The 57,671-nt window shown below is 46.6% G+C and carries 50 protein-coding genes (1 of these 50 cut by a window edge); 16 read left to right on the forward strand and 34 right to left on the reverse strand.

Translation table 11 applies throughout. The annotated features are described in order from the left end of the window. On the forward strand, positions 1 to 729 hold a 729-nt coding region (locus ABW391_RS02500), incomplete at its 5' end, for an amidohydrolase family protein (protein WP_353480240.1). A 62-nt stretch (positions 730 to 791) separates the two neighbouring features. On the opposite strand, the gene ABW391_RS02505 is transcribed toward ABW391_RS02500, so the two are convergent. From ABW391_RS02505 to epsC, 3 genes are read right to left on the reverse strand one after another with little or no spacing between them, the layout of a single operon-like run. Further along, positions 792 to 1,334, reverse strand: a complete 543-nt coding sequence (locus ABW391_RS02505; protein ID WP_353480241.1) for a hypothetical protein — start codon at positions 1,332 to 1,334, stop codon at positions 792 to 794. A gap of 25 nt (positions 1,335 to 1,359) precedes the next feature. After that, on the reverse strand, positions 1,360 to 2,253 hold the full coding sequence (gene cysM, locus ABW391_RS02510) for a cysteine synthase CysM (protein ID WP_353480242.1): 894 nt from the start codon (positions 2,251 to 2,253) through the stop codon (positions 1,360 to 1,362). A gap of 21 nt (positions 2,254 to 2,274) precedes the next feature. Then, the gene (epsC, locus tag ABW391_RS02515; RefSeq protein WP_353480243.1) at positions 2,275 to 3,087 is read right to left on the reverse strand and encodes a serine O-acetyltransferase EpsC; all 813 of its coding nucleotides are present in this window, start codon (positions 3,085 to 3,087) and stop codon (positions 2,275 to 2,277) included. Positions 3,088 to 3,243: 156 nt separating this feature from the next. Between epsC and meaB the strand changes: the two genes are divergently transcribed. The 5 genes from meaB to ABW391_RS02540 all read left to right on the forward strand — a co-directional run bounded on the left by meaB (position 3,244) and on the right by ABW391_RS02540 (position 7,811). Continuing rightward, a complete protein-coding gene (meaB, locus tag ABW391_RS02520) occupies positions 3,244 to 4,329 on the forward strand; it encodes a methylmalonyl Co-A mutase-associated GTPase MeaB (RefSeq protein WP_353480244.1) in 1,086 nt (361 codons plus the stop codon). Between the two features lie 266 nt (positions 4,330 to 4,595). Further along, positions 4,596 to 5,186, forward strand: a complete 591-nt coding sequence (locus ABW391_RS02525) for a LemA family protein (protein ID WP_353480245.1) — start codon at positions 4,596 to 4,598, stop codon at positions 5,184 to 5,186. Between the two features lie 67 nt (positions 5,187 to 5,253). Then, positions 5,254 to 5,688, forward strand: a complete 435-nt coding sequence (locus ABW391_RS02530) for a TPM domain-containing protein (protein WP_353480246.1) — start codon at positions 5,254 to 5,256, stop codon at positions 5,686 to 5,688. A gap of 29 nt (positions 5,689 to 5,717) precedes the next feature. Further along, the gene (locus tag ABW391_RS02535; protein ID WP_353480247.1) at positions 5,718 to 6,515 is read left to right on the forward strand and encodes a TPM domain-containing protein; all 798 of its coding nucleotides are present in this window, start codon (positions 5,718 to 5,720) and stop codon (positions 6,513 to 6,515) included. 36 nt (positions 6,516 to 6,551) lie between these two features. Beyond that, a complete protein-coding gene (locus ABW391_RS02540) occupies positions 6,552 to 7,811 on the forward strand; it encodes a M43 family zinc metalloprotease (RefSeq protein ID WP_353480248.1) in 1,260 nt (419 codons plus the stop codon). Between the two features lie 148 nt (positions 7,812 to 7,959). Here the strand turns inward: ABW391_RS02540 and ABW391_RS02545 are convergent, their stop codons facing one another. From ABW391_RS02545 to ABW391_RS02585, 9 genes are all read right to left on the reverse strand, one after another. After that, positions 7,960 to 8,871 carry a DUF5777 family beta-barrel protein gene (locus tag ABW391_RS02545; RefSeq protein ID WP_353480249.1) on the reverse strand — a complete coding sequence of 304 codons (912 nt, stop codon included), beginning with the start codon at positions 8,869 to 8,871 and terminating at the stop codon, positions 7,960 to 7,962. Between the two features lies 1 nt (position 8,872). Beyond that, positions 8,873 to 9,451: a YceI family protein gene (locus tag ABW391_RS02550; protein WP_353480250.1), complete on the reverse strand. Its 579-nt coding sequence runs from the start codon at positions 9,449 to 9,451 to the stop codon at positions 8,873 to 8,875. Between the two features lie 67 nt (positions 9,452 to 9,518). Further along, positions 9,519 to 10,187, reverse strand: coding sequence for a c-type cytochrome domain-containing protein (locus ABW391_RS02555; protein ID WP_353480251.1), 669 nt, complete (start codon positions 10,185 to 10,187; stop codon positions 9,519 to 9,521). A gap of 276 nt (positions 10,188 to 10,463) precedes the next feature. After that, the gene (locus ABW391_RS02560) at positions 10,464 to 10,967 is read right to left on the reverse strand and encodes a heme-binding domain-containing protein (protein WP_353480252.1); all 504 of its coding nucleotides are present in this window, start codon (positions 10,965 to 10,967) and stop codon (positions 10,464 to 10,466) included. A 64-nt stretch (positions 10,968 to 11,031) separates the two neighbouring features. Beyond that, positions 11,032 to 12,210 (reverse strand): efflux RND transporter periplasmic adaptor subunit, encoded by a 1,179-nt coding sequence (locus ABW391_RS02565; RefSeq protein ID WP_353480253.1) that lies wholly within the window; start codon positions 12,208 to 12,210, stop codon positions 11,032 to 11,034. A gap of 66 nt (positions 12,211 to 12,276) precedes the next feature. Further along, positions 12,277 to 16,626, reverse strand: coding sequence for a CusA/CzcA family heavy metal efflux RND transporter (locus ABW391_RS02570; RefSeq protein WP_353480254.1), 4,350 nt, complete (start codon positions 16,624 to 16,626; stop codon positions 12,277 to 12,279). A gap of 258 nt (positions 16,627 to 16,884) precedes the next feature. Continuing rightward, positions 16,885 to 17,274: a hypothetical protein gene (locus ABW391_RS02575; RefSeq protein ID WP_353480255.1), complete on the reverse strand. Its 390-nt coding sequence runs from the start codon at positions 17,272 to 17,274 to the stop codon at positions 16,885 to 16,887. Positions 17,275 to 17,407: 133 nt separating this feature from the next. Beyond that, positions 17,408 to 18,052, reverse strand: a complete 645-nt coding sequence (locus ABW391_RS02580; RefSeq protein WP_353480256.1) for a DUF2202 domain-containing protein — start codon at positions 18,050 to 18,052, stop codon at positions 17,408 to 17,410. 346 nt (positions 18,053 to 18,398) lie between these two features. After that, positions 18,399 to 18,998: a glutathione peroxidase gene (locus ABW391_RS02585; protein ID WP_353480257.1), complete on the reverse strand. Its 600-nt coding sequence runs from the start codon at positions 18,996 to 18,998 to the stop codon at positions 18,399 to 18,401. A 279-nt stretch (positions 18,999 to 19,277) separates the two neighbouring features. Between ABW391_RS02585 and ABW391_RS02590 the strand changes: the two genes are divergently transcribed. Continuing rightward, positions 19,278 to 20,126, forward strand: coding sequence for an aminotransferase class IV (locus tag ABW391_RS02590; protein ID WP_353480258.1), 849 nt, complete (start codon positions 19,278 to 19,280; stop codon positions 20,124 to 20,126). A gap of 21 nt (positions 20,127 to 20,147) precedes the next feature. Here ABW391_RS02590 and ABW391_RS02595 read toward each other — a convergent pair whose 3' ends face one another. From ABW391_RS02595 to ABW391_RS02610, 4 genes are all read right to left on the reverse strand, one after another. Continuing rightward, on the reverse strand, positions 20,148 to 20,588 hold the full coding sequence (locus tag ABW391_RS02595; RefSeq protein ID WP_353480259.1) for a hypothetical protein: 441 nt from the start codon (positions 20,586 to 20,588) through the stop codon (positions 20,148 to 20,150). Next, the gene (locus ABW391_RS02600; protein ID WP_353480260.1) at positions 20,585 to 20,989 is read right to left on the reverse strand and encodes a helix-turn-helix domain-containing protein; all 405 of its coding nucleotides are present in this window, start codon (positions 20,987 to 20,989) and stop codon (positions 20,585 to 20,587) included. The genes ABW391_RS02595 and ABW391_RS02600 overlap by 4 nt, the downstream gene beginning before the upstream one ends. Positions 20,990 to 20,991: 2 nt before the next feature. Then, positions 20,992 to 21,507 carry a hypothetical protein gene (locus ABW391_RS02605; protein ID WP_353480261.1) on the reverse strand — a complete coding sequence of 172 codons (516 nt, stop codon included), beginning with the start codon at positions 21,505 to 21,507 and terminating at the stop codon, positions 20,992 to 20,994. Between the two features lie 122 nt (positions 21,508 to 21,629). Further along, a complete protein-coding gene (locus tag ABW391_RS02610; protein WP_353480262.1) occupies positions 21,630 to 24,224 on the reverse strand; it encodes an adenosylcobalamin-dependent ribonucleoside-diphosphate reductase in 2,595 nt (864 codons plus the stop codon). 402 nt (positions 24,225 to 24,626) lie between these two features. On the opposite strand from ABW391_RS02610, the gene ABW391_RS02615 reads away from it, so the two are divergent. From ABW391_RS02615 to ABW391_RS02640, 6 genes are all read left to right on the forward strand, one after another. Further along, positions 24,627 to 25,898 (forward strand): MFS transporter, encoded by a 1,272-nt coding sequence (locus ABW391_RS02615; protein ID WP_353480263.1) that lies wholly within the window; start codon positions 24,627 to 24,629, stop codon positions 25,896 to 25,898. 86 nt (positions 25,899 to 25,984) lie between these two features. Then, entirely contained in the window at positions 25,985 to 27,406 is a 1,422-nt protein-coding gene (locus ABW391_RS02620) for a high affinity choline transporter 1 (RefSeq protein WP_353480264.1), read from the forward strand. 88 nt (positions 27,407 to 27,494) lie between these two features. Then, on the forward strand, positions 27,495 to 28,664 hold the full coding sequence (nagA, locus tag ABW391_RS02625; protein ID WP_353480265.1) for an N-acetylglucosamine-6-phosphate deacetylase: 1,170 nt from the start codon (positions 27,495 to 27,497) through the stop codon (positions 28,662 to 28,664). Between the two features lie 191 nt (positions 28,665 to 28,855). Continuing rightward, the gene (locus tag ABW391_RS02630) at positions 28,856 to 30,409 is read left to right on the forward strand and encodes a YifB family Mg chelatase-like AAA ATPase (RefSeq protein WP_353480266.1); all 1,554 of its coding nucleotides are present in this window, start codon (positions 28,856 to 28,858) and stop codon (positions 30,407 to 30,409) included. 59 nt (positions 30,410 to 30,468) lie between these two features. Next, a complete protein-coding gene (locus tag ABW391_RS02635) occupies positions 30,469 to 31,206 on the forward strand; it encodes a PepSY domain-containing protein (protein WP_353480267.1) in 738 nt (245 codons plus the stop codon). 112 nt (positions 31,207 to 31,318) lie between these two features. Next, on the forward strand, positions 31,319 to 33,175 hold the full coding sequence (locus tag ABW391_RS02640; protein ID WP_353480268.1) for a gamma-glutamyltransferase family protein: 1,857 nt from the start codon (positions 31,319 to 31,321) through the stop codon (positions 33,173 to 33,175). A 115-nt stretch (positions 33,176 to 33,290) separates the two neighbouring features. Here the strand turns inward: ABW391_RS02640 and ABW391_RS02645 are convergent, their stop codons facing one another. From ABW391_RS02645 to ABW391_RS02690, 10 genes are all read right to left on the reverse strand, one after another. Beyond that, positions 33,291 to 33,680, reverse strand: a complete 390-nt coding sequence (locus tag ABW391_RS02645) for a hypothetical protein (protein WP_353480269.1) — start codon at positions 33,678 to 33,680, stop codon at positions 33,291 to 33,293. 90 nt (positions 33,681 to 33,770) lie between these two features. Then, positions 33,771 to 34,079 (reverse strand): hypothetical protein, encoded by a 309-nt coding sequence (locus tag ABW391_RS02650; RefSeq protein WP_353480270.1) that lies wholly within the window; start codon positions 34,077 to 34,079, stop codon positions 33,771 to 33,773. A 135-nt stretch (positions 34,080 to 34,214) separates the two neighbouring features. Further along, entirely contained in the window at positions 34,215 to 34,781 is a 567-nt protein-coding gene (locus tag ABW391_RS02655; protein ID WP_353480271.1) for a DUF4240 domain-containing protein, read from the reverse strand. A 93-nt stretch (positions 34,782 to 34,874) separates the two neighbouring features. Continuing rightward, positions 34,875 to 35,090 carry a hypothetical protein gene (locus ABW391_RS02660; protein ID WP_353480272.1) on the reverse strand — a complete coding sequence of 72 codons (216 nt, stop codon included), beginning with the start codon at positions 35,088 to 35,090 and terminating at the stop codon, positions 34,875 to 34,877. 128 nt (positions 35,091 to 35,218) lie between these two features. Further along, entirely contained in the window at positions 35,219 to 37,081 is a 1,863-nt protein-coding gene (locus tag ABW391_RS02665; protein WP_353480273.1) for a phosphoenolpyruvate carboxykinase (GTP), read from the reverse strand. Between the two features lie 101 nt (positions 37,082 to 37,182). Then, positions 37,183 to 37,767 (reverse strand): OmpH/Skp family outer membrane protein, encoded by a 585-nt coding sequence (locus ABW391_RS02670; RefSeq protein WP_353480274.1) that lies wholly within the window; start codon positions 37,765 to 37,767, stop codon positions 37,183 to 37,185. A 181-nt stretch (positions 37,768 to 37,948) separates the two neighbouring features. Then, complete coding sequence (locus ABW391_RS02675; RefSeq protein WP_353480275.1) at positions 37,949 to 41,023, reverse strand: efflux RND transporter permease subunit; 3,075 nt, start codon at positions 41,021 to 41,023, stop codon at positions 37,949 to 37,951. 27 nt (positions 41,024 to 41,050) lie between these two features. Further along, complete coding sequence (locus ABW391_RS02680) at positions 41,051 to 42,073, reverse strand: YncE family protein (protein ID WP_353480276.1); 1,023 nt, start codon at positions 42,071 to 42,073, stop codon at positions 41,051 to 41,053. Positions 42,074 to 42,092: 19 nt separating this feature from the next. After that, a complete protein-coding gene (locus tag ABW391_RS02685) occupies positions 42,093 to 43,031 on the reverse strand; it encodes an efflux RND transporter periplasmic adaptor subunit (protein WP_353480277.1) in 939 nt (312 codons plus the stop codon). A 20-nt stretch (positions 43,032 to 43,051) separates the two neighbouring features. Next, complete coding sequence (locus tag ABW391_RS02690) at positions 43,052 to 44,293, reverse strand: TolC family protein (RefSeq protein WP_353480278.1); 1,242 nt, start codon at positions 44,291 to 44,293, stop codon at positions 43,052 to 43,054. A gap of 159 nt (positions 44,294 to 44,452) precedes the next feature. Here ABW391_RS02690 and ABW391_RS02695 point away from each other — a divergent pair, with 159 nt between their 5' ends. Next, entirely contained in the window at positions 44,453 to 44,863 is a 411-nt protein-coding gene (locus tag ABW391_RS02695; RefSeq protein WP_353480279.1) for a PepSY-like domain-containing protein, read from the forward strand. Between the two features lie 47 nt (positions 44,864 to 44,910). Here the strand turns inward: ABW391_RS02695 and ABW391_RS02700 are convergent, their stop codons facing one another. The 8 genes from ABW391_RS02700 to ABW391_RS02735 all read right to left on the reverse strand — a co-directional run bounded on the left by ABW391_RS02700 (position 44,911) and on the right by ABW391_RS02735 (position 55,652). After that, a complete protein-coding gene (locus ABW391_RS02700) occupies positions 44,911 to 46,260 on the reverse strand; it encodes a hypothetical protein (RefSeq protein ID WP_353480280.1) in 1,350 nt (449 codons plus the stop codon). 152 nt (positions 46,261 to 46,412) lie between these two features. Then, positions 46,413 to 48,035, reverse strand: coding sequence for a SulP family inorganic anion transporter (locus tag ABW391_RS02705; RefSeq protein WP_353480281.1), 1,623 nt, complete (start codon positions 48,033 to 48,035; stop codon positions 46,413 to 46,415). A 150-nt stretch (positions 48,036 to 48,185) separates the two neighbouring features. Then, positions 48,186 to 48,947, reverse strand: a complete 762-nt coding sequence (locus ABW391_RS02710) for an NADH-quinone oxidoreductase subunit B family protein (protein ID WP_353480282.1) — start codon at positions 48,945 to 48,947, stop codon at positions 48,186 to 48,188. 21 nt (positions 48,948 to 48,968) lie between these two features. Further along, entirely contained in the window at positions 48,969 to 50,507 is a 1,539-nt protein-coding gene (locus ABW391_RS02715) for a hydrogenase large subunit (protein WP_353480283.1), read from the reverse strand. 12 nt (positions 50,508 to 50,519) lie between these two features. Beyond that, a complete protein-coding gene (locus ABW391_RS02720) occupies positions 50,520 to 51,950 on the reverse strand; it encodes a complex I subunit 5 family protein (protein ID WP_353480284.1) in 1,431 nt (476 codons plus the stop codon). 152 nt (positions 51,951 to 52,102) lie between these two features. Beyond that, positions 52,103 to 52,732 carry a hypothetical protein gene (locus ABW391_RS02725; protein WP_353480285.1) on the reverse strand — a complete coding sequence of 210 codons (630 nt, stop codon included), beginning with the start codon at positions 52,730 to 52,732 and terminating at the stop codon, positions 52,103 to 52,105. Positions 52,733 to 52,753: 21 nt separating this feature from the next. Then, positions 52,754 to 53,665, reverse strand: coding sequence for a respiratory chain complex I subunit 1 family protein (locus ABW391_RS02730; RefSeq protein WP_353480286.1), 912 nt, complete (start codon positions 53,663 to 53,665; stop codon positions 52,754 to 52,756). 10 nt (positions 53,666 to 53,675) lie between these two features. After that, complete coding sequence (locus tag ABW391_RS02735; RefSeq protein ID WP_353480287.1) at positions 53,676 to 55,652, reverse strand: proton-conducting transporter transmembrane domain-containing protein; 1,977 nt, start codon at positions 55,650 to 55,652, stop codon at positions 53,676 to 53,678. A gap of 198 nt (positions 55,653 to 55,850) precedes the next feature. Here ABW391_RS02735 and ABW391_RS02740 point away from each other — a divergent pair, with 198 nt between their 5' ends. Beyond that, positions 55,851 to 56,873: a sensor histidine kinase gene (locus ABW391_RS02740; RefSeq protein ID WP_353480288.1), complete on the forward strand. Its 1,023-nt coding sequence runs from the start codon at positions 55,851 to 55,853 to the stop codon at positions 56,871 to 56,873. 429 nt (positions 56,874 to 57,302) lie between these two features. Next, on the forward strand, positions 57,303 to 57,671 hold the beginning of the coding sequence (locus tag ABW391_RS02745) for a SusC/RagA family TonB-linked outer membrane protein (RefSeq protein ID WP_353480289.1). Its footprint extends 2,796 nt past the window's final position; the window shows 369 of its 3,165 coding nt (coding positions 1-369); its start codon is at positions 57,303 to 57,305; its stop codon lies beyond the right edge, outside the window.

A 57,671-nucleotide genomic window follows, 5' to 3' on the forward strand; every position in this document is an offset into this window, starting at 1 on the left:
GAAAATTGGTTCAACAACTTCAAGCCTGCTTACGACCAACAAAGCGACAGCAATGGCAACCGCAAGAGTGCCGTTCCGCACGCGCCTTATACCGTTTCGCGCAATTTGTTCCAAAAAATCAATGCGTTGAATACCCCAGGAAGTACCGTTAGCATCCACAACCAGGAAACGCCAGGGGAGAATGCCCTTTTCCTCAACAAGACGGGCAGCTTTTTGGATTTTTATGAGGGATTTGGATTCCCGTTGGATCAGTTCACACCAAGTGGCAAGCCTTCTATCTACTACGCGCTTGAAAACATGGATCCCAACTGCCGCACGCTTTTTGTGCACAATACCGAAAGTACCCCTGAAGACATCCGTGCCGCTCAAGCCTGGAGTGACAATATTTATTGGGCCACTTGCCCCAACGCCAATTTGTACATCGAAAATCGCTTGCCCAACTACCAATATTTTCTGGATACTGGGGCCAAAGTGACCATCGGTACAGATAGTTTGACCTCCAACTGGCAGTTGTCCATTTTGGAAGAAATGAAAACCATTGCCCGTTTCCAGTCTTATGTGCCATTCCAAACCCTACTGCGCTGGGCTACGATCAACGGAGCCGAGGCGCTCGGATTTGATGACCAATTGGGCAGCATCGAAGTGGGCAAAAAACCAGGATTGTTGTTGCTGAATTTGGGAGAAGAGGAGCAGTTGGTGCACGATACCAAAGTGCAGCGGATTGTGTGAGTTCGACTGCGTAGACCGAACAAAAGTTGAACTATTGTTCGGTCTACTTTACGTAACTCATGTTACTTCACTTTTTTCAATGCTTCAATCATGCTATCGCTGAAATCCTTCAGCAAGTAAGTTTTGATGGGTAACTTTTTGCTGACCTTGGGATCAGGAATGAGTTGCTTTTTCTTGTCATTCCAATGGTTCCTGTTGGCTTCAAAAGCGCCAGTGAGCAGGTTGTAACTGGACATCCCTGAGCCGTCATTCATCGCATTTCCAAATTGCTCGTTGTCGTAACCAATGACTTTAATTTGCTTCAATTTGGGATCGTAACGGAATTTGTAGGTATAAGACGCCCGCATATAATTGATCGCCAAAACCACCACATTTTTGCTCATCGAAACCGTACGTTGATCACCTGCAATAGTGATGTTTTGAGTACTGATCACTTTACTGCCTTGGCTGGACAATGCGTAGGTGATCTTCATCCCGTCATCGGTATTTACCAACTCCAGTTTATCGACCTTTCCATCGGCATCCAAGTCGTAAGAAATTTTGTTTTGTCCAAAGGTCGTCACTGTTAAGAAAAGCAAGAACGGTAGTAATGTTGATTTCATCATGTTGTTTTTAATTTTCAATCATTGATCAGCCCAAGTTTTTTCCAAAAATGCCAGAAGACAGGTACCGATCCCCTCGATCACAAATGATGCATACGATCACGGCTTTATCCAGTTCGGCAGCCAGTTTGGCGACGGCGGCTACTGCTCCTCCGCTGCTGACGCCACCAAAAATAGCGTCTTCTTGGGCCAATCGACGCATCATTTCAGTTGCTTCTGCCTGAGATACATCGATGATCCGATCTACCCGCTCTGCATCGTAAATTTCTGGCAAAAACTCTTTAGACCAGCGGCGAATACCCGGAATATTTGAGCCATCGGTAGGTTGCACGCCCACGATCTGGACGTTCTGGCTTTGTTCTTTCAAATACCTGGAAGTGCCCATGATGGTGCCCGTAGTGCCCATAGAAGAAACAAAATGAGTGACTTTGCCGTCAGTGTCTCTCCAGATTTCCGGTCCGGTGCTGCGGTAATGGGCTCCCCAGTTGTCGGGATTGGCAAACTGATTGAGCATCAGGTAACCGCCTTGAGCAACCATTTCTTCTGCTAATTCACGGGAGTATTCGATGGTTTTTTCAGCTGGAGTGAGCAGGACTTCGGCGCCGTATGCTTCCATGGTCTGTACCCGTTCGGCGGTAGAGTTATCTGGCATAATTAAGGTAATGTCTACATCAAACAAGCGGGCGATCATGGCCAGGGCAATGCCCGTGTTTCCACTGGTGGCTTCCACCAATTTCACCCCGGGAAGGAGCTCTCCCCGATCAATGGCGCCCTTGATCATGCCATAAGCAGCGCGGTCTTTGACACTACCTCCTGGATTTTGTCCTTCTAATTTGCCGTATATTTTCACACCAGGTTTCTGAATCACATGTCGTATTTCAACCAAGGGAGTATTTCCGATTAAGTCTGCTACCGAAGCCATAAGTTGTTTTTTGGGAGTAATTTAATCTGCTTTGTTTCTTTGTTGGAGACTGTCGTTGGAGCTGTAATATACCCTACTGAAGGGCGGTACACTCTTGGTTACCCATACATTGCCACCAATGATGCTGCCATTGCCAATCACAGTTTCGCCCCCCAGAATGGTTGCTCCTGAATAAATTACCACATTGTCTTCAATGGTAGGATGGCGTTTCGTTTCAGCCAATTCTTTCTTTACACTGAGTGCCCCCAAGGTAACGCCCTGGTATATTTTTACATTGTCGCCAATGTGGGAAGTACCTCCAATTACTACTCCGGTACCGTGGTCGATGCAAAAGTTTTTCCCAATTTCTGCCGAAGGGTGGATGTCTACTCCGGTGCGGCTGTGCGCGTATTCTGTCAAGATCCGGGGGATAAGTGGAATGCGCATTTCATACAATTCATGAGAAATGCGGTACACGGCAATAGCATAAAAACCCGGGTAGGTACGAATCACTTCGGGCAGATCAATGGCAGCAGGGTCACCCTTCAAAATGGCCTCAGCATCCATGAGCAGGAATTCGCGTACCCTGGGCAGACTGGCCATAAACTCCCCTTCCAATTCAGGGGCTTTGGTATGCAAAGCATGATCTGCGGTATCCAATATTTTATTCAACTCCAGTTTGAGGCCATGAAAGTATTGCTCAAATTCGCGCAAGTTGGTAAACCGATGATCTGAAAATTCAGGAAACAACAAACCCAAAATGCCATTCAACCAGGAGGAGATGCTGGAAGGGGAAGGCATTTCTTGGGAATCGCGGTGCTTCTCGTAAAGTTTTTGAATGAATTGTTTTTCCATAGGGAAATATTTATAGTACATTCCGAAGGTAAAGATAGAACAAGATAGAGGAAGATAAAGTGAAACACGGTTTCTAACTTTTTTGAAAAAAATAATTTCCAGGGTAGTACATTTGATCAAGAACAAGTAGCGTGTTCGTCCTACCAAGCATTGCTTATGACCGATCCAAAGGAAGATGCAACCAAACCAAGCGTAAGAGCAGGAATCAACCCGCCTGCCTCAGTAAATCCTACGTGGAGTCCCAAAAAACGACGCAACCACTTGAATGCCAAGTCGTATATCGAAGGCATTTTGGAAGGTGATCGTACCCTGCTCAGTCAGGCCATCACTTTGGTTGAAAGCAAACAAGCACAACACCAGGCTTTGGCGCATGAAATCATTGAAGGTTGCTTGCCGCACAGCGGAAAATCCATCCGGATCGGGATTACTGGCGTGCCTGGAGTGGGAAAAAGCACTTTCATTGAAGCTTTAGGGGGGAGTTTTAGCAATGCTGGCCAAAAGTTGGCCGTATTGGCCATTGATCCCAGCAGTCAAATCAGCAAAGGCAGTATCCTGGGCGATAAAACGCGCATGGCCAAACTGGCAACCGATCCAAAAGTGTACATTCGCCCTTCAGCAGCTGGCGATTCACTGGGTGGTGTAGCCCGCAAAACCCGTGAAACCATCATTTTGTGCGAAGCGGCGGGGTTTGATGCACTCTTTGTCGAAACAGTTGGAGTAGGCCAATCTGAAGTAGCGGTTCATTCTATGGTCGATTTTTTTCTTTTATTGCTGCTTCCCGGTGCTGGAGATGAACTTCAGGGCATCAAAAGAGGTATAGTAGAAATGGCAGATCTGGTTGCCGTCAACAAGGCCGATGGCGACAACCTGCAAAGTGCCAAAAGGGCGGCAGCGGATTACCGCAATGCCTTGCACCTCTTTCCACCCAAGGCCAGCAATTGGGAGGTTTTGGTCAAAACCTGTTCGGCGATCAGCGGTGAAGGGATTTCTGAAATCAAGCAGGGGATTGAAGCATTTCAGGTTTTCACCAAAAGCAATGGCTATTTTCAATCCCAACGACAGGAACAAGCCCGATACTGGTTGCACGAAACCATTCAGCAACTGATTCGCGATCAATTTTATGAACATTCCCGGGTAGCAATGTTGTTGAAGGAAAGGGAAACGGAAGTTTTGGCGCAACTCAAATCTCCGTTCCATGCCGCAGAGGAGTTGGTGAAAGCATTTTTGGAAGCTGCAAAATAAAAGTTTCCTTATCTTGGCAAAGCAAAAAAGGTACTGTTCGCCGACAATTTGTAGCAGTTGGGAGGAAAATTTTCGGAAGAAAAACCTAAGCCCCCTAATATTGCTTAGTCTGATGCAAAAAATTACTTCCCGATTTTTTGAGAGGCTTTTGAATAGGAAGCTCACTTTAAATGAACCGTTCGGCTTCCTATTCAAAATCCAAAATCGGGAAGTTAATTTTTCTGCGTTATTTACATTTTTGAACTTTTCAAAACAAAACCAATACAATGAATAAATTAATCAGTTCAGTAGTCCTTATTTTGGTAGGACTGATGTTGCTTTTTGGTGGATGCAGCACTTACAACGGAATGGTCAATTCCGATGAAGACGTTGACAACACCTGGTCAAAAGTTCAATCTGCTTATCAGCGTCGTGCCGACCTAATCCCAAATTTGGTGAACACGGTAAAGGGCGTAGCAAATTTTGAAAAAAGCACCCTTACCGCAGTGGTCGAAGCACGTGCCAAGGCTAGCAGCATCACCATTGATCCTTCCACGGCTACTCCAGAGCAATTGGCGGCATTCCAACAAGCACAAAGTGGAATCTCTCAAACACTGGGGCGTTTGATGGTGATTTCTGAGCAATATCCAGAACTTAAGGCCAACCAATCGTTCTTGGAGTTGCAATCCCAGTTGGAAGGCACCGAAAACCGCATCAAAGTAGCTCGGGACAATTACAACGATGCGGCGACCAATTTCAACAAAAAAATTCGCCGCTTCCCTGCGAGCTTGATCGCAGGCATGTCTGGTTTTCACCAAAGATCACAATTTCAGGCTGAGCAAAATGCCCAGAACGCACCTGACGTGAAATTTGATTAAAAAATTGCAGGGTTTAGCAGTGGATATTTTTCACTGCTAAACTCCTACAATTCTCGAACCCTTCATTATGGTCAAGTTTCTATCTTCAGAAGAAGAAAAACGAGTAATCGACTGCATCAAAGAGGCAGAAGCTGCTACTTCTGGTGAAATCAGAATCCATCTGCAAGGCAAGGTCAACAAAACTGCCTGGGAGGATGCTCTTGTGGTTTTTGATCGGCTCAAAATGGCTGAAACACAAGAACGCAATGGAGTATTGGTTTTCATCGTACCCAAAGACCATCAACTGGTCATCATTGGCGATAAGGGTATCCACGAAAAGGTGATGAATCATTTTTGGGTAGAAGTACGCGACGAAATGCTCAAGCATTTTCGAGACAAAGATTTTGCAGGAGGCTTGTGCACTGGCGTAAAATTAATTGGTGCAAAACTCCAAAAACACTTTCCTCCTGGAGATACAGAACAAACAAACGAACTTCCCGACGATATTTCCTACGACATGTAGGCGCTGTTTTGTTTTAAAAATCCAAGTCCATGAATACGATGAAATCCCTGTTGTTGTTGCTGTTAGGATCTATGTGGGTGCTGAATGGGGTTTTTGCAAAAGACATACCTGCCCGCCCACAAACCATGGTCAGCGACTTTGCTGGCCTTTTGAGTCCCGCTGAACGAAACAGCCTGGAACTCAAACTTCGGGCTTATGAAGACTCTACTTCGACCCAAATTGCCATTGTCATTGATAAATCCCTGGAAGATGAAGATGCTTTTGAGTATTCCTACCGTTTAGCGCAAGCTTGGGGAATTGGTCAAAAAGACAAAGACAATGGCATACTCATTTACATCGCCCAAGCCGAACGCAAAATTCGGATTGTAACCAATTCCGGGGTACAAAGTTTCTTAACCGATGCCCTGTCTAAACGCATCATCGAAAATACCATCAAACCTGCTTTCAAAGCGGGCCAATACTACGCTGGCCTCAACGGCGCGGTCGACAACATCATCCAAATTGGTGCAGGAGAATTTAAAGCAGATGACAAAGAAAAAGAAGGGAACGGTGTCCTTTCTTTCCTGATTTTATTGCTGATTATCGGTCTCGTTTTCTTTATTTTTTCTTACTTGTCTCGGCGCTCCAACAATAATGGTGGCGGATATGGTGGAGATGGACGATACAGAGATCGGGGTTATGGCCCCGGAGGCTGGTTCATTTTTCCTGGCGGCGGTGGATTCAATAATGATTCTTCAGATCGCAACAGCGGTTTTGGTGGCGACGACTGGGGTGGTTTTGGTGGCAGCGATGGCTTTGACGGCGGTGGCGCCGGCGGCGATTGGTAAAAACCAGAACCAGTTTAAAGTAATAATGAAAAGGCAATGAAAAAAACCTGGGTTTGCTTGTGGGGACTTTTGCTTGCCTTTTCATTCCCTGGCTATGCTCAAAAATGGCTTTCCGCCAAAAAAATTATTCGGGTTGATGCCCGTTCGATCCTCAACCGAGATTTAAATTTGGGGAATGGCTCCAATAACCGCAACTCTTTCGATTACCTACCCGACACCGCCCACCTGGCCCATTTTCCGATCCGGTACCTGAAGGTCAATGTCCATTTCATGAATGCCCGAAACCGGGCTTACAATTATGATGGAGAAGCAGCGATCCGTTTTGCCAAAGAATTGATCGATTACGCCAATCGGGATCTACAAACCAACAACCAACTCTGGCTGCCCTATCGGCAAAAATTGCCCGTGCTTCCTCCGCGCTACCAGTACGTACTCACGCCTCGTCAGGCCAATGATGCGGGCATTTATTTCCATTACGACGATCAACTTTATTACTACATCCACAAAGGACCTACCGCGAATTTGTACGATACAGAAGTTTTGGATAAATACCAGATCCAGAAAGATACGGTGTTGAACATTTTCATCATGCCGCACCATCCCGACAGCATGCGATCGGCTTGGTACAACAAATCAGCGGGCGGCGTAGGGGTTATGCTGGGCAACGCCATCAAAATGGCGGGCATGTACGAAGGTCATCAACCAGCCTGGGCCTACCGAGGCGTACTCAATCATGAAGTGGGGCATTTTCTGGGTTTGTTGCATGCCTTTTATGGGGACGGGTGCGAGGACACCCCTGAACACGGCAATCCCTGCTGGAACCGCACTACGAATGCGCCTTGTGACACGGCAGCCTCCAACAACATGATGGATTACAATGCCTTGCAAAATGCTTTATCGCCTTGCCAAATCGGCACGATGCACGCCCGCATGGCCGATACCAATAGTTATGAGCGGCACTTTCTCGTCAAAAATTGGTGCATCCGGCAACCCGATCAAGATATCGTGGTGCGCGACAGTGTGGTATGGCTGGGAGACAAGGATTTGTGTGGCAATTTGACCATAGCCGAAGGTGGCGTATTGAGCATCCAAGCAAGGGTTTCGTTGCCCGAAAATGCGCGCATTACCTTGTTGCCAGGTGCCGTATTGCGGCTTGGGTCAAAGGCGCTTTTGCACAATGCTTGTGGTTTGGAGTGGGAAGGAATTGATGCACCCAAGCGGTTTTTGGCGGCTCGCGGGAAGGTATTCGCAGCACCAGGCGCAAGGATTCGTGGGGCTAAATTTTTGGATTATTGACCTACATCTGTTTTCTTTCCTTTTAGCAGCTTCGCTGCATGGTTTTTTCCACCACCTTAGGCACCTAAGAATCACCTGAGTCCATGTCATTTTTTCTTAGGTGATTCTTAGGTGTCTGAGGTGGTGAAAAAAAAGCCTCCGGTTATTTCTAAGACTTCTTCTTGTTCTTTTCATTCAACTGAAACACCCGGGAAAGGTTGAATCCAAATTGAATATCGCCCTTCAACCAACTGCCATTGGCATCGGTCAGGAAAGCACGCTCATTCATGCCCACTGCATTGGAAAAATGCAATTGGAATACGTGCCCGCCCGTTTCGATGTCAAAACCGATCGATGTGGGATTGAAAGTTGGGTCATTGGGAAAGCGATTGAACGCGTAGTAGTAATCAATGACCAGCGCTACCCGCTTGATGAATTTGTACCTTGCTCCAAAGCCCAAAGCAAACATATCATTGGGTGCCAATTGGTTTTCCACGATGTTGCGGTGCAGCCAGGTAGGCACCAATTGTGCAGAGAATTTTTCACTGAACTTTCTACCAACTATGGCTTGGGTGTAGTAAGCCAAGCGGCGGGTAAAATTGGGATCAACTTCAAGGTCGGCGTAAGGATCTTTCAACCCATTGAAAGTTGTTCCCGCTACCAATACTACGGATACAGGAATACTTTTGGCTCCTGTACTCTGCCACAAGACGCGGTACTTGAGAAAGCCATCCAATTCCTTTTTAGACGTAGTCCGACCTACACCTATCGTAAAATTGGAGGTCACTCCATAGTCAAATCCCAAACGCATGTTTGCGTTGTCCAGGCCAAATAGGTTGTAAAAGCCATCGTTGATTTTGCCAAAACGATGCAGGATTCGAAAATCCAATGCTCCCGCATCCAGCATTTCCATGCTATGACCGTTGATGACCCGGGGTGATTTGAATGCGTTGACGACCTTGTCACTTGAGTTGTCATCACCGAGCAAACCCAGTAAGCTGTCATCCTGAGCGAGCAGTGGGCTAAAAAAAGCCCCCAGTAAAAGCGCGAGTAGCGCCGTCCTTTGCCAGTATTTTTTCATCTTATTTACCTTTTAGAATTTCCAAAGCTGCACTGATGCTGATTTTTGCACTTTCAGCAATTTTGACAAAAACAACCGTAGGAATGTCAATTTTGTAATCCTTTAGCATCAGCTCGATACTGGAGCTTACCAGTATTTTGCCTTTTTCAACGGTGATGACCCCTTTTGTAGTAACTTCCTTGGTCACCCCGTGCAAAAACATGTTACCTGTCACTGTTACAGGATAAGTTCCGTCTTTGCTAAAGTTTACTTTGCTCAACTCATTGATTTTTCCCTTAAAAGTTGACTTGGGGTATTTTTCGCTTTCTACGTAGTTTTCGTTGAAGTGTTTTTGCATCAACGAACTGGCGAAATCAAATTTATTCATGGATACGGCCCATTCCATCTGGCCAGATGCAGCATCCAATACACAGGTTGCCACGGTGTTTTTGGCTTTTATCTCTTCGACATCGTCCAGTTTGCCTTCAGCATCAAAAATTACCGTTCCGGTACGGGTAAAGTATTTTGATTGCGCGGTAGTTGTAGTAACATTGATGCCAACTAGCAGCATCAGCAGGAAGAAAAAGCGGATTGTGTTCATTAGATTAACGTTTTTTGGATTTGATTGGAAGTCTCGCGAATGCCCCACGAATAAATTAGTGGGTTGTTTAGTTGTTGAGGGCGCCTAGACGGATCCATTCCTTGATGGAGCTGATTTCGCAGGCAGGTAGTTTACCGTTCTCAGGCATGGGTACAAAACCTGCATCGTGATTGATACTGCCGTACAAACTGCCGTCCAAAGCGTATTTTTTCACCCCGGTGTACGTTCCGAGGTTTACCCCAGCAGAAGGAGAATTGCCGCTGTGACAACTGTTGCAAGAACGATCCAGAATGGTTTTCACTGTTTTAGAGTAGGTAACCGCACTTAAGTCACAAGTCGTTGTAGAGCAGGTAGTGTTTTTGGCGCCTTGCTCTATCCAGAGGGCAATTGTTGTGATTTGATCAACACTCAGTTTATTGTATGGCGCCTGGGGCATAAGCTGCTCTCCTACCGAGATCAACACTTTGTAGAGCTCGCTGGCTTTGTAATCACCAGGCACTACGCCATGTTCAATAACGTGTTGATAAGAGGTCAATTCCACACCTGCTGCCCGATCCTTGCTGTTGTGGCAACCACTTTGGGTACAATTGGATACTAGGAGGGGCAGGATGTCCCTTTCAAAACATACGGGATTTACGTCTACCACTTTTTCTTGGGTACAAGCACTAAAAAGTGCCAATGTAGCAATGGCTAACAGGGTTAGAAAACCGAGAAAGCGTTTTTGTGTTACTATCATATCATTTAAATTATAAGGAAAGGCAATACCATCTGTTCTCAATTGTTATTGCCCTTCCTTTCAATACTATAAAATGACCTCAAGAGTTGCCTCTCTTATCAAGATTGGTTACTCCGAGGAGATGGAATCGTGTTTTAGTAACGCAGAAAAATTACCTTCCCGATTTTGGCTTTTGAATAGGAAGTCGAACGGTTCATTTCAAGTGAGCTTCCTATTCAAAAGCCTCTAAAAAAATCGGGAAGTAATTTTTTGCGTCAGACTTAGGTACAAAGATAATCAGTCTTCATCGTGTTCTTCGTCGTGAGCCTGACCAGTTTTGTTGCCGTTGCTCACTTTTTCACTCCCATTAAACCAATTGATGAGGGTGCGCTTTTGCGCCGCATTTAAGCGTGCTTCCGGGTGCATCCACAGGTAGTCTTGTAACGGCATTTCTCCTTCTGCAATTGTCTCTGGTAGTTCTTCGGTCGCTTCCGCAAGGTCGTGTGGAGAAGTAGAACCCCATTCTGAAAAGTTCAGCTTGGAGCGCGCTTCGTTGATGTGGTTTTTTACAATAAAAGAAACCGGCGCCACGTAAGCATACCAGGGATACTTTGATTCGTTGGAATGGCAATCGTAGCAAGCGGCACGCAGTAACGTCGCAACTTCTGTGGGCGCACCACTTAATTTGAGGTAGTCTTGATTCAGATCAACAGCAGGATTTTTGCGGTTGACCGGGATAAATTGGATGAGGATCACTGCAATCAGTAGCAACCAGCCCACCATCTTGAGGATGCGTTTCATGACTTTGTTTTAAAAAAATTCCATAACATTTACAATTTCAATCAGGATCATTGCAGTAGGGTCATCACTCTTCAGCCGATACTCCTGCGCCTTGTGCAGACACATAGTAAGCGCCTTTCAGGACAATAGCTGCATTGGGGGGCAATGACGCTAATGTCTGTACTGCGATGTAGCCGTTGCCGGCTGCACCAAGTTTTACGGGGATTTTATGGAAAATTGCGCCTTTGGAATCACTGCGCTCTTGATAAAAAATAAAATTTCCATCTCGTTCCTGGATCACGGCTTCTTCGGGTAAAGCTTCCAGCATTCCAGTTTGAGTGAGGTTAATCTTGGCATTCAGAAAACCGCCTTTGGCCAGGTGCTGGTTATTGGCCAATCCAGGATTGTCAAAACGGGCATGTACCTTGACCGTTTTGCGATCAGCGTCAACCGTCCGCTCCAGGTAATCGATGTGCGCCGCAAAAGCTTGATCACTGCCTCCCGGGAAGCTTAAGGCTACGGATTGGCCTGCTTTTACTTTAGCCAGGTCTTTTTCGAAAACATACAATACCGGATGCAAAAAAGCCAGATTGCTGATTTCACAAACTGGGTCGCCCATGTGGAGCGCGGCTCCCATGCTGGCATCCATGCGCGTAACCAAACCTGCAATTGGAGCAGTAATCAAAAGCTCTGTACGGAGGTTTTCGGTAGTCAACTTAGCAGGGTCGATCTGGTATTGCTTCAGTTTGGCCGCCAACAATTTGGAAGAAGTCTGAGCCGACCGCCAGTCTGATTCTGCTTTTTGAAAATTTTTGGTCGCGGTGGCATCGTTTTCATTCAAGGCTTTGTAGCGCTGGTATTCGGTTTCCAAAAACACCAATCTGTCTTTGTTTTCGAGGAATTGCTGCTGCAAATCGAGCAAGTCAGGCTTTCTTATCACCGCAATGACACCTCCTTTGGCCACCGTAACATTGCTGTGTACCCGCAATCCACTGACAATGCCATCTGTAAATGCACTTACCTGGGCAATGTGTTCTTTGCCCAACACCAATTCGGAATTGGTTTCGAGGTACTCACTCAAAGGCCGCAAGGTGAATGTTCCCATTTGGATATTCGCTTGCACGAGTTGTGCCGGACTCAACACAACTGTATTTGCACTTTCTGGTTTTGCCGTTTCCGATTTGGTTTCGGTTTCCGCTTTTTTGCCGCAAGCCACTACAATGAGGGCAAGGGCGAGGATGCTTATATTTTTGATGAAATTCATTTTGATTGAATTAAGTAACGCAGAAAAATTAACTTCCCGATTTTTTGCGTCATAGAGATGAAAAAATTACAAATCCGCAATGAATTTTAATTCAACAACGGTTAGGCTGAGGCCGTACAAATTCTCCAGATACGCCAGTTCAATACCGATGGATTGCTCTACCTGCTGTGAAAGGGTAGTGTAATCGATTTCGCCAGAACGGTAATTGAGGGCGGCATTGCGCAGCAGTTCCTTCGCCAATACTTGACCCTGGCTTTGGTAATAATCAATCAGGGTATTGTACTTCTCTTGCTCATGGAGTAAATGCGCCATTTGGGAGCGTTGCTGTAGCAGAATAGTCCTATAATTTGCCTCAGCAATTTGGACGTTCACTCCTGCCGACTCAACTGCTTTATTGCGTGCCTTGTTGATTAGCGGGATATTCATGCCCACTTGCCAACCTGGGAAAAACCGTCCATTGGCCACAAGTTGTCCGTACACCCCGCTCGAAAAACTGGGCGCAAAACTGGCTTTTGCGATGTCTTGCTGACTTTTGGCCACACTCACCTGGGTCAGTCCCGTCAGGGCGCTGGGTGCTTTAACAATCAAAGCGGTATCGGCCAGACTAAAAGTTTGCTTGCGTAGAGGCTCAGCAATGGCGCTAACTGCCTGCGGCAAACCGAGGAGTTGTCCCAGCACCACTTGATCAAAATTGAGTTCGTGCGAGATGGTTTCCAACACGAGTCGTACCTGCGCAGCTCTGTCTTGTGCTGCCAATTTCTCAGCCAATGCCGCATCTCCCAACTGGTAACGCTGCTGGGCAATGATGGCAAAATTGGTGTACACCGAATCCAAAGCAGTGTACAATCGAGCTTTGAGATCGAGATAGCCAAGGTGCTGATAAATCTCGCGTACCTGTCGGATCAAGTCCTTTTCGGTATGCGCCAATACAGCTTGTGCGTGAGATTCCTTTTGTTGATAAAAATTACGATTGGCTTGGGTGGTTTTACGGGTGGGAAAGTTTTGGTTAATCCCCACCGTAGTTGTACCAAACACGCCCAAAACGGGGTCAGCAACGACATTATGAAAAATATTGGCAGGGTCATACATCTTGGCCGTGCCTCGTAAAACAGTTTGCTGTTGTACACTGAGCGACGCCGATCGAACCCCTGGGTGATTGCGTAGCGCCAGAACAATTGCATCGTCTTCCCGCAAGGCATTCTGACCAAATGCCTGATTTCCAAAAAATAGCAACGGAAGCAGCAACATCATGGCTGCTGGCGGTACTTTACTGTTGCGTTTGCGGCCAAAAAACAAGGCATACAACACCGGAAGCACCACCAACGTAAGCAAGGTGGAAGTGATCAGGCCACCGATGACTACGGTTGCCAAAGGACGCTGCACCTCTGCACCCGATCCATGCGAGATGGCCATCGGCAAAAAACCCAGCGAGGCTACTGCCGCCGTCATCAATACTGGGCGCAAGCGGGCAATGGCTCCTGCTCGAATGCGCTCATACACGCTTTCGATGCCTTCTTTTTCCAATTGATTGAAATAGGTGATCAATACAATGCCATTCAACACCGCGACACCAAAAAGAGCGATAAATCCTACTCCGGCGGAGATAGAGAATGGCATGCCCCGCATTTGCAGTGCAAATATCCCTCCAATGGCCGACATGGGGATGGCGGAAAAAATCAGCAAACTTTCTTTGAAGGAATTGAAGGTAAAATAAAGTAGTAGGAAAATCAAGGCTAAAGCCAACGGCACCGCAATCGAAAGACGGGCTTTGGCCGCATTTAAATTTTCAAATTGACCGCCATAGGTAACGAAATACCCCGGTGGCAATTTGAGGGAAGTTTCCAACTTTTCTTGAACCGCCTTAAAAGCACTCTCTACATCTCGCCCCCGCACGTTGGCGCCCACTACGATCCGGCGCTGGGCATTGTCGCGGCTAATTTGCGCCGCACCCAAGCGATAGCCAACTTCTGCTACTTCGCTTAGGGGAATCAACTCGCCATTGGGGGTTGCAATGGGCAGTTGCTGTACATCTTCCAGATCGTTGCGATCCTGGTCATCCAGGCGAACGACCAAATCAAAACGTCGGGCATCCTCATACACCACTCCGGCTGAAGTTCCAGCAAAAGCAGCCCGCAGGGTGGCATTGATGTCCCGAATATGCAAGCCATAACGGGCTATTTTGTCGTAGTGGAAATTGATCACGATTTGGGGCAACCCTTCTACTTGCTCTACCTTGAGGTCGGCCAGGCCAGGAATGGTGTGGATCAATTTTTCTACTTTGCTGCCTGCATGAGCCAGCGTATCCATGTTGTCACCAAAGATTTTCACCGCAATATCCGAACGTACCCCGGTCATCATTTCGTCGAAACGCATTTTGATGGGTTGGGTAAATTCAAAGGCCATCCCTGGAATTTCGTGGACTTTCTCTTCAATTTTGCTGACCAGTTCTTCTTTGGTTTCTGCTTTGGTCCATTCTTCAATTGGCTTAAGCAAAATAATGTTGTCCGCAGTTTCGATGGCCATGGGGTCGGTGGGTATCTCGGCACTGCCAATTTTAGAAATCACTTGTTCTACCTCATTCGGAAAATTATCCAGGATGATTTGCTGAGCCATGCGGTGGCTTTCCAGGGTTTGGGGCAAAGAGGTGCCGGGGCGTAAAAAACCATGCATCATGATGTCCCCTTCATCGAGAGTAGGAATAAATTCACCCCCCATCCGGGAAAAAAGCAAGAGTGACACCACCAACAAGCCAAGACTGAGTCCAATCACCGTTTTGCGCCAGTGCAATGCCCAAGTGAGTACGGGCAAATACACCAGTTGAATGGTGTGGATGATGTGATCGGCAAAATTTCGGTGGTGGTGCATTTTCCTGTTCAAGGTCAAGGCTGAAACAGCCGGAACATAGGTCAAGGACAACAACAACGCACCAACCAGGGCAAAAGACACCGTTTGAGCCATGGGCTTAAACATCTTCCCTTCTACACCCACCAAAGACAAAATTGGGAGGTAAACAATCAGAATGATGATGACCCCAAAAACCGAAGAACGCATGATCCGAGAGGCGGCTTCCAATACACTTTCGTCCATGTCTTCTTTGGAGAGGATTACAGTAGCATTGGGTTGAATGGCTATCTCTGGCTGGTTCAGGTAGCGGGTATGCAAATAATGGAGGGTAGCCTCCACAATGATAACTGCCCCATCTACAATCAAACCAAAATCAAGCGCGCCCAGAGACATCAAATTGGCACTCACGCCAAAAAGTTGCATCATGGAAAGGGCAAAAAGCATGGCCAACGGAATCACCGAAGCGATGATCAAACCCGCACGAAAGTTTCCGACCAGCAAAACCAGCACAAAAATGACGATGAGTGCGCCTTCGATCAGGTTTTTCTTGACAGTAGCAATAGTCCGGTTGACCAGGTTTTCGCGGTCCAAAAAGGTGGTGATAGTGATGCCCTCGGGCAAACCTTTTTTGATTTCTTCCAGGCGAATTTTGACCCGCTCGATCACTTTTGCGGCATTCTCCCCCTTCAACATCATCACGATGCCCAGCACGATTTCACCTTTCCCATTGTGGCTTACCGCGCCATAGCGCAGGGCTTTGCCAAAACGCACCTGAGCTACATCGCCAATGCGCAAAGGTTGACCGTTGACGTTTTTGATCACAATTTGCTCAATATCGGTTAGGCTTTTGACCAAGCCCTGGGCACGAATGAAAAACACACTGCTGTGCTTTTCGACGTAGGCACCACCGGTATTTTCATTGGCACCTTCTAGAGCTTGTAAGATTTCAGGCAATCCGATTTGAAAACTGCGCAGGCGTTCGGGTCGAACGGCGACTTCGTATTGCTTCAAGTCCCCGCCAAAACTATTGATTTCCACTACCCCAGGTACTCCAATCAGTTGCTTTTTGACAATCCAATCCTGGATTTCCCGCAAATCGGAAGCGGAGTACTTTTTTTCATAGCCTGGTTGGGGCTCGATGCGATAGTGCAGAATTTCACCGAGTCCCGTCGAAATGGGCGCCAATTCTGGTATGCCAAACCCTGGTGGAATGTTCTGTTCCGCCATTTTGAGTTTTTCATTCATCATTTGGCGCGCGCGGTACACATCGATGTCTTCTTTGAACACCACAGTGACCACACTTAACCCAAATCGCGAGATGGAGCGCAGCTCGAGCACTCCGGGAATTGATTTTACAGCGACTTCAATGGGGGCAGTTACAAATTGCTCTACTTCCTGGGTAGCCAGGGTAGGACAAACCGTAAGAACCTGTACTTGATTGTTGGTGATATCAGGAATGGCATCGATCGGAAGCAGGGTAAAAGAATAGATCCCCGCAATGACCATAACCAGCGTTCCCAATCCCACCACAAGTTTATTGTGGATGGAAAAATGGATAATCCGAGTCAACATAAACAGTTGAATTATATGAAAATGATAAGAAAGCAGATGCTCAATAAGCAACGCGCTTAAGGAACACAAACATCGACCGAGAAGAGGTCAGACAGGATAATTAAGGGACGGAAACGAAATAAAGTAAGTAAGCTGACTGAGCAGTTTTTTGATTTGGCAAGGCACGAGGAAGGCGCATAGTAAACTACGCAACTGATGAGTAACGCAGCCAAATCAAAAAAGAGCCAGTCAGACGTTTACTTTATATTGTTTCCGTCCCTAAGCTCTGGGCGGCTGCCAGATGCAAGAGAGAAATGCAGAACTGAAGGTTTGATCCTGCGCAAATTCTGCTGAGTTTTTAGGCTCAATCCATTTGGCATTAACCGCAACCTCCAATTGACAATGGACAGGTTCTGCGATGAACGTCAAATGTACACATGCATCGTTGTGCTTGGCTTTGCCCGGTAATTTGGAATGGTCGTGTTGATTGCGGTGACGCTCGTATGCCTTGCCGTAGTGTTGGCTAATGAATTGACTTAAAGTAGTACGGGGATTTTCAATGCGGTGTGCCTGGTAATGTGATAGCAGCGCCGGAAATTTGGCAAATTCTTCTAACCACTGAGGCGCAAGCGTCGACAGCAGGTAAAAAACCAGAAGAATTTGACTCAAGAAAATCCTCATTTTATCTGGATAAAAGACACTCCGCGTTGAATAGTTATCCAGCGCGGAGAAAATCTTACGCAAAAGTCAATAAATTTTTATAAAAAGGCAATGAAAATTTTCATCGATTGATACATTCTTTTTAGAACAAGCCAATTTTACGGTTTTTTTCATTGTGATTGATCGCTTGCCAATTGGTATTGGAAAAAATATTTCTGGTTAGGAATTCAAATTCGCTTTTGCTCATCAGAATTGGCAGATAGCCACTGTTCATTTGAACCAAAGCGCGAACGAAGAATTTCAGGTTGTCTTCAGCTCCAATCAGCAGGGTTTTATAGGTCGCAATTTCCAGATCGAAGTTGGGTTCTTTTAATGCAGTTCTCAGGTTCATTATTTTGCGCTCTTCCAAATTGGCGCAAGCCCGATAAGCGTCTTCTAGAGAAAAATTGGCATCTGCAAGCAGATCAAGGTACAAATCGCGCAAATCTGCATTGACAAATTGACCTGGTTTGTATTCATTGAAATGATTAGGAACGTCGATCATAAATTCAGCGGCTACCGTGCTGAGTTTATCCATGTGTTGCAATTCGTCATCTGCCATGCGGTTGAATACATCGGTGACCCAGATGGTGTCCAATACACCGTATAGATCGCGGGCCAATTTTTCTTGTTCGATCAGGTACAATACGACATTTTCTTTGCTGGTTAACTCGGTGCCAATTCTGGATTGTGCACGTATGACTAAAGTTGCAATTACCAAGATGGATAGTGCCAGAATCTTTTTCATGACAGCTGGATTATGGTTGATTAATCGGTTGTTTACGTCCACAAAATAGCAGTCATTTCAGTCGAAAATCCTTGTTAAAAGTCTTGATTTTGGGGTGACTTTGGTCAATCTGGAGAGAATATTGGAGTATCGTTGGTTTTTGGATTTATCCAAATCAATAGTGCTCTTATTTCAGAATTCTAATTTAAATTACGCAAGTACTTTATATCACAAGGGCAGCTTCGCTGCTTTTTCCATCACCTCAGGTACCTCAGAATCACCAAAGATAAAAACAACGTATCGACTTAGGTGATTCTAAGGTACCTGAGGTGGTGAAAAAAAACAATTGGAAATAGATAACCCGTTCCTAATCTATCGCTTTCTTAAACTCTGCGCTTGCTGGCGTCACGCCTGAAGCAAAGAAATGGGTCAATTTGCCATTTTCGTCGATCAGGTATTTGCAAAAATTCCAGGAAGGTACATCGCTGTTCCAGCCGTTTTGGCTCGGATCGGTCAGCCACTTGTAAATTGGGCTTTGTTCGCTGCCTTTTACGTCTACTTTTTCAAACATCTGGAAGGTCACGCCGTAGTTCTTTTGGCAAAAAGCCTGGATATCAGTAGCAGTGCCAGGTTCTTGCCCCATAAACTGATTGCAAGGGAAACCCAACACCACGATGTTGTCTTTATTTTTTTCGTAAAAAGCTTCCCAATCGGCGTATTGAGGGGTATATCCACAGCGAGATGCGGTGTTCAACACGATGATTTTTTTGCCTTTGTATTGATCCATCGAGATGGTTTGTCCATCCAAAGTTTTGGCTTTCAGGGAGTAAAAGCTAGTGGCGGCGGAGGTAAGTCGAGGTGAAGCTTCGTTTGCACTGGTTGGCGAACTCACTTTGTTTGGATTGAAGCAACTCAATACCCAGGCTGGAATGCTGAGCAGAATGGCAATGATGATCTTTGGACGCATGGTTTCACTTGTTTTAATGGTTATTTGGCTTAAAAACAGGTTAGGAGAGAAAAGGTTTTGGAGGTAGGCAAGACGAGGCTGGTTTTGGCGTTTTTGAATCTTTCCAGAATACGTGTTCAAGGGTTGCGCATGTTTTTACTCTCCAAGCTCATATGGTTATCTTTTAGGTTAACAAAAATGAAAAACCAAAAATTTTAAAGCTGTTAGATTCGACTAGATTACTGCATCATTTGCAAGATTTTGCAAAGAAAAATCAGGGAAAATGATGATTTTTGTACCATGATTAAGTACTACAACATCAACGGCCAGCAGGTAGCCGTAGAAAATGCAACCTTGCATGTATCCGACCTCAGCATTTTGAGGGGCTATGGCATCTTTGATTATTTCCTAGCGCGCGAAGGGCATCCATTGTTTCTGGACGATTATCTCAATCGATTTTACCGCTCGGCAGCCGAGTTGTATCTGGAGATTCCTTTTGATAAAGCAACAATGAAACAGCACATTTACGACTTGCTGCAAGCCAATGAGGTAAGGGAAGCTGGTATTCGATTGTTGCTCACGGGAGGTTACTCACTTGACGGCTACACGCCTGCGGAAACCCCCAACTTGCTGATCATGATGTACGATTTGCCAGGCAGCGCCTGGGAATTTTCAACTCAGGGCATCAAAATCATTACCCATCCCTTCCAAAGGGAATTGCCAGAGGTAAAAACCATCAATTATTCCACTGGGATCCGCATGCTCAAAACCGTGAAAGAGCGGGGCGCTACAGACTTAATTTATGTAGACAAAGGCGAGTGGATCCGCGAATCGGCGCGTTCCAATTTTTTTCTGGTGCTGCCCAACCAGACCATCGTCACAGCCGATGAAAAAATCCTCTGGGGCATCACCCGTCGTCAGGTGATTGATGCTGCACGAGCTGCTGGCTACACTGTAGAAGAGCGCGATATGCACATCAGCGAATTGGAATTGGCAGAAGAAGCTTTTTTCACCAGCACCATCAAAGGGGTAATGGCCATCGGCCAAATCGACGATAAGGTTTACGGCGAAGGTTCGATCGGAAAGGTGACAAAGGCGTTGCAGGCGTTGTTTGTGGGAAAGGTGAAGGAGTATTTGGCGGGGAAGTGATAGAGAGATTACGGAAAAAACCTAGCTCTTGACCAAATTATTAGAACTCACAACAGGTAAAATAAAATCCTGAAAAACAGTATTCTGTAACCGATCCAAAAGCATTCCTCTTGCAGTAGAGTAGGAAATAGACGCTAGAGTGCCATGCAGGGATTTACTCAGGGTTAAAGCATCATTTTCCAGGCGAGTAAGCTCATCTAAATTATCGACATGAAAGGTGAAGTGGATGTTGTAACTACAAACTGCCGGAAATGAAGTCTCTGAATCAGCTTCTATCTTTAACTCCAATTCCGTTTTGACAAGCTTATCTCCCAAGTTAAGTGCAGTATTTAGCACAATATCAGTTCTAAAACCCTTTATGTCAACCGTTACAGAGCTGTTGGAATCGTCAATTGTTGCCCTGACGATTTTGACCTTGCGCAGTGCTATTTTAGCAGGATCAACAGTACCAAATGTACTCATGCTATTTCAAGTTCAAAGGGGTTAGTATCCATTTTTTCCTCATCAAATTCAGAATTAGTTGGGGTCTCTTTATTTTCAGTATAAACGCAGAATTTAGAGTTTGGGACTTTTTTCCAATCTTTTTCCTCACTCTGTGGCGTAGGGATTACCAAAATAATGTCTTCTTTTAATGCCACTTGCAACTTAGCAATTGTCTTTAACGTCAAGTTGTGTTCACCTTTAAGCCATTTGCTTATTTCTGATTCGTTTTTCTCTAAAAGCCTTGCTAAACCTTTTTGATTAAGCCCTTTTTGTTCTAGCAAGTAATTTACTCGAATCAATATATCTGCGTAAAGCCTGACGAAAGCTTTAGTTTCAGCAGGAACTTGTTCGAGTGCTTTCCGGTAAAATTTACTGGCCATAGTTAAAATATTATTATCTCCTCATTACCATCGAAACTGCGAAGAGAATGATTCGATTCATTAATTTCAATCATTCCATCTTTAATTTCTTTGAAAATTTTCCTCGCAAAATATTTGGCATCTCTGAATTTTGAACTCAAATTTTCACTGTCTTGAGCTGTACGTGCACTTTTGAGTCCGCCATTGAACAATATAACGATGCTTTTACAAATGCGGACACAGTATAGTCTCAGAACATTTCCTTGAAAATCTAAATCAAACTCATGTACATATGATGGAGGAATTGCAGTTGCTTCGTCTTCATGGCGTGTAAAGAAAACTGGAAGGGCTCCTTTATATTCTCCAATTAACTCTAACAAAGCCACAAGCTGTTCAAAGCTTTCTTTATAGTAATCTTGTTCAGAGAACTGTTCAAAAAATTTATCAGTTTCCGATAGCTCCTGATTTTCCCAACGGACGGTATAATAAGTTACCATTCGGGAATCAGCATCAAATATTTCGATTGTAAAACTATTCACTTTTAAGTTAAGTTCAAATTTTTTGATAAATTTTTATCCTCATTATTTCTCATTTCTTCCTGGCCTAAAAAAAAAGCCGGATCACTCCCCTGAGCAATCCGGCTTTCCCTATAATTTTTTTCTCAATTGCACTTCGAATACCCGCAACTCACGCAGCTCAGGCATCCTTCTTTGTACACCAATCCGTGTGGATCATTGCAAGAAGGGCATTCCGCTTTTACTGCTTTCGTTCCATCGGGTACCAGTGTTTTCAGGGCACGTACCACGCCATTTTTCCAAGTGTTGATGTAGTCATCGTCGGCATTGAGGCCTTCTACGAGATCAACTACCTGCTGGAGGGGCATACCCAGGCGGAGTACGCCGGAGATCAGTTTGGCGTAGTTCCAGTATTCCTTGTTGAAACTGCGGCTGAGGCCCTCGATGGTGACGCGGTAACCATCCTTGTCCATGAATTGGAAGTCATAACGGTTGCGGCCATCTTCACCTTTGGATTTGTTGACCCAACCTGATTCCACATAAGGAGGCAGTTTAAACGTATCGATGGCAGCACCTGTAAAGATCTCGTAAGGGCGACCTTCCAGCAAGCCGATTACAGCGATCCAGGGCTTGTCGTTGTTTTGGAAACGGACGATGCGTGCTTCCAGGCGATCGGGGCGCTCTGGGTGGTGGTTTTCACCAAAGACTGCGTGGCCATTGCCATTCGACTGGCCGTTGGTTCCTTTCTTGCTCTTTTTCTCTTTTTTCTCGTTGGAAATCAGTACTCCAGAGCGAGAACCATCGCGGTAAATGGTACAGCCTTTGCAACCCTCTTCCCAAGCTGTTTGGTAAATGCGCTTCACCATATCCACGGAGGTATGTTCAGGTACGTTGACCGTTACACTGATGGAGTGGTCTACCCATTTTTGGATAGCGCCTTGCATTTTTACCTTTTGCAACCAGTCAACGTCATTGGCCGTGGCTTTGTGGTACGGCGATTGTTCGATGATGGGTTGCAGCTCTTCCGCATTCATTTTGGTTACTGCATCTACATTGTAGCCATTTTGCGCCAGCCAGTCCAGGAATTTGTGGTGAAACACGTTGTACTCTTCCCAGTGGTCGCCTACTTCATCGATGAAAGCCACTTTCACGTCCTTATCGTTGGGATTGACTTTGCGGCGGCGCTTGTAGCTCACCATAAACACGGGTTCGATGCCAGAGGTAGTCTGGGTCATCAAGCTGGTGGTACCCGTAGGTGCAATGGTCAGCAAGGCAATGTTGCGGCGGCCATAGCGCTGCATGTCTTCATACAACTGCGGATCGGCAGCAGCCAGGCGCTGGATGAAAGGGTTTTGCGCTTCGCGCTGGCCGTCAAAAATCGGGAATGCGCCCCGATCGCGGGCCATATCCACCGAGGCCCGATAAGCGTTGATCGCCAGGCTTTGGTGAATTCTCACGGCCATTTCGATGCCTTCGTCGCTGCCGTAGCGGAAGCCCAGCGCAGCCAGAGTATCGCCTTCGGCAGTGATGCCTACCCCAGTACGGCGGCCACCGATGCAGGCGGTGCGTACTTTGTTCCACAATTCGTATTCCACATCCTTGAGGTCGCGTGCTTCAGGATCTTTTTCGATCTTTTCGATGATGCGGTCAATTTTTTCCAACTCCATGTCGATGATGTCGTCCATGAAACGCTGGGCCAATTGGGCATGCTTGGCAAATTTCTCAAAATTGAAGTACGCTTGCGGCGTAAATGGCTGCTCCACATAGCTGTAGAGGTTGAGCGCCAGCAGGCGACAACTGTCGTAGGGAGAAAGTGGAATTTCGCCACAAGGGTTGGTCGAGATGGTGCGGTAGCCCAGGTCGGCGTAGCAATCTGGCACCGATTCGCGCAATACCGTATCCCAAAACAATACTCCTGGTTCGGCAGATTTCCAGGCGTTGTAAATGATTTTGTCCCAAAGTGCCGAAGCATCAATCTCCTTGGTCATTCTTGGGTTTGGAGAATCTGTGGGAAACTGTTGCTGGTAGGAAGTACCGCCCATCGCTGCACGCATGAACTCATCATCGATGCGTACCGATACGTTGGCGCCGGTTACCTTGCCTTGCTCCAGTTTGGCATCAATGAAATCTTCGGCATCGGGGTGCCTGCTGGATACGGTGAGCATCAACGCACCGCGACGGCCATCCTGTGCTACCTCGCGGGTAGAGTTGGAATAGCGCTCCATAAAGGGTACAATCCCGGTTGAGCTCAGGGCAGAGTTCATTACAGGGCTACCTTTGGGGCGGATGTGTGACAGGTCGTGCCCTACGCCACCACGGCGCTTCATCAATTGCACTTGCTCTTCGTCGGTGCGGATGATGCCACCGTACGAATCGGCAAAATTGCCGATTACAAAACAATTGGACAAAGAAGAAACCTGCATGTTATTGCCGATGCCCGCCATGGGGCTACCTTGGGGGACGATGTACTTGAAGTTGCGCACCAACTCATAAGCCTCTTCTTCACTCAGCGGATTGGGGTACCGGGATTCAATTCGCGCGATCTCACTGGCAATGCGACGGTGCATATCGTCTGGGGTTTTCTCATAGATGTTGCCAAAGGAATCCTTTAAGGCATACTTGTTTACCCAAACGTTGGCGGCCAGGTTGTCGCCTTTAAAATACTCGGTGGTTGCCGCAATTGCCTCTTCAAAAGAATAGGTCTGAAGTTGTGTGATGTTTTCTTGGTCTTTGGCTATCATAAAACTTTTGGTTTGATCAGGAGTCCAATTTCTGCCTTTTTTTAGATTAAACCAAAACAAAACTGTGGAAAAGACTAACATTTTCTCCACAGGAGAATAAAAAAAATTTGACTCTTAAAGAAAAATTTATAAGTAACGCAGAAAAATTAACTTCCCGATTTTGGGTTTTGAATGGGAAGTCGAACGGTTCATTGCAAGTGAGCTTCCTATTCAAAAGCCTCTTAAAAAATCGGGAAGTAATTTTTTGCGTCAGCCGTAAATACAGCAGTTCGATTGTTAAATTAATGTAAACCGCAGGTAATCCCTAAAAAGACTTCAGCGGCGATGAAACCCTTGCTCAATTTCTCGTGTTCCTATGTTTGATTTGATATAAATTGATACACCTGCACTCATACAACTGCCATGAATTGGAAAGAAAGGATCCTCCTTATTCTGCTCGCTGCCCTCAACTTTACCCACATTCTCGATTTCATGATCATGATGCCTTTGGGCAACTACCTCATGCCCTATTTTGATTTATCGCCCAAGCAATTCACCATTTTGGTCTCGGCCTACACCATTAGTGCTGCGGTGTCTGGTTTCGGTGCGGCTTTTTTTGTAGATCGTTTTGACCGCAAGAAAGTGTTGTTGTATGCCTACGTTGGTTTCTTGATCGGCACCATTAGCTGTGGCCTTGCCCCTACCTACATTACGCTCCTTTTGGCGCGTCTATTTGCGGGTTTGTTTGGAGGTTTGATTGGTGCACAGGTATTGTCCATTGTGGCGGATAGCTTTCCTTACGAACGAAGAGGCACCGCCATGGGGATGATTATGTCGGCTTTTGCCTTGGCTTCCACGCTTGGAGTGCCTTTTGCACTCTACTTGGCCAACCTGGTTTCCTGGCATGCGCCATTTTTGTTGGTAGGCATCCTGGGAATTGCGCTGGTACCGCTATTGATGCGCTACCTTCCGCCAATGACGGGACATTTGCATGTGGACCACAGTACCCGACCCAGCAAATGGAGCGTCATCACCAATGTTATTGCCGATCCTTATCAGTACTGGGCCTTGATATTTAGTGGCTTGATCATGTTTGGGCACTTTTTGATCATTCCTTTTATCAATCCTTACATGGAGTTCAACGTGGGTTTTTCCAAAAACATCACCCCTTTGATTTATTTGGTAGGCGGCGTATCTGCATTTTTTGCTTCCAATATTTTGGGGCGGCTTTCCGATAGCTATGGCAAAGTACCCATTTTCATGATCTGTACTTTTTCGGCTTTACCGATGGTTTTGGTAATCACCAATTTGCCTCATTTGCAAGATTATATCCCTGGGCTAAGTTTTTGGGGGTTTCCCGTACAATCATACATTCCGGTACTGATGTTGTTTGGGCTTTGGTTTTCGGTAGCTACTGGTCGGGGCGTAACGTCCAGCGCGATGATCACCAGCGTAGTAAACCCGGAGCAACGGGGTGGTTTTCAGAGTTTCAACAGCAGCTTGCAGCAATTGGGCAGTGGATTGGCGGCATTGACGTCCGGTTTTATGGTAAGCAAAGATCCCGTTTCGGGCAAACTCCTGCATTACGATTGGGTGGGATACCTCAGCATTGTTACGCTGCTGCTCTGCATTTACCTGGGTTACAAGAATTTCAACCACCTGGAAAAGCCGAAGGTGGTTGCGGTAAGTAAGTGAAAAGTGGTTGTTTAGTTGATCCAGGCTGTTTTGGAATTATTCGCTAATTTAGCCTCCAACTTTATTAACACCTAAAACTTTACGACATGCTCTTAACCTTTATCCTTCTCTACCTTTTGATCACTTTGCTCATCGGTTGGTGGGCTTCGCAAAAGGTACATTCCACGGCAGACTTTGTGATTGCCGGCAAAAACTTGCCAACGCCAATTTTGGCAGCGGGTTTGTTTGCCACCTGGTTTGGTTCGGAGACGGTAATGGGCGCTCCATCCTCGTTTATTGAAGGGGGACTGTTGGGGGTAATGGAAGATCCTTTTGGGGCTGCTATGTGTCTGATTTTAGTTGGTCTTTTTTATGCCCGTCCGTTGTACCGCTTGAACATCCTCACGTTCAACGATTTTTACCGCATGCGCTTCAACCGCACAGCAGAGATCGTTTCAGCCATTTTTATGGTGCCTTCTTACTTTGGCTGGATTGCCGCACAATTGGTGGCCTTGGCCATTGTGATGAAATCGCTGGTAGGTTTGCCTATTTTCTACGGCATTCTGCTTTGCACCATCATCACGGTCATTTACACTTACATTGGTGGGATGTGGGCGGTATCCATTACCGATTTTGTGCAAACGATTATGATTGTAATTGGCCTTGCCGTACTCACTTTCGTGATGTACCAGCGCGTAGGCGGCTGGAACGGCATCCAAAGCAATGTACCCGATGGATTTTTCCGGTTTTTGCCCCATCCGGGCTGGAAACATTGGGTGGAGTACCTGGCCGCCTGGATGACAATTGGTTTGGGTTCCATTCCCCAACAAGATATTTTTCAACGGGTCATGTCAGCCCGCAGTGCCAATATTGCCGTACGCGCAGCAATTATTGGCGGCTTGATGTATTTCACCATCGGGTTTATGCCGTTGATCATTGGCTTGTGTGGCCGCATCCTGTATCCCGAAATGCTGCAAGGCGATCCACAGATGATCTTGCCTCAAATGGTTTTGGCGCACGGAAACCTCGCTTTGCAAATTTTGTTCTTTGGCGCTTTGCTTTCAGCCATTTTGAGTACGACCTCTGGCGCCATGCTGGCACCTGCTACGGTACTCGGCGAAAACCTGATCAAACCTTTCCTGAAAAATCCTTCTGACAAATTGATGCTGTCCATTATGCGCTTGTCTGTGGTGGCGGTAGCTATCTGTTCGGCAATCATGGCCAATCTGAATGCCAATATTTATGACCTAGTGGGCGATTCTTCGGCACTTAGTCTGGTTTCGCTCTTTGTACCGCTCACAGCAGGCTTGTTTTGGAAACGGGCATCCTCGGTTGGTGCAGTAGCCTCGATTTTGGTGGGCATGCTGGTCTGGGTTTTTTATGAATACATACAGCCGAGTGAACTCCCGAGCCTGGTGCCTGGCCTGATCGCTTCGATTCTGGCGATGTTGATCGGGAGTTGGTTCTGGAAGGACGAGAGTTATGCCACATTTGTAAAGACCGCACTACATCGAGAAAATCTTTCCTAATTAACGTTGAAAGTTTAGGGTTAAAAAAGTTGAAAAGATAGGGGTAGATTAGTATTCTTACATTTCAACTTTCAACCCTAAACTACCCATGTCTATCATCCTTCGCAACGGCACCATTTATCAGCCCCATCAAATCATTCCACAAGGAGACATCTGGTTGGAAAATGGCCGCATCAAAGCCATTTCCAGTGAACCCATCCCAAATGACGGCAACGCCAGCGTCATCGATGTGCAAGGCCAGATCATCTCGCCAGGTTTCATCGATTTGCACATCTATGGTGGCGGTGGTGCTTCTGTGATGGACGCAACACCGGAGGCCATCCAAACCATATTGCGCACCCATGCCCAATACGGCACCACGGGCATGCTCGTTTCTACGGTCACTGCCGAGATTCCATTGTTGATCAGCGCCTTGCTGGCCATTGATCAAACTGCACAGATCCCTACAGAAGAAACCCAAGGTGCCAAAGTCCTGGGTGTTCACCTCGAAAGTTGTTTTCTGGCGCCGCCAAAACGCGGCGCACACAAGTTGGAATGGCTGCAAACCCCTAGTATTCCCTTGTTTCAACAACTGCAAGCTGCCAGTGGAGGCCGCATCAAATTGATGACCATTGCCCCTGAATTGGCGGGTGCAGCGGAATTGATCGAATACGTTTGGACGCAAGGCGTAGTAGCCAGTTTTGGGCATACAGATGCCGATTACGATACTGCTGTAGCATGGATTCGTAAAGGCGTGCACATTTGTACGCACTTGTTCAACGCCATGAATGGACTCGGGCATCGCGCACCAGGTGGTGCCGGAGCTTTTTTGACCGAATCGGCTGCGATGGTTCAGATCATCCCCGATGGCGTGCATGTGCATCCTGCGGCCTTGGAAGTGGCTTACCGGGCCAAGGGTGCGGACAAAATTTGTCTGGTAACCGATTCCCTGATGGTGGCAGGTACCGATATTACGGAGTTTTATTTCTTTGACCGCCTGGCCAAAGCCACCGATCGCGCTTGCTTCCTGCCTGACGGCACTTTGGCAGGCAGTAGATTGACTATGAATCGGGCGGTAAAATTATTTCACGAAACCACCAGCGCCACCTTGCACGAAGCCTTGCACATGGCCTCCCTCAATCCGGCCAAAGCCATTGGTCTGGACCAACACAAGGGTTCTTTGGAAGTAGGCAAAGACGCAGATGTACTGGTAATGGATCACGACTTGAACGTTCACATGACCTTTGTGGAAGGAATGCTGATCGCTAAAAGCAATTAATTGAACTGATCTTTGGTCGAATTCAAAAAAAAGGTATTTTTACAGTCAACTTTGACCTTACCTATTGCTGATTATTACTGAGAATGGATTCCAGACTCAGCGTATGCAGCCAATTTCCACACCTTTCTTTTGAAAAATGATTTCGACCTGCGGTTCATTCCTCAGTGTCATTACCTATTATTCTATAATTCATGTTGGTAAAAGCTTATGCCAGTGCGGTACATGGGGTGGATGCCCGCACCATTACAGTTGAAGTAAATTCAGGTGGACAACCCGTGGTGGGTACCAATTATTACCACCTGGTGGGATTGCCCGACAGCGCCATTCGGGAAGGATTTCAGCGCATCGAAGCTGCGATTTTTAGTCGTGGCTACCGCATGCCTCGGGCCAAAACGGTGGTCAACCTCGCTCCTGCCGACATCCGCAAGGAAGGCTCGGCTTACGACCTGCCCATTGCCCTGGGCGTACTGGCTGCCAGTGGACAAATCAATGGCGATCGACTTGCAGAATTCATCATCATGGGAGAACTCTCTCTCGATGGCTTGTTGCGCCCCATCAAAGGGGCATTGCCCATCGCCATTCAGGCCCGCAAGGAGAAGTACAAAGGCATTATTTTGCCCAAACAAAATGCCCGGGAAGCCGCCATTGTCAACGACATTGAGGTGTACGGCGTCGAAAACCTGGAAGAAGCCACCGATATTCTCAACGGGCATTCGAGTCTGGAACCGGTGGTAGTAGAAACCCGCGATGAGTTTTTCCACAACCGCAGCAATTACGATGTGGATTTTTCGGACGTCAAAGGGCAGCAAAACATCAAAAGATCACTGGAAATTGCCGCAGCAGGTGGCCACAACGTCATCCTGATTGGGCCTCCCGGCGCAGGCAAAACCATGCTGGCACGGCGATTGCCCACTATTTTGCCCCCACTTACTTTGCAAGAAGCACTGGAAACTACCAAAATCCACTCGGTTTCGGGCATCCTGGCCACCAATGCCGCTTTGGTAACCACCCGCCCTTTTCGAGCGCCCCACCATACCATTAGCGATGTGGCGCTGGTTGGCGGCGGTTCAGACCCCATGCCGGGCGAGATTTCGCTGGCGCACAATGGGGTGCTTTTCCTGGATGAATTGCCCGAATTCAAAAGGAGTGTATTGGAGGTCATGCGCCAACCCATGGAAGAGCGTCGGGTGACCATTTCCCGAGCCAAAAATACAGTGGACTATCCGGCGAGTTTCATGCTGGTATCCTCTATGAATCCTTGCCCTTGTGGGTATTACAATCATCCCGACAAAGAATGTGTGTGCGGCCCTGGAGTGGTCAAGCGGTATTTGACCAAAATTTCGGGTCCGCTCCTGGATCGTATCGATCTGCACGTGGAAGTGACTCCGGTTTCGTACGATGAACTTGCCAGTCAGGAACGCCCCACCGAAACCAGTCAAGACATTGCTGCCAGGGTGGTCATTGCCCGGGAGATTCAGGCCAAGCGTTTTGAAGGCATGAACATCTACAACAACGCCCAGATGCCCAGCAGAATGGTGCACGAAGTATGTCAGGTTGACACCGCAGGGCAACTGCTGGTCAAAAAGGCCATGGAGAAACTGCAACTTTCGGCGCGCGCCTACGACCGCATCCTGAAAGTGGCCAGAACTGCCGCAGATTTAGCAGGTTCTGAAAAGATCCTGATTGAGCATTTGGCGGAGGCGATTCATTTTCGGAGTTTGGATCGGGAAGGTTGGGCAGGTTGAGGCAGTTTTTTTCATTTACTCACATGACGTGTTTTTACCCAACTAAAGCTGACTACACCATGAATACCAACCATCGTTTGCACTACCTCGTTCGCCGAACACACCGTTATCTCGGCGTTTTTATTGGCATTCAATTTCTGTTTTGGACACTTGGCGGACTGTATTTCAGTTGGTCAGACATGGACTATATACACGGGGATTACCAGCGCAAAGCCGCACCTATGCTCAAGGTGAACGATAGTTTGGCTGCGCCAAATAGGGTTTTGGAAAACCTGGCTGTGCAACATCCAATAGATCAAATAAGCAGTATCCAGCTCATCGACATCTTGGGCCGTCCCTACTATCGGGTAGAAATCGTGCATGGCATGCACCACAAACAATTCTTTCTGGCGGATGCCATCAGTGGCAAATTGCGCCCGGCACTGAGCAAAGTCGAAGCTTTAAAAATGGCTACGGAGCAATTTGTCGGCCAGCCCAGAGTCACCAAAGTTGATTACCTCAGCGCCACCAATGGCCATCACGAATACCGGGAAAGCCCATTGCCAGCTTATGCCATCCACTTTGACCACCCCAGTAAAACGACAGTTTATGTGGCCACAGAAATGGGGGCAGTCACCAAATTCCGCAACGAAAAATGGCGCATCTTCGATTTTTTGTGGATGCTGCACACCATGGATTATCAATCGCGCGACAACCTCGGGAATGTGCTATTGCGGGTATTTTCTATTTTGGGGCTGTGTACCATCGCTTCTGGCTTTTTTCTGTTTTGGTTGAGTAGAAAAGCCCCTAGAGTCTAATTTTTATCCCAAAAGAATACCCCAACGAAGAAGGATGAAAAATAAAAGCATCCGTCAATCCGAATATTTTCCATTTTGTAGTATACTTGATAGTCTAAAAAAATCGCCTACCATGCACACCAAATTGTACTGCCTTTTGTTTTGTCTTTCTATCGCAATATCCAGCCAGGCCCAAGCTACCCAAAAGCCCGTGCTGCACGGTCGCCACTGGATGGCCATCACGGGCAAACCGCTTGCTGCCACCGCCGGATCTATGGTTTTTCAAAAAGGGGGCAACGCCATTGACGCCACTTGCGCCATGCTGGCTGCCACTTGCACCATGTGGGATGTGCTCAGTTGGGGCGGCGAAACCCAGGCGTTGATCTATAACCCCAAAACCAAAAAAGTAATCGCCATCAATGCTTTAGGCGTAGCGCCGACCGGGGCTACTGCTGAATTCTTCAAAAACAAAGGCCTCAAATATCCTCCGGGCGATGGCCCACTTGCGGCAGTAACTCCCGGTACGCCAGGCGGCTTGATGACCATGCTGGCCGAATACGGCACAATGAGCCTCAAGGAAGTGCTGGCGCCCGCCATGCAACTCGCCGAAGGTTACCCCATCGAGAAGCAGACTGCCGATATGATGGAGCGCAACAAAAAGAAACTGAAAGATTGGCCTTATTCCAAGCAGGTGTTTTTGCCCCACCTGGGTCAGGATCGCGAAGCTCCGAACCCTGGAGAGATCTTCAAACAAAACGACCTGCGGGCTACTTTGCAAAAACTGGTAGACACCGAACAAGCTGCACTCAAAGCAGGCAAGTCACGCAAAGAAGCCATTTATGCTGCCAACGAGCGTTTTTACAAAGGCGACATTGCCCAGGAGTTTGTACGCGGCTGCCAGGAGCAAGGTGGACTCATCACCACTCAGGACTTGGCCAAGTGGAAAGTACTGGTGGAAGAACCAATGGTAACAGAATACAAAGGCATTCAGGTGTACAAACTCAGCCAGTGGACCCAAGGTCCGGCCATGCAACAAGCCTTGAACATCCTGGAAAATTTTGACCTCAAAAGCATGGGCTTCAACACCGCCAAGTACATCCATACCGTATACCAGGCGATGAACATGGCCTTTGCCGACCGCGATTTTTATTATGGCGATCCTTATTTTTCGCCGGAAGAACCCATCAAAGGCCTGCTTTCCAAGGAATACGCCCGGCAACGCGCCAAGTTGATGAATTTGGAGAAAAACGATCCTAAAGTCAAACCGGGAGACCCCTATCCTTTTGAAGGAAAAACCAATCCATTTGTACCCGTACTGGAAAAATGGGGCGCCAGTCCGGCTACGTCTGCGCTGGAACCTCAAAATGGCAGCATCTACAACGATCCGAATTACCTCGCAGGATTTTATGCGGGCACAACTTCCATTCAGGCTACCGATGAAGAAGGTTGGGTGGTATCCGTAACGCCCAGTGGTGGCTGGTTGCCAGCGGTAATTGCGGGCAAAACCGGCGTAGGCATGAGTCAGCGCATGCAGGCTTTTGTACTGGATCCTACCGAAAACCCTTTCAATGTGGTGGAGCCCGGCAAACGCCCACGGGTAACCCTTACTCCTACCCTGGCACTCAAAGAGGGCAAACCTTTTCTATCCTTTGCGGTGCAAGGAGGCGATTCTCAGGATCAAAACCTGTTGCAGTTTTTCTTGAATGTAGTGGAATTTGGCATGAACGTGCAAGAGGCTTGTGAAGCACCCAACATCAACAGCTTCCAGATGCGCAGTTCTTTTGACAACCACGATACCAAACCAGGCGATATTCTCTTGAATGAAAATACGCCACCCTGGACGCGCAAAGCCTTACAGGAAATGGGCTACAAACCGAGCTACGAAGCCCGCACCTCTGGCCCCATCAATGCCATCTACTTTGATTGGAAACACGGCAGTTTTTGGGGTGGTTCGAGCAATCATGGCGAGGATTATGGGATTGGGTGGTAGGACAGAAACGTTCGGCAGAGTTCGACTACCTTGGGTGATCTTTGAAATTTCTCACAGTCTAAAAAATATCTAGTTGGAAATTTCAAAGGTCACCCTTATGTCATTAGATCGTCTTCTATTTTACAATAAGTCGCCAATTCAGTTTACCTACTTTTTGAATTGCTGACAAAATCGCATTTTTACCCGTCAACTGAATAGTATCTTGCCCGTATCTTATTTCTAAATAATCCAAGTCAATGTGGTGGGCAGATGGTGTATACATAGCCACAACAGTACCGATAACTATTGTTTCCCCAGCGCTCAAAGTTACTTTATTCATTTCCAGCCCTCTAACTTCAATTGTATCCAATGTCTTGTTGCCAAGATATCTATTGTCAAGTGCGGAATAATAAATAACCTCAATCTTGCTCTTTGTTTGGTTTTCTAAAATCAGCTTGTGAACAGGATCACAGCTTGTCAGTGCAGATAGAATTATTAAACACAGTATACATGTCGGAGTCTTCATGCTGCTTGGTTTGAAAATGTCGCTTAAACGTGAGTACTACTGCTGTGCTGAAGGTTAGAAGGCATGAGAGATAGTGAGTTATTCTCTACTTTAATCCGTTGGGTTACCCCTAGGACGTTCTCCGTTTCTATCTATGTACTCTTGTATATGTTGCTTTTCAAGTCGTCTTGCTTCTCTTTTTCCAGATATATCCCGAATTAGAATTCGAGCAAAAAAACGTAGCCATTTGTCAATTCGATTCAGTGCGTTTACTTGTAATCGCATGCGGCTTGATGTACCATCATCATCAATAGGTTTGTAGCATATACCATATTTGAACACGTCATCATCTTTATCACGATCAATTATTTCGTAAAGATGATGAGGTTCTTCATTTTCATAAGAATTTCTGTGCGCCATACATCTGTCTTAGTAGTGGGGCAAAAATAAGTGTTTCATTTTCTTTGAGCCAAAGGATTAGATAAGAAACTTAAAATGAACCGTTTACTCATCTAATCCTTTGGCAAAATGAAACACTTGTTTTTTTACTGCCCCTTATTTCCACTTATCTAAATTACTTTTGGTTTCGTAGTTATAGAGTGGCGAATACTCAAATTCTCGGCCTGTCTTTTTGTTGTATGCCTCAGCAGCAATGGACAGAATATGTTCAAAATCTAGGTTCGCATCTAAAACTGACGGATCTTTCTCAATTTCTTCATAATACGCTCGCCCCTCTGCGACCACAGCACACCGTACGTATAAAAAATCGTCTACTGAAAAATAAGCATCTTCCTGTTGCTTCATGTATGCTTCTGCATGCTGTCTGGTATCTAAGTTGAATAATTTTTCAGATAAAAAATCCTCAAACAGGTAAATTGCAGATACAGGCATTTCGGATAAGGCATTTATTGCAGAACTTACAATGTCTGCACGCTTTTTCTGCTTCCAGTCGAATTGATCAATTAAGCTCCAAAACTGTTCTTCCGAAAACAATCCTTCTCCATGCTTGCTGCCTTCTAGTTTTATTTCAACTTGCCCAGACTCTCCCACTTTTTCCTCCAGTTCTTTGAAAAATTGTAGGTTTATATCCTTGATGTTAACTCTAAATACGGTTGTAGTCATGGTTTCATAAGTTTACTCCATTCTAACTTTCAAAGTTAAGCTTTCTAAAATTAAGGCAAAATGATCAACAATCCTAATTTTTTAAATCGCCAATTACAAATCCTGCCATGCTCCATCTTCTATTGAAGTACTCCAATCTTTCGCAAGCACCGTTTCACTTGCAAAATGGGTCACCACTAGGTTATCGTCTTCATGTTTGCGTAAGACGTGGAGCAATAATTGATGCTGCTCTTGCTTAGAAAGTTGATCAACAGCATCTAATAACTGCGAAAAAGCAACTTGGATTGGAATGGACAAACCAGATGTCATCAGTATCATTTTATACAAAAATAAACAAAAGCCTTGTGTGTTACAATTTTATTTTACCACAAAAAAAATGCCAACCGAACATCCTCGTCCGGCTGGCATCCCTTTCCTATTCTAACACCATATCTCGTTTAGCGTTCCTCCGCTAGCCCCCATTTCTCAGGAGACCGCCACAAGGCAGAGAGTAGCAATTCCCGCATAAACAGGAATTCTTTGGGCAGTTTATCGTAGGCGGTAGCAAACAATTCTTCGTGGTTGATCACCTCTTTTTTCCAGGCTTCGCGGTCGATGGTCATGATTTTATCGAAGTCTTCCTGGGTGAAATCTTCCAATCCGGTCCAATCCAGATCCTGGTAGCGGGGCATCCAGCCGATGGGGCTTTCCACTGCGGCAGCCTGTCCTTTGACGCGACCGATGATCCACTTAAGTACACGGACGTTTTGGCCAAAGCCTGGCCATACAAAATCGCCGTTTTCGTCCTTGCGGAACCAATTGACCCCAAAAATCCGGGGCGCATTGGGCAAATCACGGCCATAATCCAGCCAGTGGTTGAAGTAATCGCCGAGGTGGTACCCCAGGAAAGGCAACATGGCGTATGGGTCGCGGCGCACCTTGCCAATTTCGCCAAAAGCTGCGGCGGTCATCTCTGAACCCATGGTAGCAGCGAGGTAAACCCCAAAGTTCCAGTTGAACGACTGCACCACCAGCGGCACTGTCGTACTACGGCGACCACCAAAAATGAAGGCACTGATGGGCACACCTTCAGGATTGTTCCATTCGCTGTCAATGGCCGGATTTTGCAGTGCAGGTGCGGTAAAGCGCGAATTGGGGTGCGCACAAGGCTTGCCACTGGAGGGATCCCAGGGCTGCTTGCGCCAGTCGATCAGGTTGGCAGGGGGTGTTTTGCTCATGCCTTCCCACCAAATATCGCCATCGGGAGTAAGTCCGACATTGGTAAAAATGGTGTTTTTGGCCAAAGAAACCATGGCATTGGGATTGGTCTTGAAGTTGGTACCCGGAGCAACTCCAAAATAACCCGCTTCGGGATTGATGGCGTAAAGCCGTCCGCCCTCGCCGCGGTGAATCCAGGCGATGTCATCCCCTACGGTGGTGATTTTCCAGCCGTCCAGCCCCTCGGGAGGGATCATCATGGCAAAATTGGTTTTGCCACAAGCACTGGGGAACGCCGCCGCCACGTAAGTCTTTTCGCCTTCGGGTGATTCAGCCCCTAGGATCAGCATGTGCTCGGCCAGCCAGTGTTCGGTGCGACCAATCGACGAAGCGATGCGTAACGCAAAGCATTTTTTGCCCAAAAGGGCGTTGCCACCATAGCCACTGCCGTAAGAGACAATCGAGCGCTCTTCCGGGTAATGCACGATGTATTTCACAGTGGGATTGCAAGGCCATGGGCTGTCTTCTTGTCCCGGAGCCAAGGGCGCACCAGCCGTGTGCAGGCATTTGACGAAATCTTCTTTTTGATCGATCAGTTCCAAGGCGGGCGTACCCATGCGGGTCATGATCTTCATGTTGGCTACCACGTACTCTGAATCGGTAATCTGTACGCCATAGCGCGACAACTCAGAGCCCAGCGGCCCCATACAAAAAGGAATAATGTACAAAGTACGGCCTTGCATACACCCTTTGAGGAGTGGCTCAAGGGTCTTTTTCATCTGTTTGGGTTCAACCCAGTTGTTGGTTGGGCCAGCATCGGACCGGTTGATGCTACAAATGTAGGTGCGGTCTTCTACACGAGCCACATCACTGGGGTCGCTAAAGGACGCGAAGCAGTTGGGCCATTTCTCGGGATTGAGGCGAATGAAGGTGCCCTTTTCGACCAGTTTTTCGGTGATGGCGTTGTACTCTTCATCTGATCCGTCACAGAGGTGTACGGATCCTGGCTGGCACAACTCGATCATTTTATCGAGCCAGCGCTTGAGCTCCTTGAAGGAACCAGCGTAAGGGTTTTGAATGGTTAGTACTTCTTCCTGGAACATAGAAAGGCTTATTTTAGGGTTAAAAAATATAAGCATTCTACGGATCAGGACATTGAGTGTTTTGGGGTTGGCACATCGTTTTGCATCAACCCCAAAAACTTTTATTTTTTAGCGTTGAGTTTTTCGAGCACCACCTTGGTAATGTCGAGGCTGTCATTGACCATCAACACGCCAGTACCTGGTCCGTAGTTCATGATAAAATCGTATCCTTTTTCCTTGCGGATGGCGGTAAGCAGGTCTTTTACCTGCTTTTCCAGATCTTCCTGGAGTTTTTGACGTTCGGTCGCGAATTGCTTGGACAGTCGTTCTTGCTCGGCTACAAAGTTTTGCTGCTTTTGCATGAGGCGCTGCTGTTCCTTTTGGAGTTGAGCAGGGGCAAACTGGCCAGTTTGGGCTTTTTGCTCTGCGGACATCATTTCTTGTTGCAAGGCACGACCGCGGCTCGCCAGAGAGCTTTCAGCGCTTTTTCCCTTTGCTTCCAGTGCATCCAATTGCGCCTGAAATGCGGTGTATTTGCTCAACAAGCTATCGCCATTGACGTATACAATTTTGGGCGTTTGATCCTTTAAGATTATCTCCGTGGCTTTGCCTTTAGCCCCTGAGGCAGTCCCTGCAAAGTGAGCATAAAACAGGTAAGCAACCGCTACCAGCAATATCCATGTCAATACTGATGTGATGTTTTTCATTAAACGGCAGTTTTGAAGTTGATTTAACGAGGCAAAACTGCCATTATTTTTGGAAAAAACCCAAGAAAGTAGTGCTTTTGGCTTATTTCATGTGCAAGATCGGGGTTGACTTGCTTTGGATTGATGACCAAAATCATGGTAGCGCTAAAGTTTTATCATGATTCTGCGTTACAAGCCCTGGTTATTTATTCTTAACTTTCCTCGTCCGCTCCGGCCACCACCTCCCACCATTGATCACCCTTAGCCCAGCAGGCAAAGCAATCAACAACAAAGGCAAGGCGGCCAAAAAGCCACCAATTACGGCGATAGCCAGAGGTTGGTGCAATTGCGCTCCGGTGCCAATGCCCAATGCCAAGGGCATCAAGGCAATAATGGCACCTAGCGCGGTCATCAATTTGGGCCGCAATCGCGTAGAAATCGCAAAGGCTAGGGCATCGTCAACGCCACGGGTATGGAGGTTGTCGCGAAATTGCAAGACAGTAAAAATGGCATTTTCACCAATGATGCCTACTATCATGATCAGGCCAGTGTAGCTCCCCACGTTGAGCGGGGTATTGGTGAAATAAAGGGCGGCATAACTACCGGAGATGCCCAATACCGCAACCAACAATATGAGCAGCGAAACGCTAAACTCCCGAAACAGAAACAACATCACGCCAAATACCAATAAACTAGCCGTGAAAAGAATCAACAACAGCTCTTGAAACGACTTTTGTTGCTCGGCATATTCACCCCCGTATTGAATGTGGTAACCTGTAGGCAAGTGGAGGCTATCGATTAAAACGCGACGAATGTCGGACATGGTACCTCCCAGGTCGCGGTTGTCCAGACGTGCACTTACGACCCCAAGGGGTTGCAGGTTTTCGCGTACCACCTCTGCATCGCCAGCGGATACAGTGACTTTGGCCAAATCGCTCAATTGAATGCGTTTGCCATTGGGGATAAAAATGGGCAGTTTACGCAGTTGATCAATACTCAGGTTGCGGCTGCCGGGGTATTGCAGGCGAATGTTTACGAATTGTTGTTTTTCAAAAACCTGACCGACTACATTTCCTTCCAGGGCTGTTTGCACCTGATATTGCAGGTTGATGGGCGTAACGCCGAATTGCGCCAAAAGGGTGAAATCAGGTTCCACATTCACTGAAGGCCCGGCAATCACAATGCCATCAAAAACATCTGCTGTACCCCGAATTTTTTCAATCAAGCTGGCTGCTCGGCGAGAAATTATCTGCAATTGCTTTCGATCCGTTCCAAATATTTTGACTTCGATGGGCTGCACCGAAGCCATCAGGTCACCCAGCATGTCACCGATTACCTGACCAAAATCAATGATCAGCGCGGGTTGGGTTGCTTCCACCCGGGTGCGGATGTCGGCAATCACATCTTCGGTGGAACGCTGGTGGTCTTTTTTCAACTGGATCAAATAATCTCCAATATTGGGTTCGGTGATAAAAAAGCCCATTTGGGTGCCAGTTCTGCGGCTATAGGTAGCCACTTCGGGGATTTGGACAATAATTTTTTCTACTTCGCGCAGCATGCGATCGGTTTCTTCAAGGGTTGTTCCGGGAGGTGAACTGTAATCCAGCACAATGCTTCCCTCGTCCATATCGGGTAAAAAACCCGTTCCCAATTTTGGAAAAACCCAGGCTATCAGGCAACAAAGTAAAAGTATAAAAACGGCGCTCAACCAAGGGCGCTGGATAAAAAAAACCACCCATTTTCGCTTGACCTCCACCGCGGCATGCGCAATTTTTGTAGGTTTTTGTTTTCTTGAAAAAAGCAGATAAACGACCGGCAATCCCAACCAGGTCACGAAAAAGGAACAGGCCAGGGTGACCATCATGGTATTGGTCATTACTTTGAAATAGGCTCCGGCTACGCCGCTCATCAGCACAAAAGGCAGAAAAATAACCATGGTGCTGATCGATGAACCAATCATCGCCGGCAATAGGTAGTTTAATGCTTTTTGCACCAGGACAGGCGCAGCCTCGTCGGGATGTTCTTCCTGGGTTCGGTGAATTTGCTCTACCACCACAATGGCATCGTCAATGATCAACCCAATGGCGGCGGCAATGGCGCCCAGGGTCATGATGTTGAAGGTTTCACCGGTGGCATACAAAACCAGCAAAGTACAGGCCAGCGTAACCGGTACAACGATCAGCAAAGTGGCGCTGGCTTTCCAAGAACGCAAAAAAAGTACGGCTACCACAATGGCCAGCAGCAGGCCGATCCAAAGGCTATCGGTCACACTGCGCACTGCATCTTTGACAAAATCGGCCTGTACGTAATAAGGTTCAACCTGTACGTCCTTGGGCAAAATTTTTCGCAATTCGGCTACCTTGTTTTCCATACTATCCGACAAGGCAACCAGATTGGCATTGGGCTGTTTAACAATAGCCAAAAGAATGCCATCGCGCCCATTGGCGTTGATTTTTACATACTCCTTGGCTTCCTGAATCTGCACCTGTGCGATGTCGCGCAGGAGGGTAATACGTTTGCCGTCGTTGCTGATCACGAGATTTTCCAGGTCTTCCAACTTGTCAAACACGGCATCGGTGAGACTGAGGTACAAGTAGCGGTAATCGCTGAGGTAACCGTTGCTCTGGATGAAGTCGGTTTGACTCAGGATCAGGCTGATCTGGTCTGGGGTGATGCCCAGCGCGCTCATTTTGGGTACATCGAGTTGGAGCCAGTATTCTTTGGTTTTGCCGCCAATGACGCGCACTTCACTCACGCCTTCTACCTGTGAAAGAAAGGGCTTTATGGTAAAAAGGGCCAGTTGCTTGAGTTCGACTGGGCTGCGGTGATTCGCTTCCAGTGTATACCCCATGACGGGCAGAATGGAAGGATTCATTTTTTCGACCGACACTTGCAAATTGGCGGGTAAATTGGTGCGTATCTGGCTCAGTTTGCTCTCAATGCGCTGTTTGGCCAGGTCAATATCGGCATGCCAGTCCATGTAAGCCGACAATTCGCAACTTCCCCGGCTGGTGGTACTCCTCAAAAGCTTGAGATCGGGTACTTGCTTTACCGCTTCTTCCAGTGGTTTGGTCACGGCAATCATCATCTTGTCTACGGGTTGCTGTCCCGCATCGGCGATGATTTTGATTTTGGGAAAAGTAATTTCCGGGAAAAGTGCGGTAGGCAGGTTGCGGTAGGCAAACAAACCACCGAACACCAACAACACAGTCAGTACAGCAATTGGGCTACGGTAATTGAAAAAAAAGGGGCGATTGTGGTTGTTGGTGTCCGACATTGGTTTGGTTATTGATTGATGACTATCTTATTTTTCACTAGAAACCTCTAGCACTACAAAAGTACCCGGCTTTACTGCTGGCCGAGCATTGCCAACTGGCGCTTCACGCTCGGCTACAGATAGGTATAGCCGATGATTTTTGGGGTTAAGCGCAATGGTTCTTGCGCCTTTTTGGGTAGTTACTGTTTCGATTACTGCGTAAGCGTTGGGCTTTTTTTCTTCAATTACGGTCATGTTCCCTTCCCCGTTGGAAGTGTAAATTCGATGGGTGGAGGGATCAAAAGCAGCCCCATCACAGCCACTGCCAATGGGCAAGGTTAGAATTACTTTGCCCGTTTTGCTGTCAACCACTACCATTTTCTGGTTGCTGCATACCGAAAACAAGCGGTTGTTTTTTACATCAAAAGCCAAGCCGGTGGGTTCTTCGCCTGGAGTGACCGGCCATTCATTCACCACCTTTAGCGCCTTTGCATCGATAACGGCGATGGTGCCTTTGTCTTCGATGTTGACAAAAATGCTTCCTTTCCTATCCGTTACGGCAAATTCAACAACCCCGCTCAGTGGAATGGTGGCCAGAATTTTGTTGGTTGCAGCATCGATGGCCGTGATGCTTTTGCCACTGTGATTGAACGAAAACACGCGTTTGGTAAAGGCATCGTACAAAATGGCGTCAGGGTTTGCACCTGTAACTTTGAATTTTCCGGTAAGTGCCAATGTCTTGAGGTCAAATACCATCACGGAAGTATCACGGCCACAGCTGATAAAGCCTTTGTTGAATTCAGGTGCAACAGCAATGCCATGTACGCCTTTGGTGTCGGGAATAGCGCCTACGAGTTTGTCGGTGTTCAAATCGATTACCTGAACTTGGGTGCCATGGGATACATAGAGCCGTTGAGCAGCTTCATCCACCGTCAGATAATCCCAGGATCCATCGCCTTCGAGGTGGATCTGGTTGGTAATTTTGTAAGGAAACACGGAAGAGGAAATGTATGCGCTGGTACTGACTAGCAATACGATAAGGGCACAAAGTCCGAGAAATGCATTTTTCATTTTTATTGTTTTCGTTCAATCAATTAGACTTCAAAACAATCACTCTGGCGGTATCGTCAAGTCCAAAGTTCCCACTCCTCAAAATGCGGTCGTTGGGGCTGAATCGAGGCGAAACGATCTCGACCCGCTCGCCCGCTTCCAATCCTTTGCGGATGGGTACTCTTACGGCAGTGCTATCGTTGATGAGTTGCATGACCCACCACTCATTTTGCATTTCGTTGGTCAGTACCGCTGCTTTGGGCAAAGACAAGGCTTTAGGTCTGAGGGTCTTTATCCATAAGACGCGGGCAATCAAGTTTTCGGGTACAGTACTGCCTGCTGCGGATATCGGAACCTTGAGTTCAAAGCGCTGGGTTTGCGACACCAAATCAACCATGGGCAATGCAGACGAAACCGTGGCACGCAAGTGGCTATCGTCGGGTAAAATCAACTCAACGCTGCGATTTTGGGGTAAAAACTGGCGCAACTCAAAGGGCAAATCCAACACAAAAGCAAAACTGCTGACGTTGTTGATGATGGCCAATTGTTCCCCATCCTGCACATAATCTCCTGGCTGTCGATCCAGTTGAGCCACATAACCCGCATGGTTGCTGCGAATTTCAATCAGGCTCCGGGGGTGAAAACTGGTATCTACCCCTTCCAAAAGATTACCCAATGCGCTGGCTTCTTTGTTTTGTAGGGTATAGAGCAATTGACCTGCTCGTACATACTGCCCCAAGCGGATATTGCCACCCCTCAAGTAGCCATTGGCATTCGCTTTGATGACACTTTTTTGCAAAAAAGTTGCCGTAGCGTTCAGCTCTGTAAACTCTTGCATGCTACTTATCTCCACCATAGTGACCGTAACTGGTGTACCTGGCGGGATGGCGGGTGGCTCAAGAGTTTCCTTCGGTGCATTGCGTTGGCAAGCAAGCAACAGCGACAGCAGAAGTAAGGGTATATTTTTAAAACAGATCATCAGATCGAGATTTACATGGATCATTCCGGCGCATTGCGGAAATTGAGTTGATTCAAAATTTGGAGGCGACTGGTTTGGTTAAGTGCCAATTGGTTCTGCGCATTGAGTTGATTGCCGATGGCGATCAGGTAATCTATCACCCGGGCATCGCCGGTACGCAACAAACGCCCATTGGCTTCAATCAGCAAACGAATGTTTTGAAGCTGCGCCATTACAGAATTGTCCAATCGATCGAGTGCAGCCAGTTGCTGACGGGCCTGGGCGATCTCTTGCTGGTATTGTTGCAAAAAAAAACTCAGGTATCCCTGTCGGGTATTTTCTTGCAAAACGGTTTTTGCATGACGCAATTGGCGCTGTTTGCCATCGTAAATGATCAACGTAGCGCCGATGCCAACACTGAAACCAAAGTTTTTCCAGCCTTGGCTGAAAAAAGAAGAATTAAAGCCTGCGTCGGCAAAAGCGCTTAGTGTAGGGCGATAAGGGTTATCGATCAACTGATCGGCAGCCCTAATTTGCAGGCTATCAATGGTGTATTTGTGGTAAAAAACAGTATTTTCAACCGGTGCCAATGCAGGCAAAGCTAAAGCGGGGGCAGCCAAAGCAACCACGCTTGTATCCGTCAATCCGCAAAGGTAATTGAGCGTTGCCAGATCGTTGCGGTATTGAACTTCGAGTTGTTGCACTGCCGTTTCTTGTTGGCGGAGCGAATTCAAAAAAGCCAGATAGTCGGTTTGCCGATAGATGTTTTGCTCCGTCAAGCGCTTCAATACCGATTCCTGTCTGCGCAACAAATCAAGGGTTTCCTGATTGAAATTCAATTGCTGATTGGTACTGTACGCAATGATGTACTGAGATCCAATGTTGCGCCGAATGTCTTGCTCGGTTAAGCGGGCTGTGTTTTGGAGGGTTTTGTTTTGTACCGCAAGACTGTTGAATTGAGATTCCAGGTTTTGCTTGGGTACATAGATAGGTTTGCTTACTCCCAGGAGAGTAGTAAGAAAGCCTCCGTTGCTGATGGCGATATCATATCCGAAACCATTTTTAGTTGTTGGGGCAATATTGGCCGATGTACCCGCTACCAATTGAGGCTTTAAATTGGCCCTGATCAGTAAGCTATCCTGTCGATTCATCGCAGCTTGATTGCGCAAGTCTCGAAAAGTCGGGGTATTGCTGATGGCTGTTTTAATGAAATAATCCAGATCCCGTTCTTGGGCTAAAAGTGAGCTTGCACAACCAACCAGCAGCAAAAAGATATAGCGCATGAAAATCAATATTTTGTGAAGAATTGTACGGTGCATCAATATACAGAGTAATTTAGGAGGAAACCTGGATTAGATAGGAATGGCCAGGAGGACGGAATCCAGAATCTCTCCCATATTAAGGCTTAATTTTGTTTCATTAATCATATAAAAATTTCAACCATGAAAAAGATGTTGTTGTCAATGGCACTTTGTTTTGCCATGGGTTTTGTAGCAAGTGCGCAAAAAACACCCCCAACTGCCGTTGTCTCTGCTTTTACCAAAAAATTCCAGGACGTGAAGGGGTTGGAATGGGGCAAAGAGAAAAGTGGCGAATGGGAAGCCGAATTCAAAAAGAACGGCGTAGAAATGAGCGCTAATTTTTCTGCAGATGGCAAATGGCTGGAAACGGAGACAGGTGTCAAATTTGCAGATTTACCCGCAGCAGTTCAAACTGCGCTGAAAGGAAAGAAAGTAACCGAGGCAGCCAAAATTGTCCGTGCAGATGGAGCAACGATTTATGAGGCAGAAGTAAAAAACCAGGATCTGCTTTTTGATGCCAATGGGAAGTCGGTTTCTGGGGGCAAAGAATAAACAGGCTGGAGTCCTCCCAAATTCTGTAAACTTGAGAGGACTCCATTTTAAATAAAAATCTGATACTGAAGTGTCAAGCTGTTTTTTCGATCACCTGCCAATAAACGGCTGTTGCTGATTGTATAAGTGGGGCGATTCTGCAAATCCAGGGTAATTTTGGATTTATGCCCACTCAAAAACCAATTGATTCCTGCATCAAAAGTGTTGGTATTCAAGCCATTTAAGCGGTCGTATTTAGCGAAGGTTGCGGTGACGTAAGGCATCAATTGCCCATGACCACCAAGCAATTTGCTGGGCAACAAATAACCCAATTGCGTATAAACGGTAGTACCCGTTCCAAACATCGGCACTGCATTGCCGTAAGTAGGCCCTTGCCCAGCGATGCTATTTTGGGCACTCAGATTGCTGCCGTTGGCCGGGTTCATGATGCCGTTGTAGCGCAGGTAGTTGGTGCCAAAGTTGGTATTGATGTAACCGGCATAAGCAGAGATGGCGGTACCTTTTTCCTTGTTCAGCGGCATGTCCAAAAAGCTTTCAATGGCAAAGTGGGTCATGTTCTGATATGCGGTATCGTTGGCGCTGGTGCGACGCCACATCGCATTTTTTTGAAATTCTCCACCCACTGCAATATTGAAAATTTTCTTTTTGCCGAGGTAAGTTCCGGTCATGTAAGGGGTGTTGTGGCCTTCATGCTCAAAAAATTGCCAGATGAAATAGCCCTGCACCTGTTTGTGGTGGCCAAGCTGCGCAAAATTGGCATTGGTGGAAAGCGTAGGCAGTGCTTGTCCGTTGGAAGCAATCGGGAATGGGTCGCTCAGCACCAGGCGGTAATCCAGTTTGCCTACTTGCCCACGCGCATACAGGCTCAACTTGCGGCTAAACTCATCGGTTTGGTCTACCGTTGTTTGGAGACCAACCGGAACGTCCAGGGTCATAATTGTACCAATGCTGGGTTGGGAAAACCGCGAAAGCCCGTTGGCAATGGTCAATCCGCCACCCAATTTCAGTTGGTTTCCTTTGCTCACTTTGAATTCGCACAAGGCATCGTGGAAAAAAGCCGCCAACTTGCGGTTACTCCCCGTATTGAATTGTGGGTTGAAGTTGTTTTGTCCAAACTGAAAGTAGATGAACGCTTTGTCGGTGATTTGGCCAAAGAGCTGCATCCTGGTTCTGCGCAAACCGATGTCAAAAGTTTCTTTTTGCGCCAGACCTTCTACCAAAGTCCCGGGATTGCTCTGATTGTAGCGGATCCAGGTTTGGTTCAAAAAGGTGGCCTGAAAATAATGAGTACCCTCATTGTTGATGTTGAATTTTAAAGATTCCTTCTCGGCATTGCTTTGGGCGCAAAGCATGGTAGCTAGTAGGCTGAATGCCACTATGCCCAAGTAATTTTTCATCGGATGAAGTTTAAAAGAGAGTCGACTATAGAACAGTCGACTCTCGGATTAGTATGAAAAGACAATTTTACAAACAAATAAAAAAGAAAGAAAGATTGGTATAAAATATATTAGAAGGACTTTTAATCTTGATGGAAACCCCAAAAAAACATTCAATTGCGCTGAATCAAATCGTCGTTTTTGTTTTTGCGGGCAGCCAAGGGGTGATCGGATAAGGGCTTGTGTCGTTCTATTCCAGTCACTTTAAAATTGCCTCCATTCAGTTCATGCTCCCGCTTGTAGTTGTGCAGGTTTTCCAATACCGTGTGGTCTACGTAGCGGGATTTTTCCAGGTCGATTCGCACATTGGCACCTGAAGGAACTTTATCCAGGTGCTTTTTGATGTTGAGCAGGTTGCTAAAGGTAGCAGCACCACTAACTTCCAGTAAATATTCTTCTTCAGAGATAGACATCGCGATGGGCTGACGGAAGATGTACTTGAAAGGAACGCCCGAAGCCAATTGAATGATCAACTTCAACAAAATCCCAGCCCCGATTCCGATCAACAAGTCGGTACAAATGGTTGCGATAACCGTAACCAAAAAAATGGACAATTGCTCTAAACCAATATGGTAAGCATGCACGAACTCTTTAGGGGCGGCCAAACGGAAACCAACAAAGATGAGCATGGCAGACAAGGAGGCTACCGGTACCATTTTGATCAAGGGCGTAAGCAGCACTACAAATACGAGCAGCGAGATGCCTTGAAAGAAATTGGCCCAGCGGGTACGACCACCATTGCTGATGTTTGCAGAGCTACGTGCTACTTCCGAAATCATGGGCAACCCGCCCAAAAAGCCAGCAAAGATGTTGCCTATACCGACCGCAGTAAGATCCTTGCTCAAATTGGCTTTGCGCTGATAGGGATCCAAAAGATCAATGGCCTTCCCGGTAAGCAAGGATTCCAAGCTGCCTACCAGGGTAAACATCAAGACGTATTTCAAAAAGATAGGCAATAAATCACTGCTTAATCCAGCAAAACTGGCATTAAAAGCGAGTTTGAAATCACCTGGATTGACCAACGGCTTGAGGTTTGCGTAGTTGGGATCGTTCAGGTGGAAATAAAGTCCCATCAATACCCCGGCAATCAAAACCAACAAGGCAGGCGGAATGCTTTTCAGAGCCTTGATTTTGATGAACTGCCAGCCAAATAAAATAATCAAACTAACCAGTCCAATGATTGCCACGTGGTATTCCATGTGAAAAAGGCTATGAGGCACCATCGTGATCAGCTCCAGTGGTTCTTTTCCTTTTAATTCGGCAGGTGAAATCCCTACAGCCAGGTGAATTTGCTTAGACATGATGATGATGCCAATGGCAGCAAGCATCCCGTGCACCGCTGAAAGTGGGAAAAAGTCGGCCAGCTTGGCTACTTTCAGCACGCCAAACAATACCTGAATAGCTCCGGCAACTACAACCACGCCTAAGGCAAGTTTCCAGCCAAGGTCATTGTCTCCTTTGCCCAGCTCTTCAACTGCTCCAGCTACAATTACAATCAGACCGGCAGCAGGCCCCTTGATGGTCAATTCTGAACCAGCAAAGAATGCCACTATAATTCCTCCTACTATCGCCGTCATCACCCCCATGATGGGTGGAAAATTGCTGGCGCCAGCAATACCTAAGCTGAGCGGTAACGCGATTAGGGAAACCAAAAATCCCGACAATAGGTCTTTTGACCAATTTTCTTTAAATCCTGCCCAACCCGTTTTAGGGCGAATGATTGGTTGTTGTTCCATGACAAAAGATTTTTAAATCCTTGAAATTTTTAAATAAAATCACCATGCTGAAGCAGGTGGAGATTCCTGCCCAGTTAATGAAAAATCAATCGAATGAATCTTAATTGGGTCTATTGTAAAAAGAACAGATTGCAAGCATGTTTAAATGCGCTATTGTCTGCTCCTCGAAAGCGCTAGTATTCCATTGATAAATGTCAAAGGATGCGGTGGATTGCCTGGTACGTAAAGATCAATCGATACCTTGTCCAGAAAACTACGGTTCAAAGCGCCGCTACCTGCGAAGATGCCTCCGCTGATGGCGTCAGAACCAACGAGTACGACAATTTTTGGATCAGGTACAGCGTGGTAGCAAATTTCGGTAGCCTCGGCCATGTTTTGTGAAATTGGCCCGGTAATCACAATGCCATCGGCGTGGCGTGGAGAGGCAACAAACTCGATGCCGTAACGCCCCATGTCAAAATTGACGTTGCCGCATGCATTGAGCTCCGCCTCATGGCTATTTTCTCCGGCGGCAGAGATCTGTCGCAACTTGAGCGAACGCCCAAACATCGCGGTGATTTCTTTGCGGATTTTGTTTGGATCCAGTTCAATTCCATGAGTGTCTCCGGCGGCTACAATCAAGCGTTTGCGCTCATTGGTAGCCAGCCGATGGTCATTCGTGAATTGGATGGCCTCTGGATGCGCCATGGCACATTCTCCACAGAAGTAGCATTTCCCCAGGTCTATCGAAAGCGGATTCATCCCGATGGCCGCTACTGGACACAGGTCGTATAGCTCTTGCTGAACCTCTAGGCTAACCTTGTCCTGGATTTCAGGACGACCGCGAAAAGGAGCAGGAACCACCGCTGTGCGGGGATCCGGGATGAATTGCCAACCGTGTTGGCGCAGGATATTTATTTCTTCGATGATCATGTCTGGTCGTTGTTCGGGTGCCTACAAATCAAATCCACAATAGGACAGGTTATAGCTTTTGTTGTTGATGGGGAAATCTGAAATCTCCAAATTTCGCAAGCTCAGTGCCAGCGCCAACCAATTGTGGAAGGATGGATCTTTCACCTTGTAATGCTTGAGGTTGCCTTCCCCGTCGGTAACGGCACTGTGGCAAATTTCGCCCCGCCAGCCCTCAATCAAAGCCAAACTGAACATATTGGGTTTCATTTTATATTCCTGTTGTTTCAGCGGAGCGGTAGACTCCTGGTACAAGTATTGGCGCATGTCCAGCAAATTCCGTATCAGCGTGATCGATTGTTTGATTTCGAGTCTGCGCAGGGTAAATCGCGCCAATACATCGCCACCACTTTGCATTTCTGGCAAAACCTTGAGGGCTTCATAGGTCATGATGGGGTGGGTAGAACGAATATCGCGAACCAAACCAGCCATTTTCGCCGATTGCCCAACGGCACCGATCAACATCATCTGTTTCTTGGTCACTTTTCCAATGCCATCAAAGCGGTTGAGTACGGAAGGCAGGTGAAAAGTTTTTTCAGCCATGGCGTCAAAGCGAACTTCAAAGTCGTCAAGGAGTGCTTTCATTTTCTCCACCAATTGATCTGTCAAAGGGTAATTGGTACCTCCAGGACGAATCAGGCTTTTGCCAAACCGGTTTCCACACCAGGATTGGAAGAAGTTAATGACCGGCGTACGCAGTGCGCCAAAAACCGAATTGGCCAATTGGTAGGCGATGCCGATGTTGAGGTTGGAAAGATCAAAAATGCACATGGCGATGCGCTCCCACTCAAGTGCAATGCAGCGCTCCAGATCCAGCATGGCATTTTGCGTATTGGTACCCACCAAACTCTCGGTAAGTAAAGAAAAAGCGGTAGTGTGTCCAACTGCAGTGTCGCCTGCTATATTCTCCGAAAGGATAGCACGTTGGAGCATGCTGGATTTGTCCAGGTACAATTGCTCAATGCCCCGGTGTTGCCAACCCAGCTGAATCTCCAGGTGCAGTACCGTTTCGCCATTGCACAGGAAACGAAAATGCCCAGGCTCAATCACCCCTGCGTGAATGGGGCCTACGCCCACTTCGTGCAATTGGTCACTTTCTATTTTGTAAAAAGGGTAATCATTGACCTGCATATCCTGGTTGTACCTATTGAAGGCAAAACGTACAGGCTTGGCCCAAGGATGATCAATGAATACCACACCGTAGTTTTCAGCAATTTCCCTTTCATAAATGTGCATCGCCATGACGGTCGCACTGATGGCCTCCAGTTTAAATGGCCCACTGCCCATTTGTTCGTGAGAAAGCACATCAATGCTGCCATTGGAATCATCGGCAATGGCCGCAATAAATTTTAAACCTCCAGCAATGGGATAGGCATAATAGGCTACACAATGGCATTTTTCAGAGTGCAGCCAGGTCAATACTTGCGCTTTAAAATCCGCATAGGCCAATACTGGAATCTCCGCAATTGGAATCGCTTCCGCATTGTGCAGGCTAATGCTTTTTTGATTAGAGGTAAGTACCATGGCTCTTGTTGTTTATTGTGCGCAAGCTTGTTTCAGTAAATCAACCAAAAAAACCGGAGGATTAAATCCAATGTAAATCATCAATCCCAGTATCGTCAATTGTGCCGCAATTTCGAGGGCATCAACTTTCATCGTAACTATGTTCGTTTTGACTTGCGCGGTAATTCCGTACAACATATTCATGAGTTGTTTTCCCACGGTAAACAACACAATGGTCATCAAAACCAGAATCAAGGTCAGTACCCACCATTGTTTTTGCTGGGCAAGATTGGTGAAAATCATCAATTCTGTGCTAAACAGGCCCGAAGGAGGCAGTGCCATAATGCCAATAAATCCCAGCAAAACCACCAAAGATCCGATGGGGTTGCTGCGAAAATACGCGGCGTTGTTTTCTGGATGGTGGTGGTCATATACTGTGTTGACTTGTCCCATTTGCAAGAAAAGGCCCGCTTTGGCAAAAGAATGCAGCACGAGATGGAAAATTGCCGCGTAAAATCCAATTTGACCCATCGATAGTGCCACTAAAGCCAGGCCAACGTGTTCCAGGCCGGAGTAGCCCAACATGCGATTGAGGTTTTGGGTGCGTTGCGTTTGGGTTGCAGCTAAAGCGATTGAAATCAAACCGACCAACAACAAGATGTGGCTTGCCCAATCTGCTATAGAGGTTTGCATCACTGCTTGATACAAACGAAACACCGCCAAAAATCCAGCATTTTTCAAGGCAGTGGACATCAATACGTTTACTGGGTGCGGTGCAACCGTAGTGGCATCAATACCTACTGTATGGAAAGGGAACACGCCCATTTTGGTACTCAATCCGGTGACCATCAGCGCAAAAGCAACTTTGAGCCACAACGGATCAAGTTTTTTGGCATTTTCTAAAACTGCGCTAATGTGTAAACTTGCCCCTGATTCACGGTGCATGGCTACATTCAAAAACAGCAAACTGATCAATACCAGGGAAATCCCAACTGAACTCAAAAAAATGTATTTCCAGGTTGCCTCCAGCGAAAGTTTAGTCCGGTTGTGGTAGATAAGGGCAGCCAGAGCGATGGTGGACACCTCAATAAGTACCCACAAAATGCCGTAATTGTCTGCAAAATATACCCCGGTCAGCACGGTTACCAACAAGATCAAGGCCGCAGTGTAAATGCTGGCTTTGCGCTTCTCTTCCCATTTTTCGGTTTGGTGTTCCAGCATTCGGTAGCTGTGGTAAAACACCGGCAAACAAATGATGCTCAGTACTGAAGTGAAAATAAAACCCAATGCATCAAACTTAAAGAAAGTAGAGTCATCCTGCCCCAAGTGCAGCCAAGCATAATTGTTGAGACCCAATTGCGCTATAATAAATACCAGTACGGCAAGCACACTGGCCCAACGTTGTTTTACTCCGAAGGACAACCCACTACAGCACAAGGCAATCAATAAATAGATGGCAATCATATCTTGGACATTTTGACTTCATTTAAAAAGGTGGGGGAATCGAGTTCCCCCAACCCGTAACTTCGGGCGCTTCTCTCCAACGCCCGAAAAACCCCAATTAAGCTCTTGACTGAGTCGCTTTGATCGACTAAAAAAACGACTTACTCAATATGTTAATCTTTCAACTCCGAAAGATGCTCCAGCGTCGTTGCGCCAAAATTGGTACTCAGGCGATTGATGATCAACCCCAGAACCAATACTACCAGTACGATGTCCAACAGAATTGCGCCGTTGACGATGATGGGCATTTCGCCCCCCACTGCCAGCGTAAGCAGGAATATTCCGTTTTCCAGCACCAGATAACCCATCAAGTGGGTAAGAATTTTATCGTGTTTGACAATGAGCATCACTCCGGTAAGGATTGCGGCAATGCCCACTGAAAAATATTTTGCTTGAATGGCATCCGAAGATTCGTGCAATAAATGCCCGGCGATAAAGCTGAACGCAATGATCACAGCCATCCAGATGCCTTTGGAAAATCCGGATACCGGCGTGATACTTACCTTCGAAATTTCATTTCTTTTTTTAACCCGTAGCAAAAACAGCGGTAATATGACCGCCTTTACCACCAGGGTTTCGAGCAGGATGAAGATCAGGTTGACGATTTCAATATGGTGCAGTTGAATAATGGCCATTCCAAACAACAGAATCCCCTGAAGAATGAGCATATCAATTAGCCTCCTAACCCGGTCGGCAATGCCCATGTAAACCAATGTGAGTCCAAATGCGAGCAACAGCAGCATGTGATCTTTTTTAAGGGATGATTAAATCCGGTTTGCAATAATCATGATGGTAAAAAAGAACAGCAGCGAAACCGCTGAAAGCGTCAGGATAAACTGTGGGTTGCGGGCCATTTTATTGCGCGCCCGGAAAGATTCCAATAACCCCACCATTACCCCAAACAAAAGCGAGACAATCAAGGCAAAACCGATGCGCAAGCCAATTGGAAACCAATCAGGTACCATCAAATTGGACAAAAGACCAGCATAAATGCCAAACTTCAACCCATTGGTTGCCATGATGATCCCAAAATCATACCCACTGTTGTCGAGTACCATTACTTCGTGCACCATGGTCAACTCCAAGTGAGTGCGCGGATCGTCTACAGGTAGGCGGCTGTTTTCAACCATTGCTACCTGTCCCAGGATATAAGCACCCAGGAAACCCAATAATATGGAGTACTGAGTAGTCTCTTGAAATTGTCCGAAAATATCTACAAAAGAAGAATGTCCACTGAGCAAAGCCAATGAACCCATCACGATAAAGAAAGCGGGTTCGGCCAGCATAGAATACAAGGCTTCCCGATTGGCACCCATGCCTTCAAACCCACTGCCCGTGTCCATGGCGTTCAGGATAAGTAAAAATTTACCCAAGCCCAGGAGATAGGCAAAAAACACAAAGTCGCCCTGAAAATGCAGCATTCCAGGTATGTCATCCAGCGGAATGAAGGCCAAAGCAACCAAGGCAGCGGCAAAATTAACCGTAGGCGCGTATTGAAAAATGTAGCTCGTGGTGGTGCTGTATACACTTCCCTTTCGCAACAAGCGCACAATGTCGTAAATGGGTTGCAAAAGACCAGGCCCTTTGCGGCCACTCAGTTTGGCTTTGGTGATGGAGATGACTCCCGGAATCAGCATCGCACAAAAAAAGTAGAGGATATAGATAAGTATGGACATTTTTCTCTATTTAAAGTAAGTTCAATAAACTCATGATGCCAACGACGATCAGGAAAACCAACCCGTACCAGAGGTAATGCTGGAGTTTGCCCGACTGAAATACCGCAGACAAGCGGAGGTAATGCAACAGTGCCATACCCGGTTTGTCTACCAAAATTTCTTCCAGTGGATCGTGTTGATGGCGATCAAAATGATGGGTCTTCGGAAAAATTTCGGTTTCCGCAAAAGGGGTATAGTGCGTTTCTACGCCCAAAATAGGCTCGGCCAATTGCACAAAATTGTCGGCAAAGGAAGTAGCGGTATATTGATGCCGTGCCGGATCTGCTCCTGTATAGCCACAACCCCAGGTTGGCCCAAAAGCGACCTCCACTCTCCGCTGTTGCAGGTTGCGCAGCAAAGCGAGTACCACAAACAGGAGAATGAAAATCCCCGAAGCTGTGCCGATGTAGCTCAAGGTATTGAGGTAAGCAACCGGCAAGGACGTATCAGGCAGATATAGTTGACTCACTTTTTCAACGTAGTACACAAAAAATCCAGGGAACAAGCCAATCGCCAGAATAACCACCCCGATCAGAAATTGAGGCAACAGCATGCCCAAGGTCACTTCATGGGCATGTTCAGTTGAATCACTGCGGCTAGACCCCAGAAAAACGATACTAAAAACCTTGGTGAAACAAAAAATCGCCAATCCCCCAATCAAAGCAAGACTTAAGATGACGCCCAACAGAATCAGCGCCTCGTTCATGTCTCCTGCCCCAATGTGGGTAAATGAGCCATAGTAAATCAAAAATTCAGAAATGAACCCATTAAACGGCGGCAACCCGCATATCGCCAATGCCCCCAACAAAAACAGAAAAGCAGAGTAGGGCATTTTTTTGATCAGCCCACCCAGTTTTTCCACATAGCGGGTATGGGTTTGTTGGTACACCGATCCGGCAGAATAAAACAACAATGATTTGAACAAGGAGTGGTTCAGAATGTGCAATATCCCTCCAGCGAAAGCCAAGGAAGCCAACACCGGATGCCCCAGTGCGTAACCAATCATGCCCAATCCGATGCCGATACCGATGATGCCAATGTTTTCTATGCTGTGGTAAGCGAGTAATTTCTTTATGTCGTGCTGCATGATGGCATAAATCACTCCCATCACGCCAGAAATAATCGATACAATCAGAACTACCGTGCCTAAACTCATCCAATGTTCTTTGGGCAAGTAGATCAGGCTGCGCAAAATTCCGTAAATCCCCATTTTGATGATCACTCCCGACATTACACCAGATACATGTGAGGGGGCTGCCGGGTGAGCGTGGGGCAACCAGGTATGCAAGGGCATGAACCCTGCTTTAAAAGCAAAGCCCACAAACAGCATCAAAAAGGCTTGCACGGGCATTTTGGTCTGGGCAATGCCGCTAAAGCTAAAAGTACCTCCTTGTTGCTGGATCAACAAAAAACCAATCAAAATGAAGATAAACCCAACGTGCATTTGCACCAGGTAATTTACCGCAGCATGCACGGATTCAGGTTTTTCCCACTCAAAAGCAACCAATACAAAAGCCGCCAACGTCATCAGCTCCCATGCAAACAAGAAAGGCGTCCCCTGTGGAACCATCACCACAATCAACATGGCGAGGTGCAACCAAAAGTAAACAAACCGATGCAAAGACAATTCCAGTGCGGTTTTGGTAGCCTCGTAAGGCTTCAAATATCCCCCCGAATACCAGGAACCAGTAAGCATGGTCAGGTTGATCACCATTACATAGAAAGCACCCAATGCATCCATTTCCAGTCGAATGGGTACTCCCAATAAATAAATACCCGTGTCGAGTGCCCAGTTGTGTCCATTAAAAACCGATAATGCAATGCCAGAACTGGCTACAATTGCAGCAAGGTGCAGCACCATGGCTCCCCAGTACCGCATTTGGCCGCGCAGCAAAAACAGCAGCGGAGACAGTACCATCGAACCAAGTAAAACCAACTGATTTGTCATATCGATCTATTTACATTATCCATTTAAAAGAAGCGGTATTTGCATCTCTTAGGACAGAGCAAATTTCACCAATGTGTCCGGCATTTCAGCGGCAAGTTTGCCCGCTTTGGGGGTCATGCAGCCCGGTTGATGGAACATCTTTCAAAACCAAGCTGCAAAAGCTCGCTGCATTTGCTTATTTTTGAAAAAAATAGCACTTTGGTCTTTCAACGTTACTTCCGGCAAATTGCCATTTGGGGCACTTTGGCCATCACTTTTTTCTTCATGCTCAATAGAGCAGTAGACAATGAGTACAAGGATGTCTTGCAAGCTTTTATCGATTTTTTGGTACTGTGTACTTATTCAGTATTGATTTGGCAATTCAACTTTTGGCTGGATAAACGCGAATCCCAACTCGCCCTGGTTTTTAAATCCAGCACATCTCGATTAATTCTGCAAAGTGCAATCAGTCTTTTTGCGGGTGTCCTGCTGGTGGTGGTGGTTGAACTTATTGTACACGAAACCATCAAAGAAGAAAAAGCACCGCTCATTTTCTTCATTTTCAGAGGCGTACTCATCAACATCATTCTCCAGATTCTTTTTTACGCGGTACGTTCAGTCTATCAATTTCAACAGGTTCAGGTAAAAAATGCGCAGTTGATGGAAATGAGCGCAAAAGCACAAATGGATCTGCTGCGGCAACAAGTCAATCCTCATTTTTTGTTCAATGCCCTCAATACACTTAAATCGATGGTAAAGTCGGGAAGCCCCAATGCCCAGGAATTCATCGTTCAACTGGCGGATGTTTACCGTTACTTGTTACAAAACAACCAAAAAGAAAGTGTTTCTGTGCGCGAAGACCTATCGATTGCGCGCTCTTATGCAAATTTGATTCATGCACGTTTTGAAGACAATTTCAAACTGGAGGTTTCCCTTACTCCAGATGTTTACGATACCCTAACGCCTCCCAACACTTTTCAACTGCTGATCGAAAATGCCATCAAGCACAATATCATTGGAGCAGGAAAAGCGTTGTTGGTTAAAATTTACAACGATGAAAATTACATTGTGATCAGCAACAACCTTCAACCCAAGCGCACGGTTGAACAAAACACTGGACTTGGTCTGGAAAATATTCGCCAACGGTACAAATTGCTTTGTGGCCGCGATATCAAGGTGAGCAAATTGAATCAACAGTTTGAAGTATTCTTGCCGATTGTGGGGTTACGTGAAGTTAATTAACAATGAGTTATTTAAAAATTAACCTATATTTCATCTGAAAAATTAATCGAGTTAAAAGAAATTATTTTGAGAATTATCACTTTGATTTTTATCTTGGTAGCGATTTACGAACATTGTCCTCAATTATTCAACATTATCTAGCAGCGTCTGAGGTCTCTTAATCGTTCTCTTTAAGATGCTGCCCAATAAAAAAATCGTCTCTTCCCCTGAATAATTGAAATCAGATTGCCTTTTTTTTCCTTTAACCTCAATTAAAACTTAACACTCAAAAAGATTTAACCTAAAATTAAGGTTGAATTTTTACTGGCGTTAAGTTCAGTCATTTAACCTTTTCACTCCAATTGTCTACTCTCTCTGCTTTTGCACTGCAAAGGCCTGGGTGTGGTATATTTTTTTTCATTTTGATTATTTGCAAAAAACGAATTTAGTATGAAAAAAATCTTACTAGCACTTACGCTGGTATTCTTTGCTATGGTGGGAGCCATAGCTCAGAAAAGCATCAGCGGCAAAGTGACCGACCAGAATGGCCAGCCCTTAATTGGTGCCAGCATTCTCGCAAAAGGCACCACCGTGGGAACTGTTTCGGATGTAAGCGGTAGCTACAGCCTCACGATGCCTCCTTCTGTAAACGTAGTAGTAGTCAGCTACACTGGTTTCACCACCCAAGAACTTACGCTAGGCGAAAGCAGCTCGCTTGATGTATCCCTTAAAGAAGGCATCAACCTGACCGAGATGGTTGTTACTGGTTCAGGGGTTGCTACCAGCAAAGCCAGACTGGGAATTTCGGTAGAAACCATT

The sequence above is a fragment of the Haliscomenobacter sp. genome (genome assembly GCF_040403615.1).
Taxonomy (GTDB): Bacteria; Bacteroidota; Bacteroidia; order Chitinophagales; family Saprospiraceae; genus Haliscomenobacter.

Coding starts and splice junctions, on each gene's coding strand:
- ABW391_RS02670 (WP_353480274.1), bottom strand. CDS start 37,767: ATGAAAAACATCACATCAGTATTGACATGGATATTGCTGGTAGCGGTT.
- epsC (WP_353480243.1), bottom strand. CDS start 3,087: ATGGAAAAACAATTCATTCAAAAACTTTACGAGAAGCACCGCGATTCC.
- ABW391_RS02620 (WP_353480264.1), top strand. CDS start 25,985: ATGCTCTTAACCTTTATCCTTCTCTACCTTTTGATCACTTTGCTCATC.
- ABW391_RS02735 (WP_353480287.1), bottom strand. CDS start 55,652: ATGACAAATCAGTTGGTTTTACTTGGTTCGATGGTACTGTCTCCGCTG.
- ABW391_RS02610 (WP_353480262.1), bottom strand. CDS start 24,224: ATGATAGCCAAAGACCAAGAAAACATCACACAACTTCAGACCTATTCT.
- ABW391_RS02555 (WP_353480251.1), bottom strand. CDS start 10,187: ATGATAGTAACACAAAAACGCTTTCTCGGTTTTCTAACCCTGTTAGCC.
- ABW391_RS02655 (WP_353480271.1), bottom strand. CDS start 34,781: ATGACTACAACCGTATTTAGAGTTAACATCAAGGATATAAACCTACAA.
- meaB (WP_353480244.1), top strand. CDS start 3,244: ATGACCGATCCAAAGGAAGATGCAACCAAACCAAGCGTAAGAGCAGGA.
- ABW391_RS02725 (WP_353480285.1), bottom strand. CDS start 52,732: ATGCTGCTGTTGCTCGCATTTGGACTCACATTGGTTTACATGGGCATT.
- ABW391_RS02580 (WP_353480256.1), bottom strand. CDS start 18,052: ATGAAAAAGATTCTGGCACTATCCATCTTGGTAATTGCAACTTTAGTC.
- ABW391_RS02645 (WP_353480269.1), bottom strand. CDS start 33,680: ATGAAGACTCCGACATGTATACTGTGTTTAATAATTCTATCTGCACTG.
- ABW391_RS02530 (WP_353480246.1), top strand. CDS start 5,254: ATGGTCAAGTTTCTATCTTCAGAAGAAGAAAAACGAGTAATCGACTGC.
- ABW391_RS02690 (WP_353480278.1), bottom strand. CDS start 44,293: ATGCGCTATATCTTTTTGCTGCTGGTTGGTTGTGCAAGCTCACTTTTA.
- ABW391_RS02660 (WP_353480272.1), bottom strand. CDS start 35,090: ATGACATCTGGTTTGTCCATTCCAATCCAAGTTGCTTTTTCGCAGTTA.
- ABW391_RS02545 (WP_353480249.1), bottom strand. CDS start 8,871: ATGAAAAAATACTGGCAAAGGACGGCGCTACTCGCGCTTTTACTGGGG.
- ABW391_RS02685 (WP_353480277.1), bottom strand. CDS start 43,031: ATGATCTGTTTTAAAAATATACCCTTACTTCTGCTGTCGCTGTTGCTT.
- ABW391_RS02595 (WP_353480259.1), bottom strand. CDS start 20,588: ATGAGTACATTTGGTACTGTTGATCCTGCTAAAATAGCACTGCGCAAG.
- ABW391_RS02710 (WP_353480282.1), bottom strand. CDS start 48,947: ATGATCATCGAAGAAATAAATATCCTGCGCCAACACGGTTGGCAATTC.
- ABW391_RS02715 (WP_353480283.1), bottom strand. CDS start 50,507: ATGGTACTTACCTCTAATCAAAAAAGCATTAGCCTGCACAATGCGGAA.
- ABW391_RS02505 (WP_353480241.1), bottom strand. CDS start 1,334: ATGATGAAATCAACATTACTACCGTTCTTGCTTTTCTTAACAGTGACG.
- ABW391_RS02550 (WP_353480250.1), bottom strand. CDS start 9,451: ATGAACACAATCCGCTTTTTCTTCCTGCTGATGCTGCTAGTTGGCATC.
- ABW391_RS02585 (WP_353480257.1), bottom strand. CDS start 18,998: ATGCGTCCAAAGATCATCATTGCCATTCTGCTCAGCATTCCAGCCTGG.
- ABW391_RS02590 (WP_353480258.1), top strand. CDS start 19,278: ATGATTAAGTACTACAACATCAACGGCCAGCAGGTAGCCGTAGAAAAT.
- ABW391_RS02650 (WP_353480270.1), bottom strand. CDS start 34,079: ATGGCGCACAGAAATTCTTATGAAAATGAAGAACCTCATCATCTTTAC.
- ABW391_RS02525 (WP_353480245.1), top strand. CDS start 4,596: ATGAATAAATTAATCAGTTCAGTAGTCCTTATTTTGGTAGGACTGATG.
- ABW391_RS02640 (WP_353480268.1), top strand. CDS start 31,319: ATGCACACCAAATTGTACTGCCTTTTGTTTTGTCTTTCTATCGCAATA.
- ABW391_RS02720 (WP_353480284.1), bottom strand. CDS start 51,950: ATGATTGCCATCTATTTATTGATTGCCTTGTGCTGTAGTGGGTTGTCC.
- ABW391_RS02680 (WP_353480276.1), bottom strand. CDS start 42,073: ATGAAAAATGCATTTCTCGGACTTTGTGCCCTTATCGTATTGCTAGTC.
- ABW391_RS02570 (WP_353480254.1), bottom strand. CDS start 16,626: ATGTTGACTCGGATTATCCATTTTTCCATCCACAATAAACTTGTGGTG.
- ABW391_RS02675 (WP_353480275.1), bottom strand. CDS start 41,023: ATGTCGGACACCAACAACCACAATCGCCCCTTTTTTTTCAATTACCGT.
- ABW391_RS02630 (WP_353480266.1), top strand. CDS start 28,856: ATGTTGGTAAAAGCTTATGCCAGTGCGGTACATGGGGTGGATGCCCGC.
- ABW391_RS02540 (WP_353480248.1), top strand. CDS start 6,552: ATGAAAAAAACCTGGGTTTGCTTGTGGGGACTTTTGCTTGCCTTTTCA.
- ABW391_RS02600 (WP_353480260.1), bottom strand. CDS start 20,989: ATGGCCAGTAAATTTTACCGGAAAGCACTCGAACAAGTTCCTGCTGAA.
- ABW391_RS02665 (WP_353480273.1), bottom strand. CDS start 37,081: ATGTTCCAGGAAGAAGTACTAACCATTCAAAACCCTTACGCTGGTTCC.
- nagA (WP_353480265.1), top strand. CDS start 27,495: ATGTCTATCATCCTTCGCAACGGCACCATTTATCAGCCCCATCAAATC.
- ABW391_RS02730 (WP_353480286.1), bottom strand. CDS start 53,665: ATGTCCATACTTATCTATATCCTCTACTTTTTTTGTGCGATGCTGATT.
- ABW391_RS02705 (WP_353480281.1), bottom strand. CDS start 48,035: ATGGAACAACAACCAATCATTCGCCCTAAAACGGGTTGGGCAGGATTT.
- ABW391_RS02615 (WP_353480263.1), top strand. CDS start 24,627: ATGAATTGGAAAGAAAGGATCCTCCTTATTCTGCTCGCTGCCCTCAAC.
- ABW391_RS02560 (WP_353480252.1), bottom strand. CDS start 10,967: ATGAAACGCATCCTCAAGATGGTGGGCTGGTTGCTACTGATTGCAGTG.
- cysM (WP_353480242.1), bottom strand. CDS start 2,253: ATGGCTTCGGTAGCAGACTTAATCGGAAATACTCCCTTGGTTGAAATA.
- ABW391_RS02695 (WP_353480279.1), top strand. CDS start 44,453: ATGAAAAAGATGTTGTTGTCAATGGCACTTTGTTTTGCCATGGGTTTT.
- ABW391_RS02565 (WP_353480253.1), bottom strand. CDS start 12,210: ATGAATTTCATCAAAAATATAAGCATCCTCGCCCTTGCCCTCATTGTA.
- ABW391_RS02535 (WP_353480247.1), top strand. CDS start 5,718: ATGAATACGATGAAATCCCTGTTGTTGTTGCTGTTAGGATCTATGTGG.
- ABW391_RS02700 (WP_353480280.1), bottom strand. CDS start 46,260: ATGAAAAATTACTTGGGCATAGTGGCATTCAGCCTACTAGCTACCATG.
- ABW391_RS02635 (WP_353480267.1), top strand. CDS start 30,469: ATGAATACCAACCATCGTTTGCACTACCTCGTTCGCCGAACACACCGT.